Below are 57,671 nucleotides of genomic sequence, written 5' to 3' on the forward strand. Positions count from 1 at the left end.
TACTTCGACCGGTTGGGCGTACCACGCCTGTCTTAACCTCAACTACTCGAACCGCCCGGTGCGGACCCGCATGCCGGGTGGTGTGGCAGGGGACCGGTCAGCTATGCTGGCCGCCCCTATGCCGATTCCCGAGGTTTTACAATGACGGATGCCGTACCGGTGCTGTGCTGTGCCGGCGCGACGGCAGAACAACCCGAAGGACAACATTCGTGACGAGAATACAACAGGGCAGCGCACTTTTTTCCGCCATCCTCGACGTGCCATTTGGCAAGTTCGGCATCCGTACGGCCGGCGCGCTGGTGACGGAACTGTTCTACCTGGCGCCCCATTTCGACGAGAAGGCGCCGCAGGACAAGGTGGCCGAACTGGCGGCCGAACAGGTGCTGCGCTACTGCCAGGACCCCGACTTCGTGTTCGACCTGCCGCTGGCGCGCGTGGGCAGCGCGTTCCAGCACAAGGTGTGGGACACCATCGCCGCCATCCCGCGCGGCAGCGTGCGCACCTACGGCGAAGTGGCGCGCCACATCGGCTCGGCGCCGCGCGCCGTGGGCCAGGCGTGCGGCGCCAACTGGTTCCCGCTCGTGATCCCCTGCCACCGGGTGACGGCCGCCAACGGCCTGGGTGGCTTTTCCAACAGCGATGACCAGCACAGCTACCACCTGGACATCAAGCGCTGGCTGCTGGCGCACGAGGGAGCGAGCGAGTACGCATGGCGCCAGACAACGTTGCTCTGATCGACAGCTTCTGCGACAGCCTGTGGCTGGAGGATGGCCTGTCGAAGAACACGCTGGAAGCCTACCGGCGCGACCTGCGCCTGTTCGCGCGCTGGTTGCAGGTGCAGCGTCCGGCGCTGGCCGACCTGCACGCCGTGGGCGGCCATGACATCAGCGCCTATTTTGCGGCCCGCCATGACGAGACCAAGCCCAGTTCCTCGAACCGGCGCCTGTCCGTGCTCAAGCGTTTCTACCAGCATGCGCTGCGCAACAAGCAGATCACGGCCGATCCCTGCGCCCAACTGCCGTCGGCCAAACAGCCCACCCGTTTCGTCCACACGCTGAGCGAAGCGCAGGTGGAAGCGCTGCTGGCCGCGCCCGACGTGTCCACCCCGCTGGGCCTGCGCGAACGCACCATGCTGGAGCTGATGTACGCGAGCGGCTTGCGGGTGTCGGAACTGGTGGCGCTCAAGCTGCTGGAACTGAGCCTGAACGACGGCGTGCTGCGCATCACGGGCAAGGGCGCCAAGACGCGGCTGGTGCCGTTCGGCGCCCAGGCCCGGCAGTGGATAGAGCGCTATCTGCGCGAGGCGCGCGGCGTGATCCTCGATGGCCAGGTGGATGACGCGCTGTTCGTGACGGCCCGCGGCGGCCCCATGACGCGCCAGATGTTCTGGGTGCTGATCAAGAAGCACGCGCAGCGGGCCGGCATCACGGCGCCGCTGTCGCCGCACACGCTGCGCCACGCGTTCGCCACCCATCTGCTCAACCACGGCGCCGACTTGCGCGTGGTGCAGCTGCTGCTGGGCCATTCCGACATTTCCACCACCCAGATCTACACCCACGTGGCGCGCGAGCGACTCAAGCATTTACATGCGCAACATCATCCGCGCGGATGAAAAACTTGTGCGGCCCCTATCTGCGTCATAATGTGCCTGAGTTACTACATTATCGTGAAACCAGAGGATGCAAATGGCAAAGACAAATTTCCAATATGAAAAGCGGCAACGCGAATTAGAGAAGAAAAAGAAAGCCGAGGAAAAAGCCAGGCGCAAGGCCGAGCTGAAGGCCAATCCCGGCGCCAGGGATGAGGCGGCCGAAGCGGACGCCGATGACGGCGACGCCCCCGACGCCGACCACGCACCGACCGAATAAGAACGGGGGCGCCGCCCCCGCGCCCCTCCCCACGTAGCGCGTCGCGCACCCCAGCGGCTTCAGGCCACTTCCGCCGCCTGCTGCTCCGCCGGCACGGCAGCCACGCCGTGCTCCGGCTTGCCCTTGAAATAGCGGGCCGCCCGCTTGCCCAGGTTATCCAGATAAGTGTACGCCACCGGCACCACCACCAGCGTCAGCAGGGTGGAGGTGAGCACGCCACCAATCACGGCACGGCCCATGGGCGCTTGCAATTCGCCGCCGTCGCCCATGCCGATCGCCATCGGCAGCATGCCGAACACCATGGCCAGCGTCGTCATCAGGATGGGGCGCAGCCGTACCTGGCCGGCCTCCATGATGGCGTCGAACTGGCTCAGGCCCGCGCGCTGGCCGTGGTTGGTGAAGTCCACCAGCAAGATGGCGTTCTTGGTCACCAGGCCCATCAGCATGATGAAGCCGATCACGGAGAAGATGTTGAGCGTGGTGCCCGTCACCAGCAGCGCCACCAGCACCCCGATCAAGGACAGCGGCAGCGACACCATGATGGCCACCGGCTGCAGGAAGCTGCCGAACTGCGAGGCCAGCACCAGGTAGATGAAGATCACGGCGATGCCCAGCGCCATGGCCGCGCCGGACATGGTTTCTGCCATATCCTGTGCCGAGCCGGCCACGTCGAAGCGCACCCCGGCCGGCAATTCGATCTGCTGCATGGCGCGCTTGATGTCGGCGTCCACGTCGCCGCCGGGCCGGCCTTCCACGGCCGCGTAGATGGCCACCCGCCGCTGCAGCGCCTGGCGCTTGAGCACCTGCGGGCTGGACGAGGGCACGAACTCCACCACCTGGCGCAGCGGGATCATGATCGGCTTGCCGTCCGGCCCCGGCTTGCTTGACGCCAGCGACAGGTCGGCCAGGTCGGCGATCTTCTGCCGGCCGGACTTGGGCAGTTGCACGTTCACGTCATAGTTCTGGCCATCGTCGGCCAGCCAGTGGCTGACCGTGTCGCCGGCCACGAACGGGCGCAGCGCGGCGCCGATCTGCTGCACCGACAGTCCCAGGTCGCTGGCCAGCTCGTTGTTGATCTTGATGGTGGTGGACGGGTTGGCCCCTTCCTGGCTGTATTCGAGGTCGGCCACGCCCTTGATGCGCTTCATCTTGTCCATCAGGCGCTGGGCCACGGCGTCCAGCTTGCCCTCGTCGGTGCCGAGAATGGCGATGAAGATGGGCTTCTGGCCCACCGACAGCGTGATGCCGGCGATGGTGGACAGGCGCGCCCGCACCAGCTTTTCCAGCTCCTTCTGCGAGCGCCGCTTGTGCGTCTTCAGGTCGCTCAGCTTCATGACCACGTCGGCCGTGTTGCGCCCGTCCTGGGTGCCCACGCGCGACAGCACGTCCACGATCTCGGGGAAGCTTTTCAGCGCCGCCTCGGCCTGCGCCACCTTGCTGTCCGTGTATTCCAGGCTGGAGCCGACCGGGGTCTTGAAGCGCATGAAGATGCGGCCGTCGTCCGTATCCGGGAACATTTCGCCGCCTATCATGGGCACCAGCGCCAGGCTGGCCACGAACAGGGCCAGGGCCACGGCCAGCGTGGTCTTGCGCCAGCGCAGCGCCACGGCCAGCACCTGGCCGTAGACGCCATGCAGGCGGTGCACGCCGCCTTCCAGCCAGGCCATCAAGCGGCCCAGCCACGGCGCGTACTTGAAGCGGTCCTGCACCGGATCGCGCCACACGGACGACAGCATGGGGTCGAGCGTGAAGCTGACGAACAGCGACACCAGCACGGCCACCGCCACCGTCACCCCGAACTGCAGGAAGAAGCGGCCGATGATGCCCTGCATGAAGGCCACCGGCACGAACACGGCCACGATGGCGAAGGTGGTGGCCATCACGGCCAGCCCGATCTCGTTGGTGCCGTCGCCGGCGGCGCGGCGGTGGTCCTTGCCCATGCCCAGGTGGCGCACGATGTTCTCGCGCACCACGATGGCGTCGTCGATCAGCAGGCCGATGCACAAGGACAGCGCCATCAGCGTCAGGAAGTTGAGCGTGAAGCCGAACGCCTTCATGGCGATGAAGCTGGCCATCACGGAAATCGGCAGCGTGAGGCCGGTGATGATGGTGCTGCGCCACGAGTGCAGGAACAGGAACACGATCACCATGGTCAGCACGGCGCCTTCGATGATGGTTTCCTTGACGTTGGTGAGCTGGCTTTGCACGTGCACGGAATCGTCGTTGAGCACTTTGAGCTCGATATCGGACGGCAGCGTCTTTTTCAGTTCGGCCGCCACCTGCTGGATGCCGGTGCCCACGGCCACCACGTTGGCGTCCTGCACCTTGGTGATCTCGATCGAGATGGCGCGCCGGCCGTTCAGGCGCGAGATCGACAGTTCCTCCTGCTCGCCGTCGACCACGTTGGCCACCTGGTCGAGGAACACGGGGCCGTTGGCGCGGCGCGCCACGATGATCTTGCTGAACTCGCGCGCCTGTTTCAGCTTGCCCTCGACCCGCACCAGCTGCTCGCTGGCGCCGTAGCTGATGCTGCCGGCCGGCAGGTTGGTGTTGGTGGCCTGGATGGCGGCGATCACCTCATCCACGCCCACGGCCTGGGCCGTCATGTCGGCCGGGCGCAGGCTGACGAGGACCTGGCGCGCGCGCGTGCCCGTCAGGCGCACCTGGCCCACGCCGGGCACGGCCTGGAAGCGCTTGGTGATCACCTGCTCGGCCAGCGAGGACAGTTCGCGCAGCGAGTGGGCGCTGGCCGTCAGGCTCAGTTGCACGATGGGCTGCTCGTTCTCGCCTTCCACGCGGGCGATGAACGGGTCCTTGGCCTCCTTGGGGAAGCGCGGCCGCACCAGCGCCACCTTGTCGCGGATATCCTGCATGGCCTTGTCCATGTTGGTGGACAGGTTGAAATCGATGTACACGCCGGCCCGGCCTTCCCACGAATTGGAACGCAGGGTCTTGATGCCGCTGACGGTATTGATGATGTCTTCCAGCGGCCGCGTGATGTCGTTCTCCACCGCCTCGGGCGAGGCGCCCGGATACTGCACTTCCACGATGGCCACGGGGATCTGCACGTTGGGCATGGCTTCCAGGCCCAGTCCCTGGTACGAGAACAGGCCCAGCACGACCAGCGCCACCATCACCATGGTGGCGAACACGGGGTTCTGGATGCTGACTTTGGTGATCCACATGGCTCAGTCCTTCTGCGCCAGTTGCGCCGGTTGCGCGGCCGCCGCGCGCCGCGGCGGCTTGACGGGGCTGCCGGCCTTGAGGCCGTCGATTTTCGAGACGATCACGCTGGCGCCAGCCGCCAGGCCATCCGTCACCTCGGCGTAGCCCTCATCCTCGTTGCGCATGCCCAGTACCACGGGCTGCACGGCCACCTTGTCCTGGACGATGGTGTACACCACTTGCCGGCCCTGTTCCGTGCGCACGGCAGCCAGCGGCACCAGTGGCGCCACGGCCGAGCGGGCCGTGACCAGGCTACCCTTGGCGAACATGCCGCCGCGCAGCGCGCCGTCGCCGTTGGGCACGGCCACGTATACCAGCATGTAGCGCGAGCCGGCCTCCGTGGTGGGGTTGATGCGGGCCACCTTGCCCGTGAATTCGCGCTGCTGGAAGCCATCGACCTGGAAGCGCACTTCCTGGCCCACCTGGATGCGCGGGATCTCCGACGCCGGCACCTGCGCCTCCAGCGTCAGCTCGGCCAGGTTGACGATGGTGAAGACGGGCATGTCGGGCGCCAGCTTCTCACCGGCCTGCACGTGGCGCTTGCTGACGATGCCGCTGATGGGCGCGCGGATCACGCCATCGTTGACGGCGATGCGCGCCACCTCGACGGCGGCGGCGGCCGCCTTGACGTTGGCGCGCGCCAGTTCCACGCTGTTCTGGGTGGCGTCATACGCGGTCTGGGCGATGAATTTCTGCTTGAGCAGGGCCTGGCTGCTGGCCTCGTTCTTGGTGGCCAGCGACAGCCTGGCCTGGGCCTCGTCCAGCGCCGCCTGCTGCTGGGCCAGGCGGGCCCGCAAGTCGGCCAGGTCGATGCGCGCCAGCACCTGGCCGGCCGTGACGGCCATGCCTTCCTGCACCGTGGTCAGCTCCACCTGGCCCGACACCTTGGACTTGACGGTGGCCTGGTTGAGCGGCGCCAACGAGCCGGACAACGGCAGGCGCAGCGCCAGCGAGCGGGCCGCGATGGCCGCCACGTCGGTGGCGGCCAGTTCCAGCGGGGCGGGTGCGTCGGTCTTAGGCTTGCCCTGCTGCTCGCTGGCGTGGGCGGCCGTGGGCTGGGGCCGCAGCAGGGCCCAGCCGCCGCCGGCCAGACCCAGCACGGCCACGGCGATCACGGGAAGGCGCCAGCGGTGGCGCCGCACGACGGACTGGGGAGGCAGGGTCTCGATTTTCATGTTGTCGTCTTCTTGTGGCATGGGGGCGGGGCGCCTGGGGGATGGTTCGTGGCGTGGCCGCATAGTTGGAAGGGGGACAGTCCTGTCCCCCTTGCCTTCGTCTGCAGTTGAACGCATGTTGCCACTTTAAGAAGAGGGACCGGCGGCCGCCACCGGAATGCGACAAAGCGCAGGAAAACGGGCGTGAGCTGCAAAAAGCGGGACGCCAGCGCCACCACCGGCGCCGTCCAAGCGGGCGACATTGTTGGTTTATGGCAACCGAAGTTGTAGTAGCGGACGGTGGGCGTGACTTTCTTGAGCGAAGTCAAACGCGCGCAGCCGTGCCAAGGAAAGAATGGCTGGAACGCTGATGCGGACAATTATTTCGTGAGGTTAACGTGAGTATTCCAGCATCGAGCGCCGACGGCGTCTGCTACGAAGGATCGGGCCACCAGGCGCTCGACGTCATCGCCCGCATCGTGGCCGCGATCGAAGCGATGCCCATGGTGGCCGTGCGCAGCGTGGACCGGGCCGGCATGGTGCGGTTCTGGAACCACACCTGCGCGCGGTTGTACGGCGTGGCCACGGCCGACGCGCTGGGGCGGCCGCTGGAGTCGCTGCTGCGTCCGGCCGCGATGGCCGACGACTACGCGGCGGCCATCGCCCGCGTGTGGCGCACGGGCCAGCCCGGCGCGGCACGCGACTGGTGCATGCGGCTGGCCGACGGGCGTACCGTGTGGATCTATTCCACCATGTTCCCCGTGGGCCCGGGCGGGGCGCCGGACCAGGTGTTCTGCCTGGACGTGGACATCACGGCCCGCAAGGCCGAGGAGAGTGCGCAACTGTCGGCCAGCGCCAATTTCCGCCACCTGATCGACCGTTCCAGCGACGCCATCGTGCTGGTGCGGCGCGGCCGCATCGCCGACGCCAACCCGGCCGCGCTGGCGCTGTTCGGCCATACCCACAAGGAGGCGCTGCTGCGGCGCACGCTGGCCCAGCTGTCGCCGCCGACCCAGGCCGACGGCGCGCCGTCGGCCGCCGCCGCCCGGCTGCGCGCGCGCCAGGCCCACGCGCAAGGCAACCTGCGCTTCGAGTGGCGCTACCTGAACGGCGCCGGCCAGCCATTCTGGGCCGAGGTCCTGATGACTTCCGTCACGCTGGACCGCAAGCACGCCTACTACACGGTGATCCGCGACATTTCGGCCCGCAAGGAGGCCGAGCAGTCGCTGTGCCTGGCGGCCCAGGTGTTCGAGAACAGCCGCGACGCCATCGTGCTCACCGATGGCCAGCATGTGATCGCGGCCGTCAACCGGGCCTACGACGAGGTGACCGGCTACCACGGCGCGCAGATGCTGGGCCAGCCGCTGGGCGCGCACCGCTGCGGCATCGAGGACGAGGCCCAGTACCACCGCATCCTGGCCGCCGTGGACGAAGGCGACCACTGGCAGGGCGAAGTGTGGGCCGTGCGCGCCAACGGCCAGCGCTACCTGGCCTGGCTGGCGCTGACGGCCATCCGTGACGCGCGCCGGCAGGTGTGCAACTACATGGGCATGCTGTCGGACATCACGGAACGCAAGCGGGCCGAGGCCCAGGCGCGCCACCTGGCCGAGCACGATTTCCTGACCGGCCTGCCGAACCGCGCGCTGCTGCTGGACCGCCTGAATCTGGCCCTGACGGCGGCCCGCCGCCACCACAGCAAGCTGGCCATCCTGTTCCTGGACCTGGACCGCTTCAAGCACATCAACGACGCGCTGGGCCACCACGTGGGCGATTCGCTGCTGCGCGAAGTGGCCGCCCGGCTGGTGCGCTGCGTGCGCGCCGTGGACACGGTGAGCCGCCAGGGCGGCGACGAATTCCTGATCGTGCTGACCGACATCGGCGCCGTGGACCAGGCGGCCCACGTGGCGGCCACCGTGCTGCAAGCGATCACCCAGCAGTATGTGCTGGACCAGCACCGGCTCGTCGTGACCACCTCGATCGGCATCAGCGTCTACCCCGACGACGGCACCGACATCGACACCCTGGTGCGCCACGCCGACCTGGCCATGTACCATGCCAAGGAACATGGCCGCAACCGCTACCAGTTCTTCAACGCCGACATGAACCTGCGGATCACGGAACGGGTGCGCTTCGAGAACGACCTGCGGCGCGCCGTGGCCGAACGCCAGTTCGAGCTGGCGTTCCAGCCGGAGCTGGACCTGGCCACCGGCCAGGTGCTGGGGATGGAGGCGCTGGTGCGCTGGCGCCATCCGGAACTGGGGCTGCTGGCGCCGGCCCGCTTCATTGACGTGGCCGAGGATTGCGGCCTGATGGTGGCCATCGGCACCTGGGTGTTGCAGGAGGCGTGCCGTCGCGCGCGCGGCTGGCAGGACGAGGGCCGGCCGCTGGTGGTGGCCGTCAACCTGTCGCCCAGCCAGTTCATGCAGCGCGAACTGGCCGCCACGGTGCGCGCGACATTGCAGGCGTCGGCCCTGCCGCCGTCGCTGCTGGCGCTGGAGATCACGGAAATGGTGCTGATGAAGGATGGCAACGGCGCGCTGGCCACGCTGCAGGACTTGCGGGCCATGGGGGTGAGCCTGGTGATCGACGATTTCGGCACCGGCTATTCGCGCCTGGGCCACTTGAAGGACTGCCCGGTCGACAAGCTCAAGATCGACCGTTCCTTCGTCAACGATTTCGAGCATGAGCCGGCCGAGGCGGCCGTGGTCAGCGCCATCATCGCGCTGGCCCACAGCCTGAAGATGAAAGTGCTGGCCGAGGGCGTGGAGACGGAGATGCAGCTGCGCTACCTGCGCGAGCAGGGCTGCGACCAGTACCAGGGCACTTATGTGCGCGCCGATGCGGGGCCGGCGTCGGCCGCGGCGGATGGCGCGGCGTCCGGCGCCGCGCGCTGAGCGCCGGCATTGCCAGCGTGGCCGGCGCGGCGCCCCGCGTGGGCCGTCAGCGCGGCGCGCTGGGCGGGGCGTCCGTATCGGTATCGTACAGGCGCAGCCGCACCAGCACCTGGCCGTGGTCGGACGCTTCCGGGCGCTGCAGCAGCAAATGGTCGTTCAGGTAGCTCACGTCCAGCACGGCGCCGATGGCGTGGGGCGAGGCCGGGTTGAACTGCTCCGACACCAGCACATGGTCGATCGTCATGTAGTGGCCTTCGTGGACGTTGGTGTAGCCCAGGTGGCGCGCCTGGTCCTGGCGCAGCTGGATCTGGTTGCAGTCGAACAGGCGGCCCCGCAGTTCCTCGCCGGGCAGGCACGGGGCGCCGGCGCCCAGCACGATGCCGGTGGTGACGGCGTCGAGCGTATCGTTGAAGTCGCCCAGCACCACGCACGGTTGGCGCGCCCCCAGCGCCAGTTCGCCGGCCAGCGCGCGCAGCGCCACGGCCTCGGTGCCGCGCCGGATCAATGAACGCAGGTTGGCCTGAGCGTACTGCACGGGATCGGGGCCGCCGTTGCCGCCGTTGCCGCCGTTGCCATTGGCGTCGCCGCCATTGCGGTAGTCGGGCCGCTTCGATTTCAGGTGCACCACCAGCACATCGAGCGTGCCGCCGCCGGGCAGCAGTACCTGCGCGTGCACGGGCGCGCGCGCGTAGCGGTCGGGGTCGCGGCAGGCGCAGGGCATGGCCACGCCGGCGGGGAAGGCGGGGTGGCTGGTGGCCGGCGCGGCCAGCGGCAGGCGCGAGACCAGCGCCACTTGCGGCGTGAGGCGCTCGGCCAGCGGATCGGGCGCCACTCCGGCCACGGTGGCGCCATCGTAGCGCCGGCAGCGCGCCAGCACGGCGCGCAATGTGTCGAGGCTGAACACTTCCTGCAGCCCGACCACGTCCGCGTCCAGCTGGTCGAGCTGGCGCGCCGTCCATTCGATTTTCGCTTCGTATTGCGCCTGCGTCAGTGGCGCCAGGTTGTCGTACAATTTCGCGCCCGGCGGGGCCAGGTTGCAAACATTGAAAGTGGCAAGGCGAATTTCTTGCGGCATAATGCGACACTCCTTAGCGAACGTTTAGCGTATCACGGCATGGCAAAGAAAGAACACATTTCCGAAACCCCGGCCACCCAGCTGCTGCGCAAGCAGAAGGTGGCGTTCAGCGAGCATCCCTACGACTACGAGGAGCATGGCGGCACCACCGTGTCGGCGCGCGAACTGGGCGTGGACGAGCACCACGTGGTCAAGACGCTGGTGATGCAGGACGAGGCGGCCAAGCCGCTGATCGTACTGATGCACGGCGACTGCAAGGTCTCGACCAAGAACCTGGCGCGCGCCATCGGCTGCAAGTCGGTCGAGCCGTGCAAGCCGGAAGTGGCGCAGCGCCACAGCGGCTACCAGGTGGGCGGCACGTCGCCATTCGGCACCCGCAAGGCCATGCCGGTCTACGTGGAGCAATCCATCCTCGCGCTGGAAACGATTTATATCAATGGCGGCCGGCGCGGCTACCTGGTGGGCATCGCGCCGCAGGTGCTGGTGGACGTGCTGAAGGCGCGCCCGGTGCAATGCGCGCTGGCTGACTGAGCGCCCGGACGGCGTTGGCAAAACCGCACAATTTTCCCGATGGCGGGCGGGCTTGGTGTATATTCAGCCTCCCCCGGCCCGGAGCGCCGGGAATTATTCGCAAAGGGACACAATGAATACAGTATGGATGACCGTGGCCGCCTACCTGGTGGGCTCGATCTCGTTCGCCGTCGTGATGAGCGCGCTGTTCGGCATCGCCGACCCGCGCACCTACGGCTCCAAGAATCCCGGCGCCACCAATGTGTTGCGAAGTGGCAACAAGAAGGCCGCCATCATGACCCTGATCGGCGACGGCGCCAAGGGCTGGCTGGCCGTGTGGCTGGCGATCCGCTACGCCGACCAGCTGCAGGTGGGCGACATGACGATCGCGCTGGTGGCGATCGCCGTGTTCCTGGGCCACCTGTGGCCCGTGTTCTTCCGCTTCGTGGGCGGCAAGGGCGTGGCCACGGCGCTGGGCGTGCTGCTGGGCCTGAACCCCTGGCTGGGCCTGGCCACGCTGGCCACCTGGCTGGTGGTGGCGTTCGCGTTCCGCTATTCCTCGCTGGCGGCCCTGATCGCGGCCCTGTTCGCGCCGTTCTACTATGGCTTGCTGTTCGGCGTGGAGCCGCAACTGTTCGCCGTCGTCATCATGAGCGTGCTGCTGGCCTACCGCCACAGCCAGAACATCTCGAACCTGCTGGCCGGCAAGGAAAGCCGCATCGGCAGCAAGAGCGCCGGCGCCGCCAAGGCCAAGCACAAGTAAGCAGCACCACCGTCGGCGCCAGCGGGGCCACCCCGCCCGGCCCGCTTGAATTCCGGCGCGCCGCCGCCATCTGGGGCGCGGGCGCCGGCACACGCGCGGCGCGTCACCATTGCAAAGGCTAGCCATGACCATCCCTCTCACGATTGATTTCGTCTCCGACGTTTCCTGCCCCTGGTGCGCCATCGGGCTCAAGGCGCTGGACGCGGCCATCGCCCGCATCGGCGACGAGGCCGACATCACGCTGCACTTCCAGCCGTTCGAACTGAATCCCAACATGGGCCCGGAAGGCCAGGACATCACGGAACACCTGATGCAGAAATACGGCGCCAGCGCCGAGCAGCAAGCCCAGACCCGGGCCGCCATCCGGGCCCGCGGCGCCGAGGTGGGCTTCGATTTCGCGCTCGACCAGCGCAGCCGCATCTACAACACCTTCGACGCCCACCGCCTGCTGCACTGGGCCGAGCTGGAAGGGCGCCAGAAGCAACTCAAGCTGGCCTTGCTGGAAGCGTATTTCAGCCGCGGCCTCAATCCCAGCGCGCACGATGTGCTGGTGCGCCTGGCCGGCGAAGCGGGCCTGGACCCGGCCACGGCGTCGGAAATTCTCGAAAGCAATCAATACGCGGACGAGGTGCGCGAGCGCGAGCAATTTTTCGCCCGCCACGGCATCAATTCCGTGCCGGCCATTATCATCAACCAGCGCCATCTGATCTCCGGCGGCCAGCCGGTGGACGTATTTGAGCGCGCACTGCGGCAGATCATGACGGAGTCTTAAAATTCGCTGTCAACCACGGGTTACAAGCGCGCTCGAGGCCGTCATTTTGGGATAAACTGACACGGTAGCAAAATGGCACGGGAGGGCCGCTCCGGCGTTCCCGTCGTTGGTGTCGATCGCGTTGTTTTGGGGGTCCTATGCTGGCCGCAGAAAAAATCCACGTCTTGCCGGTGGCGAGACCACAAACCGACCAGTTCCGCCTGGCCGCCTTGCACCGTTACAACATCCTTGACACCCCCGCCAGTGAGGATTTCAACTTCCTCACCGAGCTCGCTGCCAAGCTGTGCAACGTACCGTATTCCTTCATTTCGCTGGTCGACCAGGACCGCGTCTGGATCAAGGCCCACACGGGCATGGAACTGTCGGTGTTGCCGCGCACGGATTGCTATTGTTCGCTGGCTATCCTGGGCGACAGCGCCACCGAGATTCGCGACCTGCAGGCCGATTACCGCACGGCCCACATGCCGCTCACCGTCAACGCGCCATTCATGCGCATGTACAGCAGTGTGGCGCTGACGTCGGCGGACGGCTTCGCCATCGGCACGCTGTGCGTGATGGACACGGTGCCGGGCCAGTTGACCGGGGAACAGCGCCAGGTGCTGGCGCGGCTGGCGCGCCAGGCCATGGCCCTGATCGAACTGCGGACCAAGGAAAAGGCGCTGACCGACTCGATGCGCGAGCTGGAACAGCTCACCATCACGGACGAGTTGACGGGCCTGCACAACCGCCGCTCGCTGCTGCAGCGCCTCAAGTTCGAATCGGCGCGCGCCAAGCGCTTCCGCGCCCCGCTGTCGGCGCTGATGATAGACCTCGACCACTTCCGCAAGATCAACGACAACTACGGCCCCGCCGTGGGCGACCAGATGCTGGCCAGCGTGGGCCGCATGCTGCGCGAGAGCGTGCGCGTGATCGACATCGCGGCCCGCTACGGCGGCGAGGAAATCTGCATCGTGCTGCCCAACACGCCGTTTGACGGCGCCTGCAAGCTGGCCGAGAACCTGCGCATCAAGATCGAGGCGCAGCAGCACCTGGTCGCCAGCCGCATTTTGCCCATCACGGCCAGCGTGGGCGTGGGCGCGTTCGACCACATGGAGATCGCCGACGGCGACAGCCTGTTGCGCCAGGCCGGCGCGGCCCTGCTGCGGGCCAAGCAGTCGGGCCGCAACCAGATCGCCTACTGACCCGCGCTGAGGCACCGGCCCGCGCGGCAGCGGTCGCCGGCGCCCCCATCCGGCATCCGGTAAGATGCCGTGCATGGACAACATCACACACACCGTCGTCGGCCTGGGCGTGGGCGAACTGCTGCAGCGCAGCCTGCCGCCGGAGCCTGATGGGCTGCGGACCCGCACGCGGCGCCGCTTGCTGCTGAGCGCATGCGCGCTGGCCAGCAATGTGCCCGACCTCGACATCCTGCTCGCCGGGCGCCTGCCCGATCCGCTGGGCTATCTGCTCAACCACCGCGGCCACACGCACACGCTGCTGTACGCGCTGCCGCAAGCGCTGGCGCTGGCCATCCTGCTGTGGCTGTGCTGGCCCGCCGCACGCGCCTTGCTGCGGGCCAGCCGGCCGGCCCGTTGGGGACTGGCGGCCAGCATAGTCGCCGGCCTGGGCCTGCACCTGTTGCTCGACTACACCAATTCCTACGGCCTGCACCCGTTCTATCCCTTCGATGGACGCTGGTTTTACGGCGACATGGTATTCATCGTCGAGCCGCTGTACTGGATCGCGTTCGGCGCGCCGCTGGCCATGATGCTGGCCACGCGGCGCGCGCGCGTGGCGGCGCTGGCCGCGCCGGTGTGCGCGCTGCTGTACTTCACGGCCCGGGGCTACCTGGGCGGCGCCTCGTGCGCGGCCCTGCTGGGCGCCGGCTTGCTGCTGGGGGCCGCGCAGCAGCGGGCCGGCGCGCGCGGACGTGCCGCGCTGCTGCTGGCGTTCGGCCTGTGCGGCACTTACGTGGCGGGGCAGGGCATCGCGTCCCACGTGGGCGGCGAGCGCCTGCGCGCCACGCTGCGGCGCCTGGACCCGGCCGCGCGCGTGGTGGACGTGGCCATGACGGCCTATCCCTCCCAGCCCTTGTGCTGGAACTTCGTGTCGGTCGAAAGCGATGAGGCGGCCGGCAGCTACCGCATGCGGCGCGGCGTGACCAGCCTGGCGCCCGATTGGCTGGCGCCGTTGGCCTGCCCGCGCCGGCTGGTCGATGGTGGTGCGATGGTCAGCCTGGATGCGGCCAGCGTCGAGATGGCGCAAGTGACGGACAGCCTGCAGGCATTGCGCCGCCTCCAGCGCGACGACTGCCATGTCAATGCGTGGCTGCGTTTTGCACGGGCGCCGGCGCTGTCCCTGGCCACGGGCGAGGCGTCAGATTACCGCTTCGCCATCACGCCGCGCGGCAATTTCACCACGCTGCATTTCGGCGCACTGCGCGGCCGTGCCTGTCCGCGCGACGTGCCGGGCTGGGACGACCCGCGCGCCGATTTGCTGGCCGCGCCGGCGCAGGCTGCGCTGGCGGCCGGCCAGTCCGGCGCGCCACCAGCGGCGACGGCGCACTAGGGCGCGCCGTGCCGGGGAGGGCGCATCAAATGACCTTGAGTTCTTCCAGCGGCCAGCGTGGCCGCACGTTGAAGCTGTAGTCGCGCTGGGCCGCCTGCGGATTGATCTGCAGGCGCATGGCGCCGGCGAAGGCGATCATGGCGCCGTTATCGGTGCAGAATTCCAGCTCGGGGTAGTAGACCTTGAAGCGCTTCTTCGCGGCGGCCGCGTTGAGCGAGGCGCGCAGCTGGGCGTTGGCGCCCACGCCGCCGGCGATCACCAGCCGCTTCAGGCCCGTGTGCTTGAGCGCCTTCACGCATTTGGCCGTGAGCACGTCGACGATGGCGTCCACGAAGCCGCGCGCGATGTTGGCCTTGTCCTGCTCGCAGATGTTGGCGATCACCTGTTCCTGGTGGTTCTTCACCACCGTCAGCACGGCCGTCTTCAGGCCCGAGAAGCTGAAATTGAAGTCCTTGGTGTGCAGCATCGGGCGCGGCAGCGTGTAGGCCAGCGGGTCGCCGAATTCGGCCAGGCGCGAAATGGCCGGGCCGCCCGGATAACCGAGGCCCAAGAGCTTGGCCGACTTGTCGAACGCCTCGCCGGCCGCGTCGTCCAGCGTTTCGCCCAGCAGCGTGTACTGGCCCACGCCGTCCACCCGCATCAGCTGGGTGTGGCCGCCCGATACCAGCAGCGCCACGAACGGAAATTCGGGCGGCTGCGACGCCAGCAGCGGCGACAGCAGATGGCCTTCCAGGTGGTGCACGCCCAGCACCGGCTTGTCCAGCGCCAGGCCCAGGCTGCAGGCGATGGAGGAACCGACCAGCAGCGCGCCGGCCAGGCCGGGGCCCTGGGTGTAGGCGATGGCGTCGATGTCGGCCATGGCGATGCCGGCACCGTCCAGCGTCTTTTTCAGCAGCGGGATGGCGCGCCGGATATGGTCGCGCGAGGCCAGCTCCGGCACCACGCCGCCGTATTCCTCGTGCATGGCCACCTGGGAATGGAGGGCGTGCGACAGCAGGCCGCGTTGCGTGTCATACAGCGCAAGGCCGGTTTCGTCACAGGAGGATTCGACGCCGAGAACGATCATGAAAAGTGCGGAGGTGAACAGGTAATCCGCCATTGTAAAGGAAAGCGCGCCGGCTGGCCCCTAGCCGGCCAGGCGCCGTTCCAGCCGGGCGTGCACGTCCGGCCAGTCGAGGTCGGTGACGGCGTACAGCACGCTGTCGCGCACATGGCCGGTCCAGGTGACGCGGTCGCGCCGCAGCACGCCCTCGCGCTGCGCCCCCAGCTTGGCGATGGCGGCCTGGCTGCGCACATTGCGCGCGTCCGTCAGCAGCTCCACGCGGCGTGCGCCACGCGCGAACGCATAGTCCAGCATCAGCAGTTTCGAGGCCGGATTGGCGTGGCCGGAACGCGCGCCTGGATGGAGGAAGGTGGCGCCGATTTCCACGCACTGGCGTTCGGGCTTGATGTTGAGGAAGCTGCTGGTGCCCACCAGCTCCCCGCTGGCCAGGTCGCGGATCGCATAGGCCAGCCATTGGCCGGCCGCCATCCGCGTGGTCAGCATCTCCCACCAGCTGTGGAAGTGCGCGCCCTGGCCGCTCATGGCGAACAAGTCCCACGCCGGCGCGTCGCAATCGAGCACCTGGCGCAGCGCGTCCTTGTGCTGCGGGGTGTAGGGTTCGAGCCGGACGTGTGGGCCGCTCAGTACGGCTTGCTCCAGGTGGAAGGGCAGATTAGTCATGGCGATGGATGAATTCTTGTTTTAAATGCAAATATAGCCCGGCCCAACCTTCCAGGCAAGTCACATCGCCGGCAAGCCTAAGCCGGTCCCGAATAGTTTCCCTGGACAGCTGATAACGCTGGGTGAAGTGAGAATGCCATGACTTTATTTCAACGATTCGTTGCTCGACCTCAAAGCTCTTAAACGGCCTCATGCGACTATCGATCGGGTGCGCATAACGCGCAGCGCTTGTCAGGCCAAGCAGCGTTGTATGCGGACAGCAAGAACTGAGGCTTACGAAGGCATTCCCAGCGCAAGGAGACGGTATGGACGAGGCACTATTACCGGCAGCGACACGTCGCGTACCGTTGTCTTTTAGCGAGCATGGAGAGCCTCGCTTCATGACGGTGTGCAGCCCCAAAAGCTTTCGTGTGCGGGCGCACGCGGTCGTCCCGCCGCGCCATGTGATCCCGGTGATCTTTGTGCCAGGCATCATGGGCACCAATTTGCGGATGAAGAGCACTGCCGACTCCAGGAACTCCGCAGCATGGAGCCCGCCGAACGGCACGATAGCGGCTTTGGGGGAAGTCAGAAAGAGAAAGGGACAGACACCCAAGAACCGGCAATTGCAAATGACAGCCGACCGCACCGAGGTTGATGATCGGGGAAAAGTCGAATTACCGGCTGGTGTTTTGACGTTAACTCAGGACGAGGCCCTGCGCAGGGGCTGGGGGGCACTGCATTTCGACAGTTACGGTCACGTCTTGGCTGAATTGGAGCGCTGTCTCAATGACCAATATGAGGAGCCGGGCAAAAAAGGCACAAGAAAGCTGGCGGTGTGGGAGGTTGCCCAGACCTTGAAGAAACCTCCTCAGATCCAGCAATGTGCAGGCGAGCCAGACGATCCATGTTGGAATGCCGACCCAGTTGACGTGAGGAGGATATGGAATGCGGTCAAGGGCAACGTCGCCCCGTTAACGGACGACGAATTCACGCGGCTAGACGATTTTTTCTATCCAGTATGGGCCTACGGCTACAACTGGTTAGACAGCAATGAAACGGCCGCCAACGGCCTGGTCAAACGAATAGACGAGGTGCTTGCTTGGTATGACAAGACCAAATACTTCGCGACGCAGGGGAAGGTCATTCTTGTCACCCATTCGATGGGCGGGATCGTTGCGCGCAGGGCTGCGCAGAAGAGCAGCAACAAGATACTCGGTGTCGTACATGGCGTGCAGCCCGTCAGCGGTGCCCCGGTGGTCTACAGGCGTTTCCGCGCCGGCACCGAAGTGGGGAGTTTCTTCAATGTTATAGGCGCCGCGACCGCCACGATTATCGGCTGGGACGCCGCCGACATCACCTGCGTGATGGCGAACTCACCCGGCGCGTTGGAACTGCTGCCGACTAAGAACTATCCACCAGGCTGGCTGACGGTTACGCAGATGGGACAAGGGGATGTTCCCAAAGAACTGACTCGACCATTGCCGATATCCGATCCATATGAGGAGATCTATGCCAAACGTGTCCAAGATGTTTGGTGGGGCATGGTCGATGAAACGCTAATTGATCCGGCCGGGCTCTTGAAAAAAAGAGCCGCTATTCTGGAACCGTTCGAGTCATATTTGAAAATATTAAAGAAAGCGAAGGATTTTCACGACACATTGGGACTTTCTTGCCATCCGAATACTTATGCAACCTATGGTGCGGATCGCTTTGAGGCGACATTCGGCGGTGTGCATTGGCGCACTGATAGCTATCTGAAGAGTGAAACGAGTAAAAATCTTATGAGTTTGCCTGCTAAGTCCTGGACGATGAAGGGCGAAACTCGTCTTGTCTCCGGTGTTGGTGCTGTTTTATTTAGTCTTGAAAATAAACCGAGCCCCAAGAAGGATGATGATGTTGATTCAGGAGATGGTACGGTTCCAAATCCTTCAGGTGCCAGCATTGCGCGCGCTGACGGCGCGCAATGCGTTTTTAGGATGAAAGGCTTCGATCATCAAGGAAGCTATTCCAATAGGGACGTACTTGATAATGCTATGTATTGTATTGGAAAGATTGTTCAGAAAGCCATTCCAGCCAGAGAAATTCCCTTAAAAGCCCTATGAGGATCGCCAACATTTTAGCACTCGCTATGCGGCTGATTAGAGTTGGTTATGCGATCCTTATCGTCTGCTGTCCACTTAACGCCAGCCCTAAGGAAGTTTCCATGATGAACTCGACGACGCTATGTTTCGGACGATTTTTAATTGATTTGCCGGAGGGGGTGCATATCAGGCAGATTGGACAGCAATCGAGTTTTATGTATGGCGACATATATTCGGAAAAACTTGAGCGTGGCGTGAGTGAGTTTGAAATGAGGATGCTGGAGAGGGAAGCTGAGGCGCGTAGAGGGAATAATAAAGACAAATTCAAATTTGTTGAAGTTAAGAAAACGCCATCCAATAACACCAGGATATTTATATTTAATGATGATGTGTTTGGTAGGAAACTATTTCAAGTCGAGATGTATCATTTCGATGGTGGGATATTGTATTCGTTATCGCAGGGTCCGTATAACAATAAAACAATTAATGAAGTTGTTAAGGGAATTGAGAATGACATTGTTGCGCATTTGAGGCCTCGAAAGATTGACGAAATTCCTTCTGCACCTGGCTTTTGTTTTAAAGACGGGTTTGTAGAAAATGATGATTACAAAGAGCATTTTGAGGAAGCTCGTATGCAGATCAATCTCAAGGAATGGCCGGATGTATGGGTTGCGGTTTATAGCCAGACAGTGCCAAAGGCTGGGGATGAATCGCTGTTGCAGCGAATTGATAAATACCCAGAGTCACCGCTGGAAAAAGCCTACATAAAAACATTCCGTCGAGGCAAGCGCGACGTGAACGGGTTTAAAGGTGAGGAATTGCTTGATTTGCTGCCAACGGAAAACGGGGTGAAGCAGCACTACTTTCATTGGGAGGCTCTCGGCCAAATTGATAACGTCTTTGCACCATTGCTCGACCTTGAATTCGAGACTGCGGTGTTGCCATTAAAGGGGCCGAGACCTCGTCCCTCGCTCACGGATGAGCAAGCGATCAAGCTCTACGACACTATTGTCAGTTCCATCCGTCTACGCCCGACCACTGCCCCCGCCAAGACCAGCGCAAACGAGCCGCCTAAAAAAAACCTGGGTGAGCAGGCAATCACCGGCCGCATTTGCCCGCAAACGGGCTGGTGGCAGACCAGCGACGCAGGCGTAGTCGCTGAGTGGCGGCGCCGGCATTTCATGGAGGGTGAACTGCTGCCCAGCGCATTGCGCCGCGAAGAGCCGACCTTATGGCAAATAATCAAAGGTGAACGGCCGGTCCGGCCCGGTGCAGTGGTGTGGCAACTAGTGGAGTATGGACACGCCCCGAATGAGGACACACAAGTACGTGTGCGACAAGAAACTGATCCCGCCAAGGGCGCAGAACCGCCTACGCGCAATTAGAGACCGTTTCAGAAAATCGTAGCATCGTTTGCAATATGCTTCGCAACGCGGCCTCTTCGCCGTGCTGGCATATTGTCTTCGCGGCACCAATTTCGAAACAGTCTCTTCCAGCAGATTACGGTGCGCCTGATTACGGGCGATTGCGCAGCTGGGCCGCCGCGTCGCGCAGCATCTTGGCCGTCGTATCCCAGTCGATGCAGGCGTCCGTCACGGAGCAGCCGTATTTCAGCTCGCTCAGGTCGGCCGGGATCTTCTGGTTGCCGGCCACGATGTTCGATTCGATCATCACGCCCACCAGCGACTTGTTGCCCTGGACGATCTGGTGGATCACGTCGGCCATCACCAGCGGTTGCAGTTCCGGCTTCTTGTAGCTGTTGGCGTGCGAGCAGTCCACCACCAGCGTGGCCGGCAGCTTGGCCTTGTCCAGCGCCTGTTCGGCGATGGCGATCGAGACGGAATCGTAGTTGGGGCGGCCGTCGCCGCCGCGCAGCACCACGTGGCCGTAGCCGTTGCCGCGCGTGCGCACGATGGACACGTTGCCCTGGCTGTTAATGCCCAGGAAGGAGTGCGGATGGGCCGACGACAGGATGGCGTTGATGGCGATGCCGATGTCGCCGTCCGTGCCGTTCTTGAAGCCCACCGGGGTGGACAGGCCGGACGACATCTCGCGGTGCGTCTGCGATTCCGTGGTGCGCGCGCCGATGGCGGTCCACGCGATCAAATCGCCCAGGTACTGGGGCGAGATCGGGTCCAGCGCCTCGGTGGCCGTGGGCAGGCCCAGTTCGCACACGTCGAGCAGGAACTGGCGGGCCTTCTCCATGCCCACGTCCACGCGGAACGAATCGTCCATGTCCGGATCGTTGATGTAACCCTTCCAGCCGGTGGTGGTGCGCGGCTTTTCGAAATACACGCGCATCACCAGCAGCATGGTGTCGGCCACTTCCTCCTGCAGCGCCTTCAGGCGGCGTGCGTAATCGAGGCCGGCCACCGGGTCATGGATGGAGCAGGGGCCGACCACCACGAACAGGCGCTTGTCCTTGCGGTCGATGATGTTGCGCAGCGCCTCGCGGCCCTTCATCACCGTGTCCGAGGCCAGGTCAGTCAGCGGCAGCTTGGCGTGCAGGGCTTCCGGCGACGGCATGGGGCCGAACGAGGTGACGTTGATGTTTTCGATATCTGGGGAGATCATGGTGGTTCTCTGCTGTAGGGTTTTTCCGGGGGAGCCATAGTGTAGCTGAAATGGCGCGAACGGGCCGGGCGCCGCTGCGCCGCGTCAATTCCGTGTAAGCTAGCGGCCATGACGACACCAGACACACCCTTTCCAGCCGCCCGCTTCATCAAGGAGATAGGCCGCGGCAAAAACGGCGCCCGCAGCATGACGCGCGCTGACGCCCACGACTTGTACCAGGCCATGCTGGACGGCCGCGTTTCCGACCTCGAACTGGGCGCCATCCTGCTGGCCATGCGCATCAAGGGCGAATCGGTGGAGGAGATCGCCGGTTTCCTCGATGCGGCCGAAGCGTCGTTCGCGCCGCTGACGGCGCCGCCGGGACAGTATGCGCCCGTGCTCATCCCCAGCTACAACGGCGCCCGCAAGATGGCCAATTTGACGGCGCTGCTGGCCATGCTGCTGGCGCGCGAAGGCGTGCCGGTGCTGGTGCACGGCGTGGCACGCGATCCGGGCCGGGTCACCACGGCCGAGGTGTTCGAGGCGCTGGGCGTGACGGCCGCGCTGGACCATGCCGAGGCCGAGGAAGCGCTGGCCCAGGGCCGCGCCGCCTTCATCACCATCGATGCGCTGGCGCCCCGGCTGGCGCGCATGCTGGCGCTGCGCGGCGTGCTGGGGGTGCGCAACTCCACCCACACGCTGGTCAAGATCATGCAGCCGTTCGCCGGGCCGGCGCTGCGGCTGGTGTCCTACACCCACCCCGAATACCTGGAAATGCTGGGCGAATACTTCACCACGGCCGCCCCGCACGAACGGGGCGACGCCTTCCTGATGCGCGGCACGGAAGGAGAGACGGTGGCCAACGCCAACAAGGCCCAGCAGATCGACTGGTTCCACGGCGGCCTGCGCACCATGCTGGTACCCAAGCAGACGCTGGTGCAGGAACTGCCCGCGCTGCCCGAGGAGAAGGACGCCGCCACCACGGCCGCCTGGATCGCGTCCGCGCTGCGCGGCGAGGTGCCGGTGCCGCCATCCATCGCCGAGCAGGTGGCGCAGATCGTGCTGGTGTCGCGCACGCTGCGTTCGCGCCAGCACGCGAGCGAACCGCTGGCCTGACCAGCGGCCCGGCCGCCCGCACACAGTACAATCACGCCTTTGCAACAGTGCGGGACCGGAAAGAACATGGCAAAACAGTTTGATGTGGCAGTAATCGGCGCGGGCGCGGCCGGCATGATGTGCGCGGCCGTGGCGGCCCAGCGGGGCCGGCGCGTGGTGCTGCTCGACCATGCTTCCCGGCTGGCGGAAAAGATCCGCATCTCCGGCGGCGGGCGCTGCAACTTCACCAACCTGCACGCGGGCCCGCAGCACTTCCTGTCCGACAATCCCCACTTCTGCAAGAGCGCACTGTCGCGCTACACGCCCCAGGATTTCCTGGCGCTGGTCAAGAAGCACCGCATCGGCTACCACGAGAAGCACAAGGGCCAACTGTTCTGCGACGACTCGGCCGAGCAGATCATCCAGATGCTCAAGGATGAATGCGCGGCCGGCGACGTCGAATGGCGCATGCCATGCAAGGTGGCCGGCCTCGAACGCGACGTGACGGGCCGCTTCCTGCTGCACACCGATTGCGGCGACATCGACGCGGCCAGCGTGGTGGTGGCCACGGGCGGCCTGTCCATCCCCAAGATCGGCGCCACCGACTTCGGTTACCGCATCGCGCGCCAGTTCGACCTGAAGCTGGTCGAGCCGCGCCCCGCGCTGGTGCCACTCACGTTCGACGAGGCCGCGTGGAAACCGTTCGTGCCGCTGGCCGGCATCGCGCTGGAGGTGGACGTGGAGACGGGCAGCTTCAAGGGCCGCAACCCCACGGGCGGGCGCTTCCGCGAGGACTTGCTGTTCACCCACCGTGGCCTGTCCGGCCCGGCCATCCTGCAGATATCGAGCTACTGGCAGCCGGGCACGCCCATCGTCATTAACCTGCTGCCGGAAATGGACCTGGCCCAGGCCCTGATCGAGGGCAAGGGCACGATCAAGAAACAACTGGGCAACGTGCTGTCCCAATGGCTGCCGGCCCGGCTGGCCGAAGGACTGTTGCTGGCCCACGGTTTCGCGCTGGACGCGCGCCTGGCCGATATGCCGGACGCCCAGTTGCGCCGCCTGGGGCAAGCCATCAACCAATGGACGCTGGTGCCCAACGGTTCCGAAGGCTACCGCAAGGCCGAGGTGACGCGTGGCGGCGTGGACACGCGTGAACTGTCGCAGCAGACCATGATGGCCACCAAGGTGCCCGGCCTGTACTTCGTGGGCGAGACGGTGGACGTGACGGGATGGCTGGGCGGCTACAACTTCCAGTGGGCCTGGGCCTCCGGTGTGGCGGCCGGGCAGGCTGTCTGATATACTGGCCGACCTTGATGTAGCGGCTGAGGCCTTGAGGTGCGGGAAAGATTGCTCTCCGGTCCGTGTTGTATGTGTACTGAAAGCCGCATGGTTGGCCGTTTCGGCGGCCAGGCATCTTCCATTTTTGGATAAAAGCTGCTATAGTCTCTTTCTTCCTATAACCTCAACGGTTTGAATTTTTACATGACCACTATTCGCCTTAAAGAAAACGAGCCGTTCGAAGTCGCAATGCGTCGCTTCAAACGCACCATCGAAAAAACCGGTCTGCTGACCGAACTGCGCGCACGCGAGTTCTACGAAAAGCCAACGGCTGAGCGCAAGCGCAAGCTGGCAGCTGCCGTGAAGCGCCACTACAAGCGCATCCGCAGCCAGCAACTGCCTAAGAAACTGTTCTAAGACTGTTCTGGCAGCACGGGCCCCGGTAGTGCGGCAATTGTCGCCACGGGCCATGTTGTGCAGCGTTTGGATGCCGTCAGTCCAGATGAGTCGCTTACCCGCTCCGGTTCGCCGCAGCGGGTTTTCTCATTTATAAACTGTTTATTTTGATAGAAAGACTGCCATGAGCTTGAAAGTACAAATCAGCGAAGACATGAAGGCCGCCATGCGTGCCAAGGAAACCGGCAAGCTCAACACGATCCGCCTGCTGATGGCCGAGATCAAGCGCAAGGAAGTGGACGAGCGCATCGAGCTGGACGACGCCCAGACCATTGCCATCGTGGAAAAGATGATCAAGCAGCGCAAGGATTCCATCACCCAGTTCGAAGCCGGCGGCCGCGCCGACCTGGCTGACATTGAAAAAGCGGAACTGGCCGTGCTGTCGGCCTACATGCCAGCCGGCCTGTCGGACGAGGAGATCGCGGCCGAAGTGGCCGCCGCCGTGGCCGCCTCGGGCGCCGCCGGTCCGCAGGACATGGGCAAGGTGATGGCCATCGTCAAGCCCAAGCTGGCTGGCCGTGCCGACATGACCGTCGTTTCCGCCCTCGTTAAGAAGGCGCTGAGCCCGGCATAATCACCTGTAAGTTCGCCGCCGCACCTTGAGCCACCGCAAGGCCGGGCCAGGTGCGGCGGGTTAGTCTGATCCCAAACAAGGCCGCGCCAGCACGTGATACCGCAATCTTTCATTTCCGATTTGCTGAACCGGGTCGACATCGTCGACATCGTGGGACGCTATGTGCAGCTGAAAAAAGGCGGCGCCAACTTCATGGGCCTGTGCCCGTTCCACAGCGAAAAGTCGCCGAGCTTCACGGTCAGCCCCACCAAGCAGTTCTATCACTGCTTCGGCTGCGGTGCGCACGGCACCTCGATCGGTTTCCTGATCGAATACTCGGGCATGGGCTTCGTGGACGCCGTCAAGGAACTGGCGCAGAACGTGGGCATGGTCGTGCCCGAGCAGGACGACAAGATTCCACCGGCCCAGCGGGCCCAGATGCAAGCCCACAGCATGGCGCTGACGGAAGCGATGACGCGCGCCTGCGATTTTTACCGGGCCCAGCTGCGCAGTGCGCCCAACGCCATCGCCTACCTGAAAAATCGCGGCCTGACGGGTGAGATCGCGGCCCGCTTCGGCCTCGGCTACGCGCCGGCCGGCTGGGATAACCTGCGCGCCGTGTTCCCCGACTATGACGCCGTGGTGCTGGCCGAATCGGGCCTCGTGATCGACAAGGTGGACGAGGATGGCGGCAACCGCAAGCGCTATGACCGCTTCCGCGAGCGCGTCATGTTCCCCATCAAGAACACCAAGGGCCAGGTGATCGCCTTCGGCGGCCGCGTGCTCGACCATGGCGAACCGAAATACTTGAATTCCCCCGAAACGCCATTATTTTCGAAGGGATTCGAATTGTATGGCTTGTTCGAGGCACGCCAGGCTATCCGCGACGCCGGCTATGTGCTGGTGACGGAAGGTTACATGGACGTGGTGGCGCTGGCCCAGATGGGCTTCCCGCAAGCCGTGGCCACGCTGGGCACGGCTTGCACCACCCACCACGTGCAGAAACTGTTGCGGCAAACGGACAATGTGATCTTCAGTTTCGACGGCGACAAGGCCGGCCGGCGCGCCGCCCGCCGCGCGCTGGAAGCGTGCCTGCCGCACGTGTCGGACAACAAGACCATCAAGTTCCTGTTCCTGCCCACCGAGCACGACCCGGACAGCTACGTGCGCGCGCATGGCGCCGAAGCGTTCGAGCAGGAAATCCATGAGGCGATGCCGCTGTCGCAGTTCCTGATCAAGGAAGTGGTCGGCGAGCATGATTTGAACGGGCCGGAAGGCCGGGCCCGCGCCCAGTTCGACGCCAAGCCGCTGCTGCAGGCGATGGCGCCGTCGGCCTTGCGCCTGCAGATCGTGCGCGCGCTGGCACAGTTGACGCAGAGCACGCCGTCCGAGATCGAGGCGCTGTTCGAGCTGGCCAAGCCGGTGGCCGTGGCGCGCCAGGCGCCGCCGCGCAGCGGCCGGCCCGTGCCGGTGGGACTGGAATTGCAGATTGTGCGGCTGCTGGTGGCGCACCCGCCGCTGGCGCTCGACATCGATGCCGACGCGCTGGCCGCGTTTCACTATTTCGGCGCGGAACCGGCCGAGCGCCTGGCCCAGCTCGTGGCCCAGGCGCAGGCCATGGGGCCGAACGGTGGTTTTGCTGCTTTTGCGCAACACCTGAAGTCGCAGGGAGATGAGTATGACGCCATCATCGCCGAGATCGTCAAGGAGCCCGAGTCCGATTTCGACGCGGTGCGCCTGTTCCTGCGTGGCGCCATCCGCCAGGTCAAGAACGATGCGCTGAAGCAGGAGTTGCATGATTTGCTGGCGGCCGGCCTGTCGTCCGACGAGCTGGGCGTGCGCTACCGCGAGATTACCTCGAAGCAAGATCAGTTGTTGCGCGAGGCAGAGGCGGAACTGTCGCACCGCTAGGCTGGCGTGGCTGGCGGCCATGATCTGGCAGCGGGTGGGGAGGGCGCCTGCCCTCTGGAAATTGCAGATGTGCGTGCTATAATAAAACGCTAAGTGTTGTCTATTTTGGCATCGTTTTTCAGTTCAGAGTGTGTTTGTTTTTTAGTAAGTTAGGCTCTTGATCGGCGCGGAAAGGCAGCGTCGGCGGCCAGGGCCGGCTTTGGTTGAACCGGCGCATGAACGTGCGGCCGATGGCGGAATTCCTTCCGCCCGTGAACCAGTCTCGGCTCCTGCCCCCACACGCATGTCAAATGCAGTAGAATTTCTGCCGAAAACGGCTGTCTTGGCCGTCGGTAGGGAATCTGTTGTGGACGCGGATCGTGCCCAACAAGGTGTAAGTAAGTCGTAGTATTGTCGGACTTGTGTGGTCGGCAAGTTCGAAGACAGAGGTCCCACAAGGGCCGCAAGAAACTTTATCCTAAATAAGCAAGTCGTTGTGTAATCGAAAGCGCCTGTGCCAACCAAGAAACCTGAATCCAAAGCGGCTGCAAAGCCCAGCAAAGTGACCGCCAAGTCTGCGAAAGCGACGGACAAGCCGGAAACGCGCGTCGCCAGCAACCCGCCGGCGGTGAGCCAGACGACGGATGCGGCCACCCTGGCCGCCATCGACACGTCCGGCTACGTCTTGCCCACGGTGAAAGTGCCGGGCCGGCGCGGTCGCAAGCCCAAGGAATTCCAGCCCGAGAACGATGAAGTGGCGGCCCTGAACGCCGTCGAGCGGGCCGAGCTGAAAGCGGTGGACAAGGCCAAGGCCAAGGACCGCAAGGCCAAGGAAAAGGCCTTGCTCAAGGATGCGTTCTCGTCGGACACGGAAGCGACCGAGGAAGAACTGGAACGCCGGCGCCAGAAACTCAAGACCCTGATCAAGTTCGGCAAGGAACGCGGTTTCCTCACCTACGCCGAGATCAACGACCATCTGCCCGAGAACATCGTCGATCCGGAAGCGATCGAAGGCATCATCGGCACCTTCAACGACATGGGCATCGCCGTCTACGAGCACGCGCCCGATGCCGAAACGCTGCTGCTGTCGGACAACGTGGCCACCGTCACCAGCGACGACGAAGCGGAAGCGGCGGCCGAGGCCGCCCTGTCCACGGTGGATTCCGACTTTGGCCGCACCACCGACCCGGTGCGCATGTACATGCGCGAAATGGGCTCCGTGGAACTGCTGACCCGCGAAGGCGAGATTGAAATCGCCAAGCGCATCGAGGATGGCCTGAAGGACATGATCCAGGCCATTTCCGCCTGCCCCGTGACGATCGCCGAGATCATCGCCGCCTCCGAGCGCATCCGCGCCGACGAAATCAAGATCGACGAGATCGTCGACGGCCTGGTCGACGAGAACGAGGAAGCGGCCGCTGCCGCGCCGGCCCCGGCCGCCGCCAGCGAGGACGACGAGGACGAGGAAGAGGAAGAAGAGGAAGAAGAGGAAGAAGAGGAAGAGCCCAGCACATCGGGCGCCGCAGGCTTCTCGGCCGAACAGCTGGAAGCGATGAAGACGACGGCGCTGGAGAAATTCGACGTCATCTCGCTGCAGTTCGACAAGATGCGCAAGGCGTTCGAAAAGGATGGCTACAATTCCAAGGCCTACGTGAAGGCGCAGGAAGCCATCTCGCTGGAACTGCTGGGCATCCGCTTCACGGCCAAGGTGGTGGAAAAGCTGTGCGACACGCTGCGCGGCCAGGTGGACGAAGTGCGCCACATCGAAAAGCAGATCCTGGACGTGGCCGTCAACAAATGCGGCATGCCGCGCGCCCACTTCATCAAGGTCTTCCCCGGCAATGAAACGAACCTGGACTGGGTCGATGGCGAAGTGGCCGCCGGCCACGCTTACAGCGCCATCCTGGGCCGCAACATTCCGACCATCAAGGAACTGCAGCAGCGCCTGATCGACCTGCAGGCGCGCGTCGTGCTGCCGCTGCCGGACTTGCGCAACATCAACCGCCAGATGGCGGCCGGTGAAATGAAGGCGCGCAAGGCCAAGCGCGAAATGACGGAAGCGAACTTGCGTCTGGTGATCTCGATCGCCAAGAAATACACCAACCGCGGCCTGCAATTCCTCGACCTGATCCAGGAAGGCAATATCGGCCTGATGAAGGCGGTGGACAAGTTCGAATACCGTCGCGGCTACAAGTTCTCGACCTACGCCACGTGGTGGATCCGCCAGGCCATCACCCGTTCGATCGCCGACCAGGCGCGCACCATCCGTATCCCGGTGCACATGATCGAAACCATCAACAAGATGAACCGCATCTCGCGCCAGATCCTGCAGGAAACGGGCGCCGAGCCGGACCCAGCCACGCTGGCCATCAAGATGGAGATGCCCGAGGACAAGATCCGCAAGATCATGAAGATCGCCAAGGAGCCGATCTCGATGGAAACGCCGATCGGCGACGACGACGATTCCCACCTGGGCGACTTCATCGAGGACAACAACACGCTGGCGCCGTCCGACGCGGCGCTGCACGCCTCGATGCGTGGCGTCGTGAAGGACGTGCTCGACTCGCTGACGCCACGCGAAGCGAAAGTGCTGCGCATGCGTTTCGGCATCGAAATGTCGACCGACCACACGCTGGAAGAGGTGGGCAAGCAGTTCGACGTCACGCGTGAGCGCATCCGCCAGATTGAAGCCAAGGCGCTGCGCAAGCTGCGCCATCCATCGCGTTCGGACAAGCTCAAGAGCTTCCTCGAAGGTAACTAAGACTTGACTAGCATCCCGGATGCCGCTTATCCTCTCGGGTTCGTTTTGATAACGAACGCGTCAGCGGGTAGCGGCACCGGACCCCAGCGCAACAGCAGCACCCTGGGCCTCTAGCTCATGCCTGGTTAGAGCAGCGGACTCATAATCCATTAAACCGGATTTTGAATTCCAAGGAAGCCCAATAGGCATAAGGGTTTCAGCAGTTTTGTAGTGTTATAATCTGCTTACACACCGCTTACACACTTTCCAAAAAATGGAAAGCGGAATAGGGGTGCGGAAAGTAGTCGTAAGCAGCAGCAAGTTTACGGGCCTCTAGCTCATGCTTGGTTAGAGCAGCGGACTCATCAGTAAGGTGACTTTCGTTAGAAATAGCGATTGAAAAATCGGGTTAACTCAGGGAAACCTAAGCTTCTTCGGAAGTATGGCAATCCTGAACCAAGCCAAAGCTACAGCTTTGGAAGGCGCAGAGACTACTGGAGAGGTTTAGTCCTCTTAATTACCAGCTTGAACGCCCGACGCCTTAGCAAACTCGATTAGAGTGTTGAAGGCGATGATATAGTCCAGCGAGTAGCGAAAGCTACATAAAGCTGAATCCGTTGGTGCCGTGTTCGACTCACGGGAGGCCCACCAGAATGTATGTAAAAAAGGACTGTGAAAGCAGTCCTTTTTTACCATCTGCTGCTTACACACTTACATTATTGATCTATTTTCGACTGCGAAACGGTTATGCCCGAGAAACTCGACACCACGCACGTATTGATGGAGAACGAACTCATCGTCTACCGACGTGAGCGCAGCAACATCTGGCAATGTCGCTTCAAGGTTGATGGCCTTTGGCAGCGCGCATCAACTAAGGAGCGTGACTTCAAGAAAGCTAAGGCCAAGGCACGCGAGTTGATGATCGAGGCGGAAATTCGGAAGCGATCCAATTTGCCGGTCATTACACGCCGCTTCCGCGATGTCGCCAAGCTTGCCATTCAGCGTATGGAGCAAGAGCAGGCCAGCGGCAAGGGCAAGGTCTCCTACAGCGATTACATCCGCGTTATCCAAGACTATCTCATCCCATTCTTGGGTAATCGAAACATCACCAGCATTGATTACGCTGCGCTGGACGAGCTGGATGCCTGGCGTATTACGGAGATGGGTAAGGCACCCGCAAACAGCACACTGCTCACGCATAACGCGGCATTGAACCGGGTTTTCGATGAGGCGGTGATGCGGACGTTCCTGACCGACGCTAATCGTCCAAAGCTTGAAGCAAAAGGTCGGGTCGGAGATCGACGCCCAGCATTCGACCTGAATGAAATTCGTGCTGTCATCAATAATTTCGACGGCTGGATTGAACGGGCAAAGACGGCCAAGAGCAAAGAAGCTCGCGAAGTGATGCGTGACTATGTGGATATTTTGCTCGACACTGGCGCAAGGCCGGGTAAGGAATTGCTCGATCTGAAGTGGAACCAAATTACCTTCGACCCTAGAGATGCCATTCGATCATTAGAACCAGATCGCGGCCTTGTCGATGGGGTTGCCGCTGGTCTTATTGAATACAACCCATGCTGCGAGATGGTCGTGACAGGCAAGACTGGCACGCGACTAATTTTAGGCATGGAAAAAACGATCATGGCACTAGATCGAATCATTCAGCGAAATTATGGTCTTCGGAATCCTATGGTTGACCCATTCAAAGGCATCGCCATTCCAAGCAACAATGACTATGTGCTGCGCTTGAAAGACCAAACAGATGTCAGCGAGAGCTTTCAGAAAATGTTTGCGAGCTTCTTGGAAGACCACAACTTGCTGATTGATCCGAAGACAAATCAGAAGCGGGTTTTCTACAGCTTGCGACATACCTATGCGACGCTGGCACTGACACACGATAGAGTGCCGATTCATACACTGGCTACACAGATGGGAACCAGCGTGACAATGATCGAAAAACACTACAGCCATTTGAAGGTGAAGCACGCGATTGAACAATTGCGCGGCGAAGAAACGACGCGACTGCTTGGCGCTGGCAGCATCGCCGATGAAAATTACCAATCGAAGAAAGCAACGAAATCGGTAGACAAGACGCCGGCGAAGAAAACGGCATCATCGGCGAAGAAGCTCGGGTAATATTTTGGTTATACGGGATACTCAAAAATGAAGGGCTCGCCTTTGATGGCACATTACCGCAAATCAGTAAGTAAGCAGGCCTACGCGATCCATAGAATGTCAGCAGCCCTTGATCGTATGCTTGGCAATGGTGCTAACGACAGCAAGCGTCGTGCTGCGCGCTGGGCTGCGGCTTGGGGTGTAGCCAGTGGCGGTAGAGTTCCAGAGGGATTCCGATTAAGGAAGCGGCGCTAACACCGACAAAAAAGCCCGCACGCTGCGGGCTTTGTCTTCAAGGCAGGCATGTTCACAACTTAGCTGGCTTCTTGATTGCTTTCAGCAGCTCATCAACTTCACCGGCCTTGACAGCTTCGATGACCGTCTCGATGGTCGGCACCAGCTTGGCTACTTTGCCAATTTCAATGACCGTCTTTCCTGGCGACAGTTCCATCGGCACATTGCCGTAGCGGACTTCCAGCAGCAGGTTGTCGGCGTTCCCCGTAAACCACGCCTTGACACGCTTTTGAACGGTCTCGGTGGTGGTTTCGCCAGTCGCTTTGTTTACCACCTTCTTTTGCTTGTCCGGGCCGACGAAGGGCTTACCTTCAATGAAACAGAGTGCGAGCGCCTTTTGTTCTTCTAAGCGTTCTAACAGCCGATTGCGGCGCTCGATAATCGGATCGCTGCTTTTGGCCTCTGGTTTCTGAATCAATTTCAGTGCTGCCAAGATGGATTTGCTCATTTCCTGTACCCCTAAGTGTTGTCTAAGTAACCATATTTTATGGTCGAGCAATACAAAGAGCTACCGGAATCTATCTGAATCAAATTGGCTTTTCGCCGTACATGCGTGCTTCATGTTTTCTGTAATGGCCTCTCGCGTTGCTGTCAACCTCGCTGCCGTATCGCGCACGAATTTGCTATCGTGCGCGATTACAGTTTTGCTTTGAAAGATGCTACTAAATTGAATAAATAAATGAACGGCGAGCATCCCGCTCGGAATCCACGAGCCTCTCTCGGGAAAAATGAAAGTGATAAATAGTGAGTGCGTTCCGCACCATCCCTAAGCTAAAAACATCCAAAAAAAAGCCCTGTGCCATAAAAAGTTCAGGGCTTTTGTTTTTGATAAATAGTTTAGCTGACGATTAAGTCGGCAAAGCCGGGGACGGCTTTCAAACTAAGGGATTGAAAAATGATTACTGTAAATGCTGCTGGCTGTGGAAAAGGTAAAAGTACCAACAACAAGAAATTCATCGCTTCTCATAACGACTCCAATTTTCTCATTATAGTTCCCTCATTGGCGTTGGCGAACGAGTATGCTGATACAGGGCTAGTAATTCATAGCGAAAACACCAATAATGTGAAATCTCATATCTATCAAGCTATCGAAGCTAATAGTAGTGTCATCGTCATCACACAAAAGGCATTCTTGGACTTTGAGAGGAAAACTTTTCTTTGCTCCAATCGCACTATATTACAAGATGAACACCTTGAGCCATTCTATATTTGTAAGTGGAGGATGGATAATCACGAGCAATGGCACGATATGTTTGAAATAGGATCAGTTGAAAAAAGTGGATGGTATGGCGTGAATTTGAACATGGCGAGAATTGATCAATATATAGCTAGCAAAGACATGCTGGATAATAAACAATTCATGCTGGATTTGATCGCAACGCCACAGAATATCTATACAAATAAACCTACGATTGAATCTGATTCCATGTTGTTCCGTGTTATCAGTCCGCATATTTACGAAGGCGCAAATAATATACATATCGCTTGTGCCAACTTCAAGGCGACTCGCCAATATCATTTGTGGACAACGGTATTTAATGAGGAATTTAACGTGAAAATTCCATTTGTTCCATATGTTGCGCCTAATTTGACGATACACTTTGCGAGTCAGAAGCGAAATAGCAAGACTTTCAATCGTTCAAACTCAATTATAAAGGATAACGTCATTTCCTATATAAAATCAAAATGCGACAGCCCCGTCTATGTTGATAATAATGCCTACGAAACAGAGTCCGACTGGCAGCGCGTCAATCATAACTGTCACGGCATCAATCAGTTCCGTGACGAAGCGCATATAGCCATATTAAGTGCTATCAACTATGATAATTTAGCCACAGCGTTTTTGATTGATGTAGCGGGAATGACTTCTGAGCAAATTCGTTATTCCCTAATAGGAGAAATTGCTCATCAAGTGGTCATGCGTGGAACACTCCGCAATGACAATCAGAACGAATGCCATGTTTACTTAATGGAGATGGATTTGGCAGCATATTTAACAAGAGATATCTTTTCTCAAAGTAAATATGAATTCATTGATGACACAGATCGACCTGAGCGACCTCCCGCACTTACTCCGGCCGAACGGAAAAAGGCCACACTAATAAGAAAGAATTTCCCTGATTACCGAGAGATGCCTACTGATAATTTAATGAAGGAGAGCATCTGGTCATTTACAAATACCAATGGTAAATATTCCAAGATCTATTTGGAACTCATGGCTGAAAGACAGGAATATGAAAAACGAATGGCATCGACTTGAGATAAAAAAGTAACGAATAAGCAAACAGCTATATAGTTAAATCGTTACTTTTTTACTTCAATAGTATTATGTGGGCGGGTCTGTTCAAGAAACATGATAAAAATATATGAACTGAACCGCTCAAATATGCCTGAGTCAAAAATGCCCTACAGCGCGTTTTCGGAAGTTTCCGCTACCCATACCAGCCCGGATGCGTAACGACAGCGCGTAGAGCCCTTACGCGCGCTGCTCGGTGCCCAGTAGCAATGAGCGTTTGAGCTAGCGAAACGGAACGTCGTTTCGACACGATGTTCCCTTCGCTGTTCTTCAACCAATAATCAAGCTATCTTGGGTCAAAACAGGTACTACGGGGGACGGCGGCGCAGATTGTGGCTGTGATGCCGTCGTAGCTGGCCATTTCGCTACAGTGTCGTTAAGCATGTGGGTAATATTTCGAGCATCGCCGTTACAACGCTCAATGACGGATAACAACGCATCATCTGGAATGCCCGAAACGCCGTTGTCGGCTAAAAACTTCGTCGCCATTGGAAGCCACATTTCGGCAGGCGCAGGCTCAAAGGCCAGCACGTGGCATCGGCTTAGTATTGCGGCATTGATCCGTTCAATGTGATTTGTCGCCATCACAAAAACCGACTGCTTGTGCTCCATAATTACCTTCAAGTCAGCTTGAATCGCACTAGGCAACTGATCCAACTCATCAAGAACAAAATAGTGATAATTAACTCCGAACGGCACGAGTTCTGCGCCTCTCATGCTGTCGCGGAGCTGTTGCGATGTAGTCGCATGACGGCACGTCACAATTTTCATGTAGGACTCGATTGCCTCCGGATTTAAGCGATGCTCCAGGAACAACGGAAGATGCTTCAGTAAAGCAGATTTTCCGGTGCCGACAGGACCGTAAAGAAGAATGCCGGTCTTGCCGCCGTTTGGAAAGGGAATCGTGCCATCCAAGATCAAACGCAACGTATCTGATGTACCCTTATCGCCTATCACGAAGTCATTCAGGCACGTCGGCTGGAACACCATAGGGTTAGTAATTTTCATTGAGAATCTCTCCGAGACTGTTCAGCTGGCGGCGCATGACCTGCCGCCAGCATTTGTTCCACAAGGGTCAGGCCACGTTGGCAGCAGCAATCAACTCATCCGATAACGCGTCAATTTTGATTGGAGGCGTTTTTGTGGCAGGCTGCTCAATGTAGCTGCGATTCTCGCCGTAGTAAGCAGCTTGCGCGGCTCTAATTGAGGTGTCACTTGTCAGAACGGCTTTAATAGCGAAGATGCCTTCGGGATTTTTCTTTGCGATCATCACGCAGTATTCGCCGAGAGAGTTTATGTCTTTGAAGTCTTTCAGTTCACTACGTTTGACAACCCCCATTTCAGTCACCTGCCTCAGCATAGCTTCGGCACGGTGGGCTTTTTCGCTTGCGGTAAGTTCTTTCTTGTTGAGCAAACGAATCGCTTCAACGCCACCAGCATTTCGGATAAATTGAGGAAGATCGGGATACTGAATGCCATTCTGATCGGCAGCCGTTAGTACCTTCGCATAGGAGCTACGGCGTTGTGGAGAGGCCTTGTCGCCGAATACGATGCGAATAATCTTCTGCTGTGTCGAGTTGGTTTTAGTAAATTCAATCTGACGGCTGCGGGCGATCCGGTTAAGCGCATCAGCAAGTGCGCGGGACAAGCTGCCTGAGCGGCGCAAGTCGTACCAAAGTTGAAGGCAGCGCGAAAGAATTTGGTAGAGCTGTTCGTTAGCCGATGCGTACGCGCCAGCCTCCCATTGCTCTGCCTTTGCGCTCAATTCTTCAATCGTGAAAATCATGGTATCCACATAACGTGGAACATCGAACTTGATGCCCAGATCATCGGCAGTGCTTGCGGAGTTGTTCACTTCTGCTGGATCGGCAGCAGCGCGAGGCAGGGTAGCAGCAGGCTGAGAGATTGCGGTTGTTGCGTTATTCATTTCGAAGCCCCTTTGAAGTTGGTCTTTGCCGGTATGGCAGGGCCAATTCTGGAGCAGCGAAAATCGTGTCGGAAGGGAGGTCTTGACCTGATGTGTTCGTCTCCCACTAAACCGTAGCAGAGCCGGAATTACGTGGAAATGTCTTTAGAAACAGTCTTTACAGGGGAACTTGCCATGTATGGTGTTGCGAACATGCGCCTCGAATATATTGAGGTAGTCTCTAACCTGCTTTACTCGATCATCTATTCCAAGTTCCATCAAATTCACATCGTCAGATTCGGCAGCTTGCTTTTGTGCTTCGGTTAGCGTCCAATTGAAACTAAAACCGCCTAAGTCGTGATTCTCCGCTTCACATATCGTAAGGGCTGTATCGTAATGCCCCCATTTTTTTCTTCCGTAACGTTGCTTGTCATTTTTACCGTTCTCCGTAACCAGACCAACAAAGAACGCCTTTTTGACCCCCACAAGCGCCGCTTTATTAAGCTTGCCGTGTGGATTATGTAGGGGATAACGAGCGAGCTGTGCTCCTTCGACTTTGCTTTCATCGTAATGCTGGTCAATCAAGTCTTTCAACATTTTAAGAACATCAGATTTATGCTGAGTAAGTGAAACATCAATCAAAAGATGGCCCGGTAGTATATTATGACTCAGGGGATTTGATATTGCCTCAGCTTTCGGATCACGCAGCCAGAACAAATGAATATGCGTTTCTAGCCACTTTGCCCAGCCTTCTTCACCATTAATTGGCGTTCCATCTATGAAGAAATAAATGTCACCCCAATCATTGTAAATCAGCGCAATTTTATCAAACTGGGCCTCAAGCTTTGTACACGTCGCAGTATCTCCATTGCGCCGAGCAGCACAATATTGGTGGTAATCCGCGTTCATTTGGAGGTGACGGAACCAGTAGTAAAGGAACTGCGTGTAAGTTCCTTCATCCACATTCCTTCTTGAGGATTTGTCAGTCATGGTTCCGTCTTCACACGATCATGTTGAAACGATATTGTAGCCGTAAGCAAGCTTATGTTTTTATCTCCAACCGCGGCAATGCCCGGACAATCTTCATTGTCTCAAGGCTTACCGTAATAACCCGTTGGAATAGCTCAAGCGGGTAGCGAGCATTACCCATAGTCTCCGTTGCCCATAAGTTCGCGTCGTTAACAATGCCGCTATCTTTGTCAGTCTTTACACTCTGTCGATCAACAATCCAGTCAAGCGCTGGCTTGCCGTTCAAAATATAGTCATATGCTTCGACCGGTATTCCCTTTAAGGTAATTTTTTCGTTGTAATACAATGTCGTCAGATCTTTCTGTTTACCGATTTTTTCAAATCGCATCTTTTCCACCACATAATCGACATCGTTTTTTGGAAACTCACCTTCAAGCACTTGAAGTGGATACTTCGCAGCTGTTTCGTAATTCAGATGTAAATTAGATAAACTTCGTCCTGCGTTCGTGAATATCCAGAATTCTCCCACTGTTTTTACACGTGGAATTCGAGGAAGTTCCTTTGTTAAGCTATCGGCATAACGTTCACGGTAATCTGGTGAATGTAATAATCCGTAGATGTAATAGAAAACATCATCCTTGGAAATTTTTTGATCGTTATAGTAGTCTTTGAAATGTAGTAAGCCAAGCTCACTTATTCCATCTGTTCGAGTCCAGCGTTTATTATCATCATTATGCTCAGGCGTGTTATCGTTGTTTGAAAACATCTCAGCTTGATGTGTGTTGCTTTCACTCACATCGTCTGCGGAACTCAAAGGCGAATAGATATATCGAGGGAATAATTGACCTTTTTCGAGATTATCAAAATTCGGGATTAGGTTCGTCATTAACGAGGAAAACCCGCTTCTTGATCCAATTCCACTTACGCAAATTACTAGATTATCAGCTTTCGCATCTGGGAAAAGTTTTGGCGTTGAATAAAGACTATGATTGAAATTTTTGTCAGCGTAAAGCCACTGTTTTATGAATGGTCGATGAAGTCCGATCATCAATTTTGATTTATCGAAATCCCTCTTAATTCCTTTTGAAACACCGCTCTTTATGTTGACTCCCCAACTAATTTTTGTCGGATCACTATTGATAAAACTATCAATGTCCAGGCTAAGTCCGCTTAAGCGGGCATTTTTATACCTATCTACTTCTTCATTATAGAAAGCAATCATGCTGCTCATGTTTGCTACTAAGTTTTCCTTTGAGAAGTTATAAATCCATGCGTCGCGACTACTTAAGACCCCTTGAGATTGGAAAACAAAAATTGTATTTGCGCTCGAATCCTTCTTGTTTCCCAATTGGATGAAATCTTCGAAACTGCTATCTCGGTGATTAACCCAATCGTTGTGCTTGTCTGGAGTTACGGCTAACCATGCGTTGGAATTCTTTATGCCATCAATACTTCCAAGAAGCTTTATCTTATCAAGCTTTCCCTGAGTGCCGATATCGTCACCAATGTCATGGACATAGATATTTCCGTGTTGAGTTGAGTTAGGGTTTTTTACAAATATCGTGATGGCGATTCCCGTCATACTCGCGCTGCCAAAAATATTTTGACCTTCTCGGGCCTTCCCGCCACTCAGCATGTTTTTCCGAATATCTCCGCGTAAATTGAAGATGTATAGGCTACTGAATTCATCCTGAAGGGATTTTCGCATTCCATCCATTGCGGGCTTTTCGAGGAAGCTACTTCCGGACACGAACCCAATAACACCGCTGTCTCCTAAGCGGTCGCTTGCCCATCTGATTGCTCTAATGTACGAATCGTAGGTTGACCTTTTCCCGCCTTGGCTTAAAGAGTTTTTTACGTATGTTTGTGCGATTCGATTATCTAAGTGTGTATATTCTATGTTTTGATTGTTGTCATTCTCACTTCTTTGCCCTGCTGAATACGGCGGATTTCCAATAATGACCCGAATATCAAGTTTCTTCTGTTTCTTACGGCGTGCGCTATTTTCTACCAAAATCTGGTCAACCAAGTCTTCCTTTTCATAAAGTTGGAAGGTATCAGTTAGACATATGCCTTCAAATGGCTGGTATTCACCGCCGACGATGTCGTGATATACAGATTCGATGTTTATGGCGGCAATATAATATGCCAGAAGTACGATTTCGTTTGCGTGTATCTGATTCGCATACTTATTAGGTAAATCTTCTTTGCTAATCAAGCCACTCTGTAGCAATCGTGTAATAAACGTACCAGTTCCCGTAAATGGGTCAATGATATGAACATTGTTACTCGCAAGCGTTTGGTTGAATTCATTTTTAAGAATGTCGTTAACGCTTTGGATGATGAAATCTACAACTTCAACTGGCGTATAGACAATGCCCAATCGTTCTGTCATCTTTGGAAAGGCATTGCGGAAAAATTTATCGTAAAGTTCGACGACGATTTTTTGCTTTCCTGTCGCACTGTCGATACCTTCGGCGCGTAATTTCACGCTGTCATAGAAACGTTGTAAAGTATCAGCTTCTTTGTTTAGATGATGTTCTTGTAAAACATCGAGTACGCCGGACATTGCGAGTGACATTGGATTATGTTTGGCGAAGCTGTAGTCCTTAAATAGGGCATCAAAAACTGGTTTGGTAATCAAATGCTGCGCCAACATCTCAATTACTTCTGTATCGCTGATGCTACCATTAAGGTCATCACGCAACTCATTGGCGAAGTCGTTGAACGCAGTGCGTTCTTTTGTGTTTTCTGGGTTCTCAATGATGGTAGTAATACGGGTAATATGAGTTTGGGCGATTTTTGAAATATCATTTGCCCAATCCTCCCAATGATGGCGATTACCACATTTTTGAACTACTTTGGCATAGATAGCGCGTTCAATTTCACCGATCTCAAACTGTAATGGAACTTGTTCATGGGGCTTATATTCCTCACGATCTTGCCCAATATTGAATTTTCCTTTGCCAGCATCATTCTTGCTCTTTCCGTTTCCCTTGGCTGCTTTCTTGTTGATCTTGTCCGTAATGGCGACAACTTCCATTTTTGCCGTGTCTTTACCGATCAGGTCAAGCTTGTTCACCATAGCGTCAAATCGGTCGTCATGTGAGCGTAAGGCCTGTAATACTTGCCAAACGACTTTGTACGTCTTGTTGTCATTGAGTGCCTCGTGCGCTTCCAAGCCTGCGGGAATGACGACAGGCAATATGACGTAGCCGCGCTTCTTTCCCGGAGCATTGCGCATTACACGCCCGACCGACTGTACGACGTCAACCTGTGAGTTGCGTGGTGTCAGGAACAGCACTGCGTCCAGTGCCGGAACATCGACGCCTTCGGAAAGGCAGCGCACGTTGCTGAGAATACGGCAGGTATTCTCAGGTGTTTCCGCCTTGAGCCAATTCAGTTTTTCTTCCTTCTGACTGGCGTTCATGCTGCCATCGACGTGCGCAGCTTCGCAAGTGAGGCGTGCTATCGTTTCAAACTCCTCCTGCTCTTGGTATGACTCGACTACGGCCTGAAACATTCCCGCGATATTCTTGGAACTGACCTTATGAGTCTTGGCTGCTTTAGCATTTTTTTGTACCTCAATGACCTGGCAAAATGCCACGGCGCGACGCATCGGGTCTGGATCACCGATCAGATCATTTTGGGTGTCTTGTTTTGAAAGAGCTTTCCAACAGCCGATAATTTTTGCTGCGTCGTCTACCTTGAGCTGATTGTTTTCGTCAGCGAGTAGCCCCTGAAGACGGCGGCTAACGTGTGCTTCGTCAACGGCAAGCACGATGACCTTGTAATCAACGAGCAGCCCACGCTTGACAGCTTCTGAGAATGTGATGACGTACAGTTCCTTGCCATACCATTCCTCATTGTTCATTCCGTAAAGTTTGGTATTGTCCCTTTCCGCAACCGCTTCAGCCGCATCACTATAGATTCGTGGCGTCGCAGTCATGTACAGCCGTTTAGCGGAACGGATAAAGTCGGCATCGTGAACTTTGACGAAGTTGCTTTCGTCATCGTCGCCATCAAAGGTGGCGCCAGTTGTACGGTGCGCTTCGTCACAAATAATCAGGTCGAAATCAGCAAGGTTATATTGCTTTTGAGCCTTGCTGATAACTTCAATCGAATGATAGGTGGAGAAGACGACGCTCATGTGTTCGTCGTCGTGGCGCTTCGCCATTTCCAGTGCCAGCCGTGCTGGCTCAGTCGTGGCCGGATAGCGCAGCTCATGAGCGAAGGTTTGTACAACGTCTTCGTCTTTCGCACGCTTCTTACCGACATCGCTATCAGAGCAGACAGCAAAGCTATGAAGCGGCGTCGTGCTTTCCTGCGTCCATTCAGTCAGCGTTTGCGACAGCAGCGATAGGCTCGGAACCAAGAACAGCACGCGCTTGCCTGCTCCAGCCAATTTTTCAGCAATCTTCAAGCTGGTAAAAGTTTTGCCAGTGCCGCAAGCCATAATGAGCTTGCCGCGGTCTGCCGTCTTCAAACCATGTTCAGCGGCGTTCAAGGCAGTCTGCTGGTGTTCACGCAGAGTCTTTTTGGGCTTGATTACTGGCGCTTGGTGCGGGCGATACATCGCCCAATCAATCTGACTATTTTCAAGAGCGCTCAAGTCAATTTTGTTGACTGGCGGCTGTTGATTTTGTAGTGCGTCGTTGGCGTGCTCACTCCAATTGTTGGTCGTGGTCACGATTATGCGGCGTGTAAACGGCTTCTTGCCCGAGGCGGTGAAGAAGCTGTCGATATCAGCCTTCTGAACCTTGTAATCGTCTGCGTAAAACTTACATTGAATCGCGTGTGTCTCTCCCGTCCCTTGGGTTCGTGCTACAAGATCAATGCCGGTGTCGCGGCCATCCAAACCGTGTTCTTTTGCCCAATCCACATACGTCCAGACCTTGTCGTACAGGTCGCGGTAGGTAGCTTCGTTGCGGAGATAGGTAGCGATCAGGTCTTCAAAGTAGGTACCTTTTTCGCGTTCACTGAGGGATGCTTGTCGATAGGTGTCCAGCAAGTCGTGTAATGCGGCCATGTTCGGGGGCTTTCTGTTGGAAAACAATGACCAACATTATGGCCCACAACGGGCATTATCGGGACCGAAAAACGGCCAATATCAAGCTACCAGCCGCTAGTTTTGACTTGACCTGTTGCTATGACTCAAAGCTACGCTGCTTACTATTTGAGCACTGGCGGCCAGCTTTTTCGATGCCCTACAGCCGATGAGCGCGGTTCGGTAGCATCATCTAGTCGTCAGATCAGTTCAACCGCCGCCTTTTTCATGTCCGTCGTGACGTTGACGTATCGCATGGTGGTCTGGGCCTGGCGATGGCCGGCGAGTTCCATCAGCACCTTCAGCGGCACCGCCTTAGCCGACAGCGACGACAAAAATCCGCGCCGTCCCGAATGGCTGCTTGCGCCGTCGATGCCCGCAGCTTTGTAGAGCATGTGGAAATGGTAGCAGGCAGTGTTGGCCGTAAAATGATCCCGCTTCTGCGTCGAGAACAATGCCTTACCCATGTCGGTGTCGGCAATTTCTGTAAGCCGTTGCGGCTCAAATCGCAGTCTTAAGTAGTTCAGCAGTTCCTTGCGCAGTTTGTCCGCAAGAATGACTGTGCGAGCGTGCTTGCCTTTGGTTTGCGCAGCCGTCAAACGGATTTCCGATTTTATCGTGCCGTCGAGTGCCAGCACATCACCGATCTTCGTTGCGGCGACTTCACCTATTCGCATTCCGCCCCAATGCGTCATCAGCATCATTGCCCGATCCCGCGTCGCATACTTGCGGGTGGCAATGTAAAGCAGCAGCAGCTTCAGTTCCTTGTCGCTCAGTGTCCGTGCTTGAGACATTTTTCTCCCCTAACCAATGAATATCGTTAGGGATAGTGTGTTTTCTTTTGTCTAAAATTCCTACCGGCGTTGAACTGAGAAAGAGCGCAGCATTTTTCTTCCATAAATCAAACGGTTAGCGACGGCCTCTCCAGGAACCAAAGATTCAAAGCAGTTTCATTGGTTTTGAAATCCATGCGACTTGCGCACAATCCCTACAGCACAATAAAAACGCCGTCCAGCTACTCAGCTGTTCCAGTGATGGAAAAAATGCGCTACGCTTGGGTTACGCTGCGAGCATGGGGAAAAGGTGCTCGTCGTGATGAGTGGTGCCGAATGTGAGCGTTACAAGTTTTGAACACATGGAGGTGCGCGAGCCAGCCAAAGTGCGCAAATGAATTTAATCGAGGAAATTATGAGCAGTTCGCCGTTACTTGAAATGCTTGCTGGCGCGGCGCAGGCCTTGGTGAAGCAGCAAAGTCCAATTGCGGCGTCGGTCTTGGCAGCGTTAACTTCTACATCTAATGCGGATGCGTGGAAAAATGCGGGTGACGCCCTGTTAGAAGCGGCGATTAACGCCGATCACATAGATGACGCCAATACCTGTTACACGGAGGCGCAAAAATGCTTCGCTCGCTACGTTTATCTTCGTCGTCAACGTACAGGTAAGAAGCTGGCGTAAATGGTTCAGGCTATTCATCTATGGGGCCAACAGGACAGCCATCAGGGCGACTCTGATTCCAGGCGGCCACCAAGTTGGCTCGTGATCTTTTATACCACCATTCAACCAGCTGCCTTTCCCTGCCGCCGATCGTCCCTTCAAGATGCGAGCAGTCTGCTACAGCGAACGAGGCGTTGACGCCGCCGCCTGTGACATGGAAGTGCGGCGGCGCATGTTCGCGTGACCGAACTTCAATTTTCAAGCCGTTGATCCGTGCCACTAACTGCTTGATGCTGTAAAGAGAGCCATCGTCCCATACAGCATAGCCGCCGGACAGAAGGCGCTCAAGCACAGCGGTACTTTCTTCAAGTGTACGAGCTGTACTTGATTGATGATCTAGCGCTTCGTATTCGTCCATAATCGCCGTTGCTTGTTCGTTGGCCGTGCTTGGCCCGCTGGGGAGTGTGAGCAGGAAACTATACCCGAATGCTTGTGACGGAAGTGCGGGAATGTGGTTTCCCACTCATCAGGTGTGTAGCGAAAATCGCGGGCAGCCAGCCTCTGCGCTGAAATACGCGCAGCAGAAAAATTCAGGGGAAGTAGTAGACCAAACCAACTAGGTTGGTCAATGTTTCATCCTAGCCCGTTTCTTGTAGAACTCGTCAAACTCGGCCGCATAGCGTGATTTGGTGGCGGGCGTGAGCCAGCGATCGAACTGGTCGCGATAATGTGTGTCCTGTGCGAGTTGGCTAACGATATAGTCTATTCGGTCAATCATTTTTTTTCCCCACGGAGTGCGAGGACAGGCAAAACTGCCGATTAGCGGTGTATTGGCGATATCAATAGGCAGCGTGACCAGTGTTTTCAATGCCGACGTGTCCATCATCTGGTAGGCAAGGATAAAGTCGTAATCCAGCGTGTAGTCGACCCGGCCTGCGGCAATCATCTTGAAGATATTCGTGCCGAGCACAGTGGCACCAGTAAATTTGAGATTAGCGCCGTGCGCGTTGCTGGCAAGCGCGGCATCTAGCTCGGTGCCGTAAGCACGTCCGGCCACCAAGGCACCATTGATATTACGTTTCATGATAAGCGCGTTGAACTGAACTTCTCCGTTGGAATTCATGGGCACTTCAGTCAAGCGATCTTTTCTAACAATCAACTGGATTGGCGGCAGCATGAACACGTCACTGAGATAAGCTTGCCTATCGCGTTGCGGCGTGCGCAAGGCACTCGTATAACAAGCTTCGGTGCCGATATCAATGGAGGTCCAGATACGCGCCGTGTTGGCAATCCTGAACTGATGCGTGGTTTTCTCTGGCCAATTAGCGACCACGCCGCGCAATACTTGGTCCACGGCACCCGTGCCAGGCCTTCCATCAATGGGATGGGAGTAGGGAGGAAAATCGGTCAGCCACCAATCCATGTCCTGGGCCTGCGCGTTGTAGGCGAGGCTCAAGACCAGGCAACAAGCCGCAGCTTTGTGATGCCTTGATTTTGCCATAGAGAAAGCACTTAATTAAGGGTTAGCAAAGAATGGTCGCGTATCGACATATTGCGGGCAGAAATGAAAAAAGCCCAGATATTATCTTCTTCGTCGTCGGCACGATTCAGCAGAAGCGCAGCGACACGCAGAACAAGAACCTGTCACAGCCCATCCCCGGATTCGGGCCAAACACGACGCTGAGGACGATGAGGGAAAAAACGGGGCAGGTGAGCGAAAAAGATGTGCGCCAAGCCGCCAAGAAGATGGGCAAGTAGTGCTGCCAAGGGCCGCCGCAGTGGCGCACAAGCCGCTGTGTGGCCGCCGCAAAACGCCAGTCCGTGTAAGTTGCTTTTCCAAGCGGCAGCTTACACACTTCGTCACACACCGAAATAATTTCAATTTAAAGCATTGATTTTAAATGCTTATTTTTGAGTAAATGCTCTCATAATCCGTTGGTGCCCGGTTCGACTCCGGGGAGGCCTACCAATAGAAACAAGCACTTAGCCCGGTCCTTAGGATCGGGCTTTGTTGTTTTTGCGAGCAATGTAAATGCCGGTGGGGAGCTTGTCCAACTGGGAAGAATGCTCTGTAGCCTAAGCTCTTGCAAAATGCTGTGGCCGGCGCTGTCGTCGGTGGTGTTTTGGCATCTGCCCCTCCCACTTGTCGGAACCGTAACTGGTGTTACTGTTGGTGCAGCAGTTGTCCAGTTGCCGGAACTGACCCCGTACCGGACCCCGTACCGCGCACGTACCGCGCAGTTGCCGAATAAGGTTATTACTAACAAAAAGCCCGTTTTGAGGCCAGCCCATTGGGGGTATATTGTTAATTGCCGCAGTATTCGCATTGCCGCCCCCTCGGTTGCCGCTGCTCAATCTCGTAAAGCGCCGCCATTAGTCCTCATGTATAGAAGCCACTCAAGCCTGTGAGATTTCTCGTATTTTTCAGATATACAAGATGTTATCCTCGATGTTCACTGGCGGAGTTCGGCTAGTAGCTGCCCTTGTGCATATAAGAAAATGCAACGTAAAGAAACTAATTCGCCGGCTACAGCAAACTTCGTGCTGTGCATATGGGAAGAGAGAAGTCCCTTTCAATCATTTGGACGCTTATCGTGAGGCTGTACAAATACCTACCTAGAAAATACCTTGAAGCTTTTCTTCGTCGAGGAAGCCTAAAAGTCGGTACACTCTATGAATATCGAAATACGGAACGGTACGGCGATGTAATCGGCGACAAAGACGAGGGCCTACATAAAACGGAGTTGAGCCTCGCAGGTGGTGGGGAAATCGATCTTGGGCATAACTCGCCGGAGGCCGAGTTCATTAGGAAGCATATTTGGCCAGACCGACAAACCTCAAACGTCAAGGTTGTGCTCAGTAAGGCCACTCGATTAATCTCCCTCACACATTCTCCCGACCTCTACATTTACTGCATGTCGTCACGTTACGACCCAACAGTCATGAGACAGTTTGGCTGTGACGCATGCCTGGAAATACTAAATCCGTCGGCTTTCTTCGGGGCGATTACTCACCGCATTCGGCACAAGGCTACGTTCGAGGGATTCGTCGCTGTGAGATATATGAGTAAGTTGACTCATTACACTAAGCCGCACCAAGATCATCCTGCGACTATGAAAGATCCAGAATTCGCCTATCAGAACGAATGGCGGGCTATATGGACTCCAACCAAGAGGACGCCCCGGGAACCACTCTTCATTGATGTGCAGGGAGCAATCCGACACTGTAGGCTATATACACCTTAACTGTTGCTTAGAGGCATCTCAAACTAAGCATTGAATGACTGCTTTGTGTAGTCCTGGGTGTCCGCAATGGGGCCGGAAGGGGGCCTTCGCTCCTATATATGGCAGGCCGCAAGCCTCGGCCGCGCCAGCTGCGTGCGACTTAAGAGAACAAGTGGCGGCTTTGATGAGATTATTCAGATTGACAATTTGTTGTTGTAACTATTTTTATTGTAAGATGAGCATGCGATGAGAACTTGTCCGGCGTCGCTTGTAGGGCATGTGTTTCATAACCCGTTGGTGCCCGGTTCGACTCCGGGGAGGCCTACCAATTCGCTTTATGCTTTGAAATCAAGCCTTTATGAAAAATCGTAAGGGCTTTTTTTCATGGCCTCTGCAGAAAATGCAGTTCAAAAACTGGCCTTTGCCGGAATTTTTGTTTACTGGAATGCCGTACTGTCGAGAAATTAATGTTCCTCGATAAGGTAAGAAACCTATGGCATCCCCGTTTGTCAATTCCCAGCCGTTGCTTGTCTGGCTATTGTGGCGACATTAGACGACGGCGAATCAACGCCTCAAGGTTGCGGCTCGTGTGGGCGACCAGATGAACGTAAAACGCGTCTTGCCCGCGCTCAATGATGATGCGATTCTGCCCTGCCAGCAGCTGACGATAAGTCGTCAGATTCAGGTCTTCCAGCTCAGGAATAAACGTACCTTTGGTGTCCCGTTCCTGGAGGGTTTTGACTTCATCAAGAATCGCACGCACGATTTTCTGCGCATATGCAGGAGATTCGCTTTGTTTCAGGTACGACTGAATCTCTTGTAAATCGTTCAGTGCGTATCGAGTCCAAATGATTTTCATTTGATTGCGGAACGTCCATCGTCGTCTTCGGCATTCAGAAGGGCGACAACGTCCTCATGATCAATGATTTTTCCTTCCTCGACCTGCTTTCTGCCAAGAGCGAGGATACGAAGCATCGCAATTTGGTCTTGCGTTTTTTGATAGCTGACGGGGTCTTGGACAATTGCCTGAACTCGGCCATTCACAGTAATCGCCACGGGGTCGCGCGTCTCCAGCACTTGCTTGACCACGTCGCTGGTGTTCGTCTTTAAATAGCTAATTGGTTGAATGTTGGAAAAATTCATCTGTGTCTCCGAGAGACCCCGCCGTTCAGGGCGGGGAGGAAAGGGGCCGGTTTTCCGAAGAGCAGTCAGGCTAGCCGTCGCTCCTCAGGTTGACGGCCCCATCGTAGCACGGGGTGACTAAATTAGGTGCCAAATTCAGTATTCCCGTCTTGCCGATTGCGATGGAATCAATATGCCACGCTGAACCGCCGGCGCGTATGGGCCGGATGCTCCAGCTCATCCATCATCGCTACCGCATAATCGGCCACGGAAATCTTGCTGGCCCCATTTTCGTCGGTCAGCAGCTGGTCGCCACCCAGGCGGAACTGGCCCGTGCGCGGGCCGGGCGCGATCACGGCGGCTGGGCTCAGCAGGGTCCAGTCCAGTGTGCTTTCCTGGCGCAATTTCTCCAGCGTGTCGCGTGCGCCCAGCGCCGATTCCTTCCACTGGGCAGGAAAGTCTGGACTGTCCACCACCTGTACGCCGGGCGCCACCCCCAGGCTGCCGGCGCCGCCCACCATCAACAGGCGCGCCACGCCCGCCTGTTTGGTGGCGGCAAGGATGGCGTCCACGCCACGGTTGTAGTAGTCGCGCACGCCTTGCTGGGCGTGGCCGCTGAAGGCGCTGATCACGGCGTCGTGGCCGGCCAGCTGGGAGGACAGGCGGGCCGCGTCCAGCACATCGGTGGCCTGCGCCGTCAGGCCGGCGGCTGGTTCCAGTCGCTCCGGACGGCCGACCAGGGCCGTGACCTGGTGGCCGCGCGCGAGCGCCTCGGCCAGCAAGCCAGAACCAATAAAACCGCTTGCGCCGATCAGTGCAATCTTCATCAAAATCTCCTGCATGGTTGAAAGTGGATTCAGTATGCAGCCTTTACGATGAGGCGATAAGACGGCAAAATCCACAATCACTATGAAGCAATTCTTAACAATCGACCGGCTGAAACGGATGGCCGTGTTCGCCCGCGTGGTGGAAGCCGGTTCCATGAGCGCGGCTGCGCGCGAACTGGCGATGACCACTTCGGCCGTCAGCCAGCAGATCCGCCAGCTGGAGGCCGAGATCGGCCTGGCCCTGTTGCACCGTTCCACCCGGCGCCTGAGCACCACGGAAGCGGGGCAGGCTTACTACGAGGATTGCGCCGCCATGCTGCTGGCGGCCCATACGGCCGAGCAGCGCCTGTCCGACCTGCGCGACGAGCCCCGTGGCGAATTGCGGATCGCTTTTCCGGTCGGATTCAGTGGTCATCTGGCGGCGGCGCTGGCGCCGCTGCTGCGTGCCCAGCCCCGGCTGGCGCTGCGGTTGTTTGCCGAGGACCGCCGCATCGACCTGATCGCCGAGCGCATCGACCTGGCTATCCGCATCGGCACCCTGACCGATTCCAACCTGGTGGCGCGCCGGCTGGCCGAGTGGCGCCACGTGCTGGTGGCGTCCAGCGGCTACGCGCAGGCGCACGGCCTGCCGCAGGCGCCCGAGGAGCTGGCGCGTTATCCGGTGATGAACCTGAACGTGATGAACCAGACGGAATTCATTGAACTGTCGCGCGCGGGCGAAACGCGGCGGGTGCGGGTCCAGGGCGCGGTGGCGGGTAACAGCTTTATCGCGTTGCGGGAGATGATGCTGCAGGGCGTGGGCATCATGCGCATGCCCGGACCGGACGCCATGCCATTGCTGGAAACCGGACAGGTGGTGCTGGTGTTGCCCGAATGGACGATGGCGCCCATGGGCGTGTACGCGCTGACCGTGCAGCGCGACGCCCAGCCGGCCAAGGTGCGGTTGGCGATCGCCGCCATCCGTGACTACCTGGCAAGTTGAGCGGGCAATGGCATCACATAGTCGGGCGAGGCGCGCATCCCACACCGGCGGCGCCAGGTGTCACTTTTTTGGGCGAACTTTCCGGCAGCGGATTGTGTCCATCACAGAAAGGTAGTAAATTGCCGTGTGGCAATTAATCTGGTGGGATGGCCAAGTGCCATTCGCCTCCAAACTCCTTTCAGCAGAGGCAACAGTGAGCAATATCGTCGACAGCGCCAAGACCTTGGGCGACAGGATCTGGTTTTCCCGCGAGGCCTGGGTGCGCGCGGAATCACGGCTGCTGTCCAACCAGGGACATGCGCAGCGGCTGCTGGTGGTCTATTCCGTCTACAGCCTGTGCTTCGCCATCGCCTTGTTGAAATACAAGGTCGTGTCGGACGACTTCCAGAATATCTTTTCCGTCGTGCTCGCCGTCATGCTGATGGCGCTGTCGCTGCAGCTCAACACCCGCAACTTTCGCGACCGTGCGCAGCAATTCAAGAGCGGTTACCTGAAGTTGATGGATATAGAGAGCAGGATCATGCAGGTGACGTTGCAGCGCACGCCGCAAGCCATGCTCGACGACTACAACGAGTTGTTCGCCAGCTACAAGCAGTTGCTCAACGACGTGGAAAATCACACCACCGGCGACGCCTTGCTGGCCCGCTACCGGGCCGGCGGAACGGATCGGGCCGGCGCCGGACTGACGATGCTCGAACGCGCGCACGTGCTCATGTTGCAAGCGTGGCGCGCCCTATGGCTGGTGCTGTTTTACCTGGGCCCCGTGCTGGCGCTGGCCGTGTGTTACGTCGGTATCCGCAACAACCTGTTTTGACGACGCGGCGGCAGCTCAGCGCGACAGTGGCGCGCTGGCGTCGAAAGTGTTGGTCGAGCCACCCTCGGCCGTGACGATGTAGAGCTGACCGCTGCTCAGGAACAAGCCGCCCGGATTGGCGCCCAGCACGTTGATGATCTGGATATCCGTGCCGCCGCCGTTGTAGGCGATATGCCACACCGTCTTGCCGTTCACCACGGAGGAACTGACGCCGCCGCCGCTGAAGCTGACGGTGGCGTCCGAGGCCGTGGCCGTGCCACGGTCCACGGCGCCCGTCAGGCTCTGGCCCGATTGCAGGTGGACCGTGGCGTTGTTTTCCGTCGCCACATATTGCAGCGTGGCGATGGGTTTGGAAAACACGCCGGTGGCCACCAGGGCGCCGCTGCAATCTTCATTGTCGAAATAATCGATCCGGTCCGACAGCGTGGCCGTCGTGGCGCTGGCCGTCAGCGTGGCCACGGTGATGGTTTCCCGGTGATGGAATTGGCATACATCTTTCCATTCGCCCACATATTTGGCGAAAGGCACCGTCGTCGGCGGATTGACGACGCTGCCGGCCGAACTGCCGCCACCACCACAGGCGGATAAAACAGACGCTACCGCCACGCAGGCGAGGACTTGTTTCATATTGAATTCCTGATCGATCGCAGATATAGGAAAGTCAATTATAGCCAATGCCATTCCTCATTCATCACCCCATTCTGGAGGATATCTACTAACGGCCTTGATTCTCGTCGCCGTTTGCATGGCGCAGCGATGCCGGCCGTTGGCCGAAGCACTTCAGCCAGATTATATGGATGCTGAAACCGGCCGCGCGGCCTGCCGCACAGGTGACCAGCGCATGCCGGATTCTGGCGTTTACGCGCCAAAATCTGGCATGATTTGCAACGCTGCTCCCTGCTGGCGCGGTGCTCAGAAGCGGAAACCGGCCAGCCAGTGTGCGAAGCGGGCACGGCTGGTTGCCACGGCGTCCGGCCCCCGGTTCATATTATCGAGTCTGATCACTTCCACGTCGCCCACGCCCAGCGTGCCGAATATATGGTGCAAATACGGCGTGATGAAATCGGGCTGCCAACTCGCTGGCGGTTCCAATGCGCCGCCGCTGGAAACAATAATCCGCACCGGCCGGTTTTTTAACAGGCCGATTTTCCCGTCCGGGGTGGAATGGAAAGTCCGGTTCGGCCGCACCACATAATCGACCCAGGTTTTCAACGTGGCCGGCAGGCTGAAGTTATGCATGGGGGTGGAAATTAACACCATATCCGCCGTCTCCAGTTCGCCGATTAATTCTTCGGACAGCGCCAATATGCTGTGCTCCTGGTCGCCGCGCGCCGCGGCCGGCATCAGGCTGGCGGCGTTCCAGGCCGCGTCGAGGTGGGGCAGGGGGGCCATGCCCAGGCAACGTTCGAAAATTTGCAACGAGGGTTCCCGGCGCAGCAGATGGGCCACGGTTTCCTGTCCCGCCTGGTAACTGGACGAGGCGGCGCCGCGCGGGCTGGCGTTCACATGCAAAAGCTTGCGCATGGCGCTTCAGGCCGTCAGGGGCAGGTTGAACCGCATGGCACTGGACAACATGCCCTGCCGGAAATAGAAGCGCTGGCCGAGCGCGTTGCCGAGCCCTGTGTCGAGCACCAGTTTGGCGCAGCCCAGTTCCATGCCTTCCTGCTTGAGCCGTGCCAGCAAGGCGGCACCATGGCCGCCGCTGCGCTGGCGTGCGTCGGTCACCAGGTCGTCCACGTACAGGAAACGGCCGTGCACCAGGTTGTGCTGGACCCGGTAGCCGGCCAGGGCCACGGGCGCCTCGCCATCGTAGCGGGCCAGCAGCCGGTAGCCTTCCTCGCGCTGGCAGCGCCAGCGGGCCACCCATTCGTCGGCGCTGGTCAGCTGGGGACGCAGTTGTTGCATCAAGCCGTGGCAGGCGCGCACGCCGGCCTCATCGGCGATGGCGACGAAGCGCAGGCCGGCCCCGTTCATGCCGCCACCTGCCCGGGCAGCGCCTGGGCCGGCACGGGCGCCGTGAAGCGCAGCGCGCCGGCGATCCGGTTCCAGGCATTGATGTTGGCCACGGCCGCGCTCAGGAAGGCGATCTCGGGCGTGCTGAAATGGTCCTGCAATGGCGCGAACACGGCGTCGTCCACGTGCTGGCCGGCCATCAAGGTCAGCGCTTCCGTCCAGGCCAGCGCGGCCCGTTCGCGTGCCGTGTAGACATGGGCGTCGCGCCAGGTGGCCAACAGGTCCAGCTTGGCCGGCGCCACTGGCTGGGGCAGCGCGCGCGCCAGGTTCAGGTGAAATTGCAGGCAGAACGCGCAGCCGTTCAGTTGCGAGGCGCGCACCTTGATCAGTTCCGTCAGCGATTTTTCCAGGCCCGATTCGTCCACCGCCGCGCCCAGCGCGCGCAGGGCGGCGCCGGCGGCCGGGGCCAGCTGGTTGAACGTGGCATAGTCAAGGCGGGGAACCGGGGTGGGCAAGGCAGTCGTCATGTGAGGCTCCAGTGGGGCGCCGCGGCGGCGCGTGTTAATATCAGAGTTCGAACACAAAAATTATATTCGAATTCTTACATTATGGGTAAAACAATCAACGCCCCCATCATCCCGGCGGTGGGCCAAGGCAAGCGCGGCGTCGATGGCCACCTCGGCTATCTGCTGCGGCAAGCCCATGCGGCGCACCGCATCCGCATGGAAAAGGCCCTGGGGGAACTGGACGTGACGCTGCCCCAGTTTTCCGTGCTGACCATGCTGGCGGCCTATCCGGGCGCGTCGGGCGCCGACCTGGCGCGGCTGTCGCTGCTCACGCCCCAGACCATGAGCGTGATCGTGCACAACCTGGAGCGGGCCGGCGCCGTCAGCCGCCATCCACACCCCATCCACGGCCGCATCCAGGTGATCGAGCTGACGGAGGCGGGCCGGCAATTGCTGGACGCCTGCCGCGCCCGCGTGCAGCCGGTCGAAGCGGCCATGGACAGCGGACTGGACGAGGCGGGCCAGCAACTGGTGCGGGCCTGGCTGGTGCGCCTGGCCGAGGGCGATGGCGTGTTGTAGGGGGGGGCTCAGGAGGCCAGCGCGGCGCCGGCCTGATCCTCGTCGGCGCCCGGCGCCGCCTGCGGTGTCACGGCCGGGAAGGTGAAGTGCAGCCGCACGCCCTGGCCGGGCGCGCTGTCGAGCCGCAGCTGGCCCTTGAAGATGGCTTGCACCAGGTTGTTGACGATCGATAGCCCGAGCCCGGAGCCGCCCTTGCCCAGCCTGGTCGTGTAGAACGGTTCGAACACGCGGTGCTGGACTTCGGCCGGGATGCCGTGGCCATCGTCGCGGTAGTGCAGTTCCACCATGCCGTCGGCGCCGCTGGCTTCGATCACGATCTGGCCGCCCGGCTTGCCGTCGAAACCGTGGGTGATGGAATTCATCACGATGTTGTTGATGATCTGTTCCAGGTGGCCCGGATAACTGTCCATCATGATGCCGTCCGGGATGCGCAGCTCGACGGCGGCCTTGGCCCGGCGCAGCCGCGCGCCCAGCGCCGTCAGGCTGTCCTGCACCGTGGTGCGCAAGTCGAAGTGGCGGCGGCGCTGGCTGGTCTGGTCCACGGACACCCGCTTGAAGCTTTCGATCAGATCATTGGAGCGGTGGCCGTTGCGGGCGATGATGTCGCTCGCGTTCAGACATTCATGCAAGCCTTGCAGCAGGCCAGAACGGGTCAGGCTGTTGTGTTCAGCCGCGCACGTGAGTTCGGCCAGCTTGTCGGCCAGCGAGGTGGCGGCCAGCACCATGTTGCCGATCGGCGTGTTCAGTTCATGCGACACGCCCGCCACCAGCACCCCCAGCGAGGCCAGTTTTTCCGATTCCACGATCTGGTCCATGGCCAGGCGCAGCTCGCGCGTGCGGGCCTCGACCCGGCTCTCCAGTTGCTCGTTCAGTTCGCGCAGCGCTTCCTCGATGCGCTTGCGTTCCGTCAGGTCGATATGGGTGCAGATCATGCGCAGCGGCTGGCCGGCGCCGTCGCGGCTGACGATGGTGCCGTTGTCGAGCACCCATTTCCAGGAACCGTCGCGCCCGCGCAGCCGGTATTCCTGCTTGTAGCGCCCGCTGGCGCCGCTGAAGTGCTCGCGCATGGCTGCACGCAGCCGCGGCAGGTCGTCCGGGTGCACCAGGCTGTCGCGCCAGGTGGCCGTGGGCACCACCTCGTGTTCGGCGTAGCCGTGGATGGTGCGCCAGCACGGCGAGAACAGCACCTGGCCGTTGGGGATGTCCCAGTCCCACACGCCGTAGCCGGCCCCTTCGAGTGCGAAGTTCCACCGTTCCTCGGCGGCCCGCAGCGCCTGGGCGGCGGCCCGGTGCTGGCGCCGCCGTTCCGCTTCCTTGAGTTCGCGCGCGACGGCCGGTCCCAGCCGGGCCAGGTCGCCCTTCATCACGTAGTCGTGGGCGCCGGCCCGCATCAGGGCCACGGCCGTCTCCTCGCCGATGGTGTTGGAGACGACGATGAAAGGCAGGTCCAGCCCCGCCGCATGCAAATGGGCCAGCGCAATGCTGGCGTTCAGGTCCGGCAGGTTGTGGTCCGACAGTACGATGTCCCAGTGCGGCGCGGCCAGCGCGGCATGCAGCTCGGCCGCCGTTTCCACCCGGTCCAGCGTGACGTCGTAGCCAGCCTTGCGCAGGCAGCGCTCGATCAGGTCGGCATCGCTGTCGCAGTCTTCCACCAGCAGGACGGCAAGCGGGGTCATGGGAGCTCTCACGGCGCTTCGTTCAGTACCAGCCAGTATAAACCCAGCTGGCGCACGGTTTCGGAAAATTGCGCGAAGTCCACCGGCTTGCGGATGTAGCTGTTCACGCCCAGGTCGTAGCCGGCCGCGATGTCCTGTTCCTCGCGCGACGACGTCAGGATCACCACCGGCACGCGCCGGGTGCGGGCGTCGGCGCGGATCTGGCGCAGCACGTCCAGCCCGTCCACCTTGGGCAGCTTGAGGTCGAGCAGGATCAGCACCGGCAGCGCGGCCACATCGCGTCCCGCGTACGGGCCGGCGCCGAACAGGTAGTCCAGTCCCTCCTGGCCATCCTGCGCCACCACCAGCGTGTTGGTGATGTTGTTGCGCTTGAGGGCGCGCTCGGTCAGCGCCACGTCGCTGGGATTGTCCTCGATCAGCAAGATGACTTTGCCGCTCATGGTGCATCCTCCAGGGTGAAGTAAAAGGTGGCGCCGGCGTCGGGCGCCGCGTGGGCCCACACGTGGCCGCCGTGGCGCTGGACGATGCGCTGCACGGTGGCCAGCCCGATGCCGCTGCCGGCGAACTCGCTGGCCTTGTGCAGGCGCTGGAACACGCCGAACAGCTTGTGGGCGTGGCGCATGTCGAAGCCGGCGCCGTTGTCGCGCACGAACCAGGCGTGGGCGGGCTGGCCGGTGGCCGGGTCGGTGGCCAGCGCGCGCCCGAAGGCGATCTGTGCCGGGTCGCGCATGGCGCTGAACTTGCAGGCGTTCTCGAGCAGGTTGTGCAGCACCGCTTCCAGCAGCGCGCGGTCGCCCCAGGCGTGCAGGCCGGGCGCGATGTCCAGTTCGATGCGGCGGTCGGGATAGCCCTCGCGCACGCGCGCGGCCGCGCTGGCGGCCAGCGCCGACAGGTCCAGCGGGCGCCGGTTGAGCGCGGCCCGGCCCAGGCGCGACAGTTCCAGCATGCCGTCGATCAGCTGGCCCATGCGGCCGGCCTCGCCCTGCACGCGCGCCAGGTAGAGCCGGGCCGTGTCGTCGAGCCGCTCGCCGTAATCTTCCTCCAGGGCCTGGGCCCAGCCGGCGATGCCGCGCAACGGGCTGCGCAAGTCGTGCGAGACGGAATACGAGAACGCTTCCAGCTCCGCATTGGCTTGCCGCAGCTGGGCCGTGCGCTCGCGCACCTGGGCTTCCATGGTGTCGTTGGCCTCGCGCAGTTCGGCCCGCGCGTGTTCGGTCTGTTCCAGCAGCTTGCTCATGGCTTCCTCGGCCGCGCGCCGTTCGCTGAAATCCGTGTGGGTGCCGATGATGCGGGTGGCGTGGCCCTGGGCGTCCTGCTCCACCACCATGCCGCGCGCCACGATCCACTTCCAGCTGCCATCCTTGCAGCGCATGCGCTGCTCGATCGCATAGGTCTTGGAGCTGCCGTTGAAGTTGGCCTCCAGCAGCCGCATGGCCGTGCGCAGGTCGTCCGGGTGGGCCAGGCGCTGGTAGGTGTCGAGGTGGTTGGGCAGCTCGTCCTCGCGGTAGCCCAGCATCTCCTTCCAGCGCTTGGAATAGATCACTTCGCCCGTCAGCACGTGGTAATCCCACACGCCGTGGCCGGCCCCTTCGAGCGCGTGCTGCCAGCGAAATTCGCTGTCGCGCACTTGCTGGAACGAGGCGGCCAGCCGCAGGCGCATGGCATTCAGGGCCGCCACCACCTGGGCCAGTTCATCATGCGTGTTGTGCGCGCTGGGAGGCCGTTCCAGCGCCAGCGGCTGCTCCAGGTGGCCGGCGAACAGCCGGTCCGAATAGGCCGCGATCTTTTTCAGGTGGCGTCCCACCAGCCACTGGAACAGCACCAGGATGAACAGCGACACGAGGAAGGTCTTGATGGTCTGGGCGATCAGGATGGTTACCACCTTGTCGCGCAGGCGCTGCCAGGCGCCCTCCAGGCTGGCCACGGCGCGCACCTTGCCGATGTAGACGGGACGTTCACGGTGCTGGTAGTAGAGCGGGAATTCGCGCGCCAGCACGTCGCCTTCGCCATTGCCGCGCACCTTGCCGGCCCGCGCCACCGTCTGGCCCTGCTCGTTGGTGACGTCCACGTACTGCAGGTCCGGCAGGCGCATGATGCCTTGCAGTTGCAGCTGCAGGTCGCGGGTGCTGGTGATCCACAGGCTGGAGGCCAGGCTGTCGGCGTAGCTGGCGTGGATCTGTTCGAGCTGGCCGGCGATGTCGTGCACGTCGCGCCGGTATTCGAGCGCCAGTTGCAGCACGGTCGACACCAGCGTGACGACCGAACTGAACAGCAGGATCAGCACGGCCAGCCGCCGCCCCAGGCGGGCGCCTGCCAGATTGTGCAGCCAGGGCCGGGTCATGTCCATGGCGGGCCTCAGTGGCGTGTGCCGCGCAGGGCTTGCTCGAAGATGCGCTGGTAGCTGCCATCGCGCTTCATCCGGCGCAGCTGCTCGGCCAGCCGGGGCGCCAGCGCCGCGTGCTTCTTGTTCAGGTAGAGGAACCAGTCGCCTTCCACATAGGCCGGTTCCAGCACCTTCACGTCCTGCAAGCCCATGCTTTGCACGAAATGCAGGCCCTCCAGTTTTTCGATCACGGCCACGTCGATGCGGTCCATGGCCAGCATGGCAAACAGCTGGCGCCCCGTCTCCAGCTTTTGCAGCGAGCGGGTGCCGGTGATGCTGCGTTCGAGGATTTTCCAGCCCGTCAGGATGCCCACGTCATAAGGGGCCAGGCTGGCCGCGCCATCGACCGTGAAATCGGCGTGGCGGCTGAACACCACCA

General features: G+C 59.6%; 49 protein-coding genes (1 of these 49 running past the window's edge). 24 read left to right on the forward strand and 25 right to left on the reverse strand.

All coding sequences use genetic code 11. The annotated features are described in order from the left end of the window. Window positions 1–209 precede the first annotated feature (209 nt). The 3 genes from H3H36_RS23140 (at window position 210) to H3H36_RS23150 (ending at window position 1,868) form a co-directional block, all read left to right on the forward strand. Entirely contained in the window at window positions 210–734 is a 525-nt protein-coding gene (locus H3H36_RS23140) for a methylated-DNA--[protein]-cysteine S-methyltransferase (RefSeq protein ID WP_182220428.1), read from the forward strand. Next, window positions 710–1,612: a site-specific tyrosine recombinase XerD gene (gene xerD / locus H3H36_RS23145; RefSeq protein ID WP_182220429.1), complete on the forward strand. Its 903-nt coding sequence runs from the start codon at window positions 710–712 to the stop codon at window positions 1,610–1,612. The genes H3H36_RS23140 and xerD overlap by 25 nt, the downstream gene beginning before the upstream one ends. A gap of 73 nt (window positions 1,613–1,685) precedes the next feature. After that, the gene (locus tag H3H36_RS23150; RefSeq protein WP_182220430.1) at window positions 1,686–1,868 is read left to right on the forward strand and encodes a hypothetical protein; all 183 of its coding nucleotides are present in this window, start codon (window positions 1,686–1,688) and stop codon (window positions 1,866–1,868) included. 59 nt (window positions 1,869–1,927) lie between these two features. Here the strand turns inward: H3H36_RS23150 and H3H36_RS23155 are convergent, their stop codons facing one another. Both H3H36_RS23155 and H3H36_RS23160 read right to left on the reverse strand, forming a co-directional pair. Continuing rightward, window positions 1,928–5,053 carry an efflux RND transporter permease subunit gene (locus H3H36_RS23155; RefSeq protein WP_182220431.1) on the reverse strand — a complete coding sequence of 1,042 codons (3,126 nt, stop codon included), beginning with the start codon at window positions 5,051–5,053 and terminating at the stop codon, window positions 1,928–1,930. Between the two features lie 3 nt (window positions 5,054–5,056). Then, window positions 5,057–6,268 carry an efflux RND transporter periplasmic adaptor subunit gene (locus tag H3H36_RS23160; protein WP_182220432.1) on the reverse strand — a complete coding sequence of 404 codons (1,212 nt, stop codon included), beginning with the start codon at window positions 6,266–6,268 and terminating at the stop codon, window positions 5,057–5,059. Window positions 6,269–6,645: 377 nt separating this feature from the next. Here H3H36_RS23160 and H3H36_RS27585 point away from each other — a divergent pair, with 377 nt between their 5' ends. Then, a complete protein-coding gene (locus H3H36_RS27585; protein ID WP_311196678.1) occupies window positions 6,646–9,141 on the forward strand; it encodes a sensor domain-containing protein in 2,496 nt (831 codons plus the stop codon). 46 nt (window positions 9,142–9,187) lie between these two features. Here H3H36_RS27585 and H3H36_RS23170 read toward each other — a convergent pair whose 3' ends face one another. Continuing rightward, window positions 9,188–10,216: an endonuclease/exonuclease/phosphatase family protein gene (locus tag H3H36_RS23170; protein WP_182220433.1), complete on the reverse strand. Its 1,029-nt coding sequence runs from the start codon at window positions 10,214–10,216 to the stop codon at window positions 9,188–9,190. Window positions 10,217–10,255: 39 nt separating this feature from the next. On the opposite strand from H3H36_RS23170, the gene ybaK reads away from it, so the two are divergent. From ybaK to H3H36_RS23195, 5 genes are all read left to right on the forward strand, one after another. Further along, entirely contained in the window at window positions 10,256–10,747 is a 492-nt protein-coding gene (gene ybaK, locus H3H36_RS23175; protein ID WP_182220434.1) for a Cys-tRNA(Pro) deacylase, read from the forward strand. A gap of 112 nt (window positions 10,748–10,859) precedes the next feature. Then, window positions 10,860–11,489, forward strand: a complete 630-nt coding sequence (gene plsY, locus H3H36_RS23180; RefSeq protein WP_182220435.1) for a glycerol-3-phosphate 1-O-acyltransferase PlsY — start codon at window positions 10,860–10,862, stop codon at window positions 11,487–11,489. A gap of 124 nt (window positions 11,490–11,613) precedes the next feature. Further along, window positions 11,614–12,261: a DsbA family oxidoreductase gene (locus H3H36_RS23185; RefSeq protein ID WP_182220436.1), complete on the forward strand. Its 648-nt coding sequence runs from the start codon at window positions 11,614–11,616 to the stop codon at window positions 12,259–12,261. A gap of 170 nt (window positions 12,262–12,431) precedes the next feature. Further along, window positions 12,432–13,442: a GGDEF domain-containing protein gene (locus H3H36_RS23190; RefSeq protein WP_311196679.1), complete on the forward strand. Its 1,011-nt coding sequence runs from the start codon at window positions 12,432–12,434 to the stop codon at window positions 13,440–13,442. Window positions 13,443–13,515: 73 nt separating this feature from the next. After that, window positions 13,516–14,811, forward strand: a complete 1,296-nt coding sequence (locus H3H36_RS23195) for a metal-dependent hydrolase (protein ID WP_182220438.1) — start codon at window positions 13,516–13,518, stop codon at window positions 14,809–14,811. A 25-nt stretch (window positions 14,812–14,836) separates the two neighbouring features. Here the strand turns inward: H3H36_RS23195 and tsaD are convergent, their stop codons facing one another. Together tsaD and H3H36_RS23205 are read right to left on the reverse strand one after the other, a co-directional pair. Next, window positions 14,837–15,877 carry a tRNA (adenosine(37)-N6)-threonylcarbamoyltransferase complex transferase subunit TsaD gene (gene tsaD, locus H3H36_RS23200; protein WP_182220439.1) on the reverse strand — a complete coding sequence of 347 codons (1,041 nt, stop codon included), beginning with the start codon at window positions 15,875–15,877 and terminating at the stop codon, window positions 14,837–14,839. A gap of 60 nt (window positions 15,878–15,937) precedes the next feature. Then, window positions 15,938–16,534, reverse strand: coding sequence for a GNAT family N-acetyltransferase (locus H3H36_RS23205; protein ID WP_182220440.1), 597 nt, complete (start codon window positions 16,532–16,534; stop codon window positions 15,938–15,940). Between the two features lie 305 nt (window positions 16,535–16,839). Here H3H36_RS23205 and H3H36_RS23210 point away from each other — a divergent pair, with 305 nt between their 5' ends. After that, entirely contained in the window at window positions 16,840–18,618 is a 1,779-nt protein-coding gene (locus H3H36_RS23210) for a Tle4 family T6SS lipase effector (protein ID WP_182220441.1), read from the forward strand. A gap of 101 nt (window positions 18,619–18,719) precedes the next feature. Next, the gene (locus H3H36_RS23215; protein WP_182220442.1) at window positions 18,720–19,982 is read left to right on the forward strand and encodes a T6SS immunity protein Tli4 family protein; all 1,263 of its coding nucleotides are present in this window, start codon (window positions 18,720–18,722) and stop codon (window positions 19,980–19,982) included. A gap of 130 nt (window positions 19,983–20,112) precedes the next feature. Here the strand turns inward: H3H36_RS23215 and H3H36_RS23220 are convergent, their stop codons facing one another. After that, window positions 20,113–21,171 (reverse strand): 3-deoxy-7-phosphoheptulonate synthase, encoded by a 1,059-nt coding sequence (locus H3H36_RS23220; protein WP_182220443.1) that lies wholly within the window; start codon window positions 21,169–21,171, stop codon window positions 20,113–20,115. Window positions 21,172–21,279: 108 nt separating this feature from the next. Here H3H36_RS23220 and ybiB point away from each other — a divergent pair, with 108 nt between their 5' ends. From ybiB to H3H36_RS23255, 7 genes are all read left to right on the forward strand, one after another. Further along, complete coding sequence (ybiB, locus tag H3H36_RS23225; protein WP_182220444.1) at window positions 21,280–22,266, forward strand: DNA-binding protein YbiB; 987 nt, start codon at window positions 21,280–21,282, stop codon at window positions 22,264–22,266. Between the two features lie 66 nt (window positions 22,267–22,332). After that, window positions 22,333–23,544 carry a BaiN/RdsA family NAD(P)/FAD-dependent oxidoreductase gene (locus H3H36_RS23230; protein WP_182220445.1) on the forward strand — a complete coding sequence of 404 codons (1,212 nt, stop codon included), beginning with the start codon at window positions 22,333–22,335 and terminating at the stop codon, window positions 23,542–23,544. Between the two features lie 186 nt (window positions 23,545–23,730). Then, a complete protein-coding gene (gene rpsU, locus H3H36_RS23235) occupies window positions 23,731–23,943 on the forward strand; it encodes a 30S ribosomal protein S21 (protein WP_008451879.1) in 213 nt (70 codons plus the stop codon). Window positions 23,944–24,106: 163 nt separating this feature from the next. Beyond that, window positions 24,107–24,556, forward strand: a complete 450-nt coding sequence (locus H3H36_RS23240; RefSeq protein WP_182220446.1) for a GatB/YqeY domain-containing protein — start codon at window positions 24,107–24,109, stop codon at window positions 24,554–24,556. 93 nt (window positions 24,557–24,649) lie between these two features. Next, a complete protein-coding gene (gene dnaG / locus H3H36_RS23245) occupies window positions 24,650–26,446 on the forward strand; it encodes a DNA primase (RefSeq protein ID WP_182220447.1) in 1,797 nt (598 codons plus the stop codon). Window positions 26,447–26,939: 493 nt separating this feature from the next. Then, window positions 26,940–29,186: an RNA polymerase sigma factor RpoD gene (gene rpoD / locus H3H36_RS23250; protein ID WP_182220448.1), complete on the forward strand. Its 2,247-nt coding sequence runs from the start codon at window positions 26,940–26,942 to the stop codon at window positions 29,184–29,186. A gap of 726 nt (window positions 29,187–29,912) precedes the next feature. Continuing rightward, window positions 29,913–31,301 carry a tyrosine-type recombinase/integrase gene (locus tag H3H36_RS23255; protein ID WP_182220449.1) on the forward strand — a complete coding sequence of 463 codons (1,389 nt, stop codon included), beginning with the start codon at window positions 29,913–29,915 and terminating at the stop codon, window positions 31,299–31,301. A 286-nt stretch (window positions 31,302–31,587) separates the two neighbouring features. Here the strand turns inward: H3H36_RS23255 and H3H36_RS23260 are convergent, their stop codons facing one another. Then, window positions 31,588–32,022: a DUF6641 family protein gene (locus H3H36_RS23260; RefSeq protein WP_182220450.1), complete on the reverse strand. Its 435-nt coding sequence runs from the start codon at window positions 32,020–32,022 to the stop codon at window positions 31,588–31,590. Window positions 32,023–32,469: 447 nt separating this feature from the next. On the opposite strand from H3H36_RS23260, the gene H3H36_RS23265 reads away from it, so the two are divergent. Beyond that, entirely contained in the window at window positions 32,470–33,834 is a 1,365-nt protein-coding gene (locus tag H3H36_RS23265; RefSeq protein WP_182220451.1) for a hypothetical protein, read from the forward strand. A gap of 306 nt (window positions 33,835–34,140) precedes the next feature. Here H3H36_RS23265 and H3H36_RS23270 read toward each other — a convergent pair whose 3' ends face one another. The 5 genes from H3H36_RS23270 to H3H36_RS23290 form a co-directional block, all read right to left on the reverse strand. Then, window positions 34,141–34,878 carry an AAA family ATPase gene (locus tag H3H36_RS23270; RefSeq protein WP_182220452.1) on the reverse strand — a complete coding sequence of 246 codons (738 nt, stop codon included), beginning with the start codon at window positions 34,876–34,878 and terminating at the stop codon, window positions 34,141–34,143. Between the two features lie 67 nt (window positions 34,879–34,945). Continuing rightward, a complete protein-coding gene (locus tag H3H36_RS23275) occupies window positions 34,946–35,797 on the reverse strand; it encodes a hypothetical protein (protein WP_182220453.1) in 852 nt (283 codons plus the stop codon). Between the two features lie 144 nt (window positions 35,798–35,941). Beyond that, window positions 35,942–36,766 (reverse strand): hypothetical protein, encoded by an 825-nt coding sequence (locus H3H36_RS23280; protein ID WP_182220454.1) that lies wholly within the window; start codon window positions 36,764–36,766, stop codon window positions 35,942–35,944. 52 nt (window positions 36,767–36,818) lie between these two features. Further along, window positions 36,819–41,774, reverse strand: coding sequence for a DEAD/DEAH box helicase (locus tag H3H36_RS23285; protein ID WP_182220455.1), 4,956 nt, complete (start codon window positions 41,772–41,774; stop codon window positions 36,819–36,821). A 218-nt stretch (window positions 41,775–41,992) separates the two neighbouring features. Then, on the reverse strand, window positions 41,993–42,586 hold the full coding sequence (locus H3H36_RS23290; protein WP_182220456.1) for a tyrosine-type recombinase/integrase: 594 nt from the start codon (window positions 42,584–42,586) through the stop codon (window positions 41,993–41,995). 373 nt (window positions 42,587–42,959) lie between these two features. Between H3H36_RS23290 and H3H36_RS23295 the strand changes: the two genes are divergently transcribed. Beyond that, window positions 42,960–43,247 (forward strand): hypothetical protein, encoded by a 288-nt coding sequence (locus H3H36_RS23295; protein WP_182220457.1) that lies wholly within the window; start codon window positions 42,960–42,962, stop codon window positions 43,245–43,247. Window positions 43,248–43,257: 10 nt separating this feature from the next. On the opposite strand, the gene H3H36_RS23300 is transcribed toward H3H36_RS23295, so the two are convergent. Further along, window positions 43,258–43,644, reverse strand: a complete 387-nt coding sequence (locus H3H36_RS23300) for a DUF4160 domain-containing protein (RefSeq protein ID WP_182220458.1) — start codon at window positions 43,642–43,644, stop codon at window positions 43,258–43,260. Between the two features lie 207 nt (window positions 43,645–43,851). After that, entirely contained in the window at window positions 43,852–44,682 is an 831-nt protein-coding gene (locus H3H36_RS23305) for a TIGR02285 family protein (RefSeq protein WP_182220459.1), read from the reverse strand. A 77-nt stretch (window positions 44,683–44,759) separates the two neighbouring features. On the opposite strand from H3H36_RS23305, the gene H3H36_RS23310 reads away from it, so the two are divergent. After that, window positions 44,760–44,984 (forward strand): hypothetical protein, encoded by a 225-nt coding sequence (locus H3H36_RS23310; protein ID WP_182220460.1) that lies wholly within the window; start codon window positions 44,760–44,762, stop codon window positions 44,982–44,984. A gap of 2,001 nt (window positions 44,985–46,985) precedes the next feature. Here the strand turns inward: H3H36_RS23310 and H3H36_RS23315 are convergent. The 3 genes from H3H36_RS23315 to H3H36_RS23325 all read right to left on the reverse strand — a co-directional run bounded on the left by H3H36_RS23315 (window position 46,986) and on the right by H3H36_RS23325 (window position 48,399). Next, entirely contained in the window at window positions 46,986–47,309 is a 324-nt protein-coding gene (locus H3H36_RS23315; protein ID WP_182220461.1) for a type II toxin-antitoxin system RelE/ParE family toxin, read from the reverse strand. Then, window positions 47,306–47,593 carry a type II toxin-antitoxin system Phd/YefM family antitoxin gene (locus H3H36_RS23320; protein ID WP_182220462.1) on the reverse strand — a complete coding sequence of 96 codons (288 nt, stop codon included), beginning with the start codon at window positions 47,591–47,593 and terminating at the stop codon, window positions 47,306–47,308. Before H3H36_RS23320 ends, H3H36_RS23315 begins: the two co-directional genes overlap by 4 nt. A 167-nt stretch (window positions 47,594–47,760) precedes the next feature. Then, on the reverse strand, window positions 47,761–48,399 hold the full coding sequence (locus tag H3H36_RS23325; RefSeq protein ID WP_182220463.1) for an NAD(P)-dependent oxidoreductase: 639 nt from the start codon (window positions 48,397–48,399) through the stop codon (window positions 47,761–47,763). Between the two features lie 82 nt (window positions 48,400–48,481). Between H3H36_RS23325 and H3H36_RS23330 the strand changes: the two genes are divergently transcribed. Next, window positions 48,482–49,381, forward strand: coding sequence for a LysR substrate-binding domain-containing protein (locus H3H36_RS23330; RefSeq protein WP_220459838.1), 900 nt, complete (start codon window positions 48,482–48,484; stop codon window positions 49,379–49,381). 193 nt (window positions 49,382–49,574) lie between these two features. Next, window positions 49,575–50,195 (forward strand): SLATT domain-containing protein, encoded by a 621-nt coding sequence (locus H3H36_RS23335; RefSeq protein WP_182220464.1) that lies wholly within the window; start codon window positions 49,575–49,577, stop codon window positions 50,193–50,195. 15 nt (window positions 50,196–50,210) lie between these two features. On the opposite strand, the gene H3H36_RS23340 is transcribed toward H3H36_RS23335, so the two are convergent. From H3H36_RS23340 to H3H36_RS23355, 4 genes are all read right to left on the reverse strand, one after another. Next, window positions 50,211–50,822, reverse strand: coding sequence for a hypothetical protein (locus tag H3H36_RS23340; RefSeq protein WP_182220465.1), 612 nt, complete (start codon window positions 50,820–50,822; stop codon window positions 50,211–50,213). A 285-nt stretch (window positions 50,823–51,107) separates the two neighbouring features. Next, a complete protein-coding gene (locus tag H3H36_RS23345; protein WP_182220466.1) occupies window positions 51,108–51,719 on the reverse strand; it encodes an FMN-dependent NADH-azoreductase in 612 nt (203 codons plus the stop codon). 6 nt (window positions 51,720–51,725) lie between these two features. Further along, complete coding sequence (locus H3H36_RS23350; RefSeq protein ID WP_182220467.1) at window positions 51,726–52,169, reverse strand: GNAT family N-acetyltransferase; 444 nt, start codon at window positions 52,167–52,169, stop codon at window positions 51,726–51,728. Then, the gene (locus H3H36_RS23355; RefSeq protein WP_182220468.1) at window positions 52,166–52,675 is read right to left on the reverse strand and encodes a carboxymuconolactone decarboxylase family protein; all 510 of its coding nucleotides are present in this window, start codon (window positions 52,673–52,675) and stop codon (window positions 52,166–52,168) included. The genes H3H36_RS23350 and H3H36_RS23355 overlap by 4 nt, the downstream gene beginning before the upstream one ends. Window positions 52,676–52,756: 81 nt before the next feature. On the opposite strand from H3H36_RS23355, the gene H3H36_RS23360 reads away from it, so the two are divergent. Beyond that, a complete protein-coding gene (locus H3H36_RS23360; RefSeq protein WP_182220469.1) occupies window positions 52,757–53,233 on the forward strand; it encodes a MarR family winged helix-turn-helix transcriptional regulator in 477 nt (158 codons plus the stop codon). Window positions 53,234–53,241: 8 nt separating this feature from the next. On the opposite strand, the gene H3H36_RS23365 is transcribed toward H3H36_RS23360, so the two are convergent. The 4 genes in view from H3H36_RS23365 to H3H36_RS23380 are tightly spaced (at most 8 nt apart) and all read right to left on the reverse strand, a layout consistent with a single transcriptional unit that may run on beyond the window. Then, the gene (locus tag H3H36_RS23365) at window positions 53,242–54,909 is read right to left on the reverse strand and encodes a hybrid sensor histidine kinase/response regulator (RefSeq protein WP_182220470.1); all 1,668 of its coding nucleotides are present in this window, start codon (window positions 54,907–54,909) and stop codon (window positions 53,242–53,244) included. A gap of 8 nt (window positions 54,910–54,917) precedes the next feature. Beyond that, entirely contained in the window at window positions 54,918–55,349 is a 432-nt protein-coding gene (locus H3H36_RS23370) for a response regulator (RefSeq protein WP_182220471.1), read from the reverse strand. Next, the gene (locus H3H36_RS23375; protein WP_182220472.1) at window positions 55,346–57,256 is read right to left on the reverse strand and encodes a PAS domain-containing protein; all 1,911 of its coding nucleotides are present in this window, start codon (window positions 57,254–57,256) and stop codon (window positions 55,346–55,348) included. Before H3H36_RS23375 ends, H3H36_RS23370 begins: the two co-directional genes overlap by 4 nt. A gap of 8 nt (window positions 57,257–57,264) precedes the next feature. Beyond that, window positions 57,265–57,671 carry the 3' portion of a substrate-binding periplasmic protein gene (locus H3H36_RS23380; protein WP_182220473.1) on the reverse strand. Its footprint extends 313 nt past the window's final position, so the window shows 407 of its 720 coding nt (coding positions 314–720); the start codon falls outside the window, past its right edge; its stop codon occupies window positions 57,265–57,267.

It is taken from the genome of Rugamonas fusca, from assembly GCF_014042365.1.
Taxonomy (GTDB): domain Bacteria; phylum Pseudomonadota; class Gammaproteobacteria; order Burkholderiales; family Burkholderiaceae_D; genus Rugamonas; species Rugamonas fusca.

Bases quoted from the DNA above. Each gene is read 5' to 3' on its own strand.
- rpsU (WP_008451879.1), top strand. From the start codon at position 23,731: ATGACCACTATTCGCCTTAAAGAAAACGAGCCGTTCGAAGTCGCAATG.
- H3H36_RS23320 (WP_182220462.1), bottom strand. From the start codon at position 47,593: ATGAATTTTTCCAACATTCAACCAATTAGCTATTTAAAGACGAACACC.
- H3H36_RS23205 (WP_182220440.1), bottom strand. From the start codon at position 16,534: ATGACTAATCTGCCCTTCCACCTGGAGCAAGCCGTACTGAGCGGCCCA.
- H3H36_RS23350 (WP_182220467.1), bottom strand. From the start codon at position 52,169: ATGAACGGGGCCGGCCTGCGCTTCGTCGCCATCGCCGATGAGGCCGGC.
- H3H36_RS23375 (WP_182220472.1), bottom strand. From the start codon at position 57,256: ATGGACATGACCCGGCCCTGGCTGCACAATCTGGCAGGCGCCCGCCTG.
- H3H36_RS23310 (WP_182220460.1), top strand. From the start codon at position 44,760: ATGGTCGCGTATCGACATATTGCGGGCAGAAATGAAAAAAGCCCAGAT.
- H3H36_RS23215 (WP_182220442.1), top strand. From the start codon at position 18,720: ATGATGAACTCGACGACGCTATGTTTCGGACGATTTTTAATTGATTTG.
- H3H36_RS23290 (WP_182220456.1), bottom strand. From the start codon at position 42,586: ATGTCTCAAGCACGGACACTGAGCGACAAGGAACTGAAGCTGCTGCTG.
- H3H36_RS23230 (WP_182220445.1), top strand. From the start codon at position 22,333: ATGGCAAAACAGTTTGATGTGGCAGTAATCGGCGCGGGCGCGGCCGGC.
- H3H36_RS23295 (WP_182220457.1), top strand. From the start codon at position 42,960: ATGAATTTAATCGAGGAAATTATGAGCAGTTCGCCGTTACTTGAAATG.
- H3H36_RS23170 (WP_182220433.1), bottom strand. From the start codon at position 10,216: ATGCCGCAAGAAATTCGCCTTGCCACTTTCAATGTTTGCAACCTGGCC.
- H3H36_RS23340 (WP_182220465.1), bottom strand. From the start codon at position 50,822: ATGAAACAAGTCCTCGCCTGCGTGGCGGTAGCGTCTGTTTTATCCGCC.
- H3H36_RS23360 (WP_182220469.1), top strand. From the start codon at position 52,757: ATGGGTAAAACAATCAACGCCCCCATCATCCCGGCGGTGGGCCAAGGC.
- H3H36_RS23210 (WP_182220441.1), top strand. From the start codon at position 16,840: ATGGACGAGGCACTATTACCGGCAGCGACACGTCGCGTACCGTTGTCT.
- H3H36_RS23265 (WP_182220451.1), top strand. From the start codon at position 32,470: ATGATTACTGTAAATGCTGCTGGCTGTGGAAAAGGTAAAAGTACCAAC.
- H3H36_RS23220 (WP_182220443.1), bottom strand. From the start codon at position 21,171: ATGATCTCCCCAGATATCGAAAACATCAACGTCACCTCGTTCGGCCCC.
- H3H36_RS23355 (WP_182220468.1), bottom strand. From the start codon at position 52,675: ATGACGACTGCCTTGCCCACCCCGGTTCCCCGCCTTGACTATGCCACG.
- H3H36_RS23370 (WP_182220471.1), bottom strand. From the start codon at position 55,349: ATGAGCGGCAAAGTCATCTTGCTGATCGAGGACAATCCCAGCGACGTG.
- ybiB (WP_182220444.1), top strand. From the start codon at position 21,280: ATGACGACACCAGACACACCCTTTCCAGCCGCCCGCTTCATCAAGGAG.
- H3H36_RS23270 (WP_182220452.1), bottom strand. From the start codon at position 34,878: ATGAAAATTACTAACCCTATGGTGTTCCAGCCGACGTGCCTGAATGAC.
- H3H36_RS23195 (WP_182220438.1), top strand. From the start codon at position 13,516: ATGGACAACATCACACACACCGTCGTCGGCCTGGGCGTGGGCGAACTG.
- H3H36_RS23365 (WP_182220470.1), bottom strand. From the start codon at position 54,909: ATGACCCCGCTTGCCGTCCTGCTGGTGGAAGACTGCGACAGCGATGCC.
- ybaK (WP_182220434.1), top strand. From the start codon at position 10,256: ATGGCAAAGAAAGAACACATTTCCGAAACCCCGGCCACCCAGCTGCTG.
- H3H36_RS23345 (WP_182220466.1), bottom strand. From the start codon at position 51,719: ATGCGCAAGCTTTTGCATGTGAACGCCAGCCCGCGCGGCGCCGCCTCG.
- H3H36_RS23275 (WP_182220453.1), bottom strand. From the start codon at position 35,797: ATGAATAACGCAACAACCGCAATCTCTCAGCCTGCTGCTACCCTGCCT.
- H3H36_RS23315 (WP_182220461.1), bottom strand. From the start codon at position 47,309: ATGAAAATCATTTGGACTCGATACGCACTGAACGATTTACAAGAGATT.
- H3H36_RS23260 (WP_182220450.1), bottom strand. From the start codon at position 32,022: ATGAGCAAATCCATCTTGGCAGCACTGAAATTGATTCAGAAACCAGAG.
- H3H36_RS23155 (WP_182220431.1), bottom strand. From the start codon at position 5,053: ATGTGGATCACCAAAGTCAGCATCCAGAACCCCGTGTTCGCCACCATG.
- H3H36_RS23325 (WP_182220463.1), bottom strand. From the start codon at position 48,399: ATGAAGATTGCACTGATCGGCGCAAGCGGTTTTATTGGTTCTGGCTTG.
- xerD (WP_182220429.1), top strand. From the start codon at position 710: ATGGCGCCAGACAACGTTGCTCTGATCGACAGCTTCTGCGACAGCCTG.
- plsY (WP_182220435.1), top strand. From the start codon at position 10,860: ATGAATACAGTATGGATGACCGTGGCCGCCTACCTGGTGGGCTCGATC.
- H3H36_RS23150 (WP_182220430.1), top strand. From the start codon at position 1,686: ATGGCAAAGACAAATTTCCAATATGAAAAGCGGCAACGCGAATTAGAG.
- H3H36_RS23330 (WP_220459838.1), top strand. From the start codon at position 48,482: ATGAAGCAATTCTTAACAATCGACCGGCTGAAACGGATGGCCGTGTTC.
- H3H36_RS23285 (WP_182220455.1), bottom strand. From the start codon at position 41,774: ATGGCCGCATTACACGACTTGCTGGACACCTATCGACAAGCATCCCTC.
- H3H36_RS23280 (WP_182220454.1), bottom strand. From the start codon at position 36,766: ATGACTGACAAATCCTCAAGAAGGAATGTGGATGAAGGAACTTACACG.
- tsaD (WP_182220439.1), bottom strand. From the start codon at position 15,877: ATGATCGTTCTCGGCGTCGAATCCTCCTGTGACGAAACCGGCCTTGCG.
- H3H36_RS23255 (WP_182220449.1), top strand. From the start codon at position 29,913: ATGCCCGAGAAACTCGACACCACGCACGTATTGATGGAGAACGAACTC.
- H3H36_RS23240 (WP_182220446.1), top strand. From the start codon at position 24,107: ATGAGCTTGAAAGTACAAATCAGCGAAGACATGAAGGCCGCCATGCGT.
- H3H36_RS23300 (WP_182220458.1), bottom strand. From the start codon at position 43,644: ATGGACGAATACGAAGCGCTAGATCATCAATCAAGTACAGCTCGTACA.
- H3H36_RS23160 (WP_182220432.1), bottom strand. From the start codon at position 6,268: ATGAAAATCGAGACCCTGCCTCCCCAGTCCGTCGTGCGGCGCCACCGC.
- H3H36_RS23185 (WP_182220436.1), top strand. From the start codon at position 11,614: ATGACCATCCCTCTCACGATTGATTTCGTCTCCGACGTTTCCTGCCCC.